Below are 45,184 nucleotides of genomic sequence, written 5' to 3'. Positions count from 1 at the left end.
GGGGCAACTGGTGCGACCGGCTCGACCGGTGCAACGGGAGCCACCGGCTCGACGGGTGCAACTGGTGCAACCGGCTCGACGGGTGCCACTGGAGCCACTGGCTCGACGGGTGCAACAGGCGCAACCGGATCGACGGGCTCGACCGGCGCAACTGGTGCGACCGGCTCGACAGGCGCCACGGGAGCCACCGGCTCGACGGGGGCAACTGGAGCGACCGGCTTGACAGGTGCGACGGGAGCCACCGGCTCGACCGGTGCAACTGGTGCAACCGGCTCGACGGGTGCCACGGGAGCCACCGGCTCGACCGGCTCGACCGGCGCAACCGGAGCGACCGGCTCGACGGGTGCAACAGGATCGACCGGGGCAACCGGACGAACGGGAGCCACCGGCGCAACCGGACGAACGGGAGCCACCGGCGCAACTGGCCCGAGGGGACCGACCGGACCAACAGGTCCGCGAGGCAAAACCGGCGCAACGGGTCGTACCGGAGCCACGGGCGCTACAGGCTCGACCGGAGCCACTGGGGCAACCGGCGCGACGGGAGCGAGTGGGGCAACCGGCGATCCTGGCGCTACTGGGGCCACCGGGGCTACGGGCTCGACGGGTGCAGGCGGAGCCACGGGTGCGACAGGCTCGGCAGGCTCGACCGGGGCGACCGGCTCGACCGGTCCACGTGGTCCGAAGGGTCCGACTGGTCCGAGAGGCCACAGGGGTCATACCGGCCCAACGGGTCCGACGGGCACTGCCGGAGCGACGGGAGCAACCGGTGCGACTGGCGCACGAGGCGCTACCAGTTCGACCGGAGCTACCGGTGCGACGGGAGCTGGAACGACGGGCTCGACAGGCTCGGCGGGCCCAACAGGAACGTCTGGTCATCATGACGATCAGACGTCGCTGACCACGACGATCAATCCCGATACGACCGTTGGAACGTTGAGTCCGGTGCTGCTAAAGTTGGAGGCTGCAGTCGCGGACCTGGCGCTGGCAATGGCGGGAGGGTCAATGAATGGCCAGCAGTTGCAGGCCGATCTCACGACGATCAAGAGCTTGGCGCAGATGCTGTTGTCCCGCATGGGCAACACCGATGGCGGCTCAGCTTTCGATCAGAACAGTCCAGGTGGTGCCGGAACGATTGGTCAATTCGATCAATCAAATCGGCCAAACCTCAACTTGCCGAAGAACGACCATTAAGGTCGGCGGCTAAAGAAACGACTGACAACGAAGCCAGGGATCGCGCATCCCTGGCTTCTTGTTCGACCAGGCCGAGAGTAGCCGATGGCTGGCACTGCCCTGATCGACCGCCGACGCTTCCTCGTTCTCGCGAGCAGCGCGGCCGTTGTCGCCATGGAAGGCAGCAGGAGGGCTCTCGGACGCGAGATCGCTCCGACTGAAGGCCTGCTGAGTGGTCCGATCGAATTATCGGGCGATTGGCATGCGGCGCCGACCGATGCCGTGATGCGCGTGCTCAACCGCATCCGGGAGGTCGATCTATCAGGATTGCGATTGCTGTCGGATCGGCAACCCAAGAAGATCCGTATCGAAAATCGCGACGAAGTCACGCCGGCGATCTGGTTGCACAGCGACCAACCTGACATGGCGTCGATCGTCGTGAACGTCGGGTATGCGGATTGGTGCAGGCTCGCCTATCAATTCGGTCATGAGCTCGGGCACGTGTTGTGCAACAGCTGGCAGTTCTCCGCGAAACCCCAGCCTCCGACACAATGGCTCGAGGAGGTGCTGGTGGAGACATTTTCGGTTCGCGGTCTGCGGCTGCTAACCGGCAGTTGGGAGCGATCGCCGCCATTTGCGGGAGACGCAGGATTTGCCCGCGCCATTCGTCAATATGGCTCAGCGCTGCTGGACAAGTTCAAAGCTGACGATCTTTCACCGGCCGAGTGGTTCCGCACAAATCGAACGAAGCTGGAAGCCAGATCAGGAAAGGAAGTTCCGTGGGGCCCCGCCGTGGTCGGCGTCCTTCATATCTACGAGGACGTCAAGGTGGGCAAACCGGCCTGCCTCGATGATCTGGGAGCCTTGAACCGCTGGCCGGAACGGACATCCGTTCCGATCGAGCGCTATCTCGACTTATGGACAGAAAGCTGTGTTGCGATTGGTTCCACCGGCGAATTGCCATCCCGGCTAAGGCAATTGTTCGCGATCGGGTGAAACGTGGGTGAAAACGGGGTCCCAAGCGCATCAACCAATGGCGGGGATTTCGGTATTACGGCCCATCGAATTCGTCTAGATTGCCGGGATACAGCGAAGAAAATTCATTCTGTTGTCGATTTTGGAGGGTGACCGTGGACCCGCATAGGGGCGCCTTTGGGGAGCCAGGGCCAGGCAAGTATGTCCGCTTGCTGCAGAACGCCATTGACGATCTGTCGGCGAGCGACGAGGCGTCGCGCAACGCGCTTTACAGCCGGGCACGCGCCCTTTTGGAGAGCCGGCTAGCCGCCCGAATCGATCTGTCGCAAGCCCAAGTCGACAATGAGAAAAGTGATTTCGATGAGGCGGTGTGGCGCGTGGAAGGGCAGGCCCGCCCTGGCGTAACGGCACCGGCGCGAACACAGTCGTTCAATATACGCGGCGATCTGAACGTCATCCCCGTGCAGCACGACGACAGGCCGCAGGTTGTGGTGTCACCGGATATTGCTACTGCACGTCCGAAGGGCCGTCCACACGTTACCCAAAAGCCGAGAGCATCGCGACGTGCCTCATGGAAAGCGACGAAAGCGCAATTCGCAACGCGATGGTCCGATCACCTGCATTCATTCATGGATTCTCTCCGTGGACGAAGCGAGTTATTGATCGACCTCGGCGTCCGCGCACGCCTCTCCGCGCAACGGTTTTGCGCGAATCTCGCCGCAAAGGTCAAGGTAGAGGCTCGGTCAAAGCCGCGGGCCGTCTCATCCGAGCCGAAATCAATCGGAGTTGGTCCGCAACAAGTGCCTTCGATCAATCGCCTGGAAGCGCAACGCAGTCCGCAATACCAGGCGCGATTGCAAGCGGTTGTCCAGGTCGCGCGTCATCATGGCGTCGAGCTCGACGTCGCAGAATTGAGAACTGGTGAATCCGAAATCTATCCATCGGCTGCAGCGCTCTCGGCCTGGGCGCAGAATGCCGGCCTATGGTCTCGCGCGGTACGAACCAGCTGGCGCCAATTGCTCGGGATGAGCGAAGCCGGGCCCGTCATCTTGTTGTTTGCCGACGGTAGCGCTGCGCTCATGGTTGGTGCGAACGCCGATCAGAATATCGTCATGCTCAGGGATCCCGGCGCTGCTGCGGACGGGGCCGTTCCCGTCGACGAGTTGCGCCTTTCGCAGGTGTGGAACGGCGAAGCCATCCTGGTGCGCGCGAGCCGAAGCCGCGTAGCAGCCGACGCGCCGTTTGACCTGCGCTGGCTTTTCGATCTCGTTCTGCATGAACGGCGCTTGTTGCGGGACATCGGTATTGCTTCGCTCACCATCAGCTTCCTGACCATCTTCCCACCGCTTCTGGTGATGACGATGGTCAACAAGGTCCTGCAATTCCACAGTACGTCCACCTTGGTCATGCTCGCCGCCGTCATGACGGTCGTGATCGTCTATGAGGCCCTTTTGGGACATGCGCGACGTCATATCATCGCGGTGGTCGGCGCCCGGCTTGATGCAAAACTCAATCTGCACGTCTTCAACCGGCTGCTTCGCCTGCCGCTCGATTACTTCGAGCGACATCCTGCGGGTGAAACGATGTACCGTATCGCGCAGGTCTATCGTGTTCGCGAATTTCTGACCGGCCGCCTTCTGACGACGTTTCTCGACCTGATGACGCTTTGCGTGCTGCTCCCGTTCCTGTTCTATCTCAGCCCGATCCTGGCTAGCATTGTGCTCGGCTGCGCCGGCGCAATCTTGTTGATCATCATCGCATTCCTGAAGCCGATGCGCGAGATGTACGGACGGGTCGCTACCGCCGAGACCTGGAAGTCGGCGACGCTCGGCGAGACGATCGTGGGCATCAAGACGGTCAAGGCTTTGGCTCTCGAGCCACAACGTCGCGCTCTTTGGGATGAGCGGATTGCAGAGGCCGGCAAATGGCGGCTGGAATTCGGCCGTCTGTCCAACTGGCCGCAGACTTTGGTTACGCCGATCGAGCGCTTCATGGTGCTCGGCACGACCATGCTCGGTGCGTATCTGGCGATGAACGACTCGTCAGGCTACATGGTGGGCGGATTATTCGCGTTCCTGATGCTGAGTGCGCGGGTTGCCCAGCCACTCGTTGGGCTGGCGCGGTTGATCGAGGACTATGAGGAGGTTGGGGCGGCGATCGGAGAGGCAAGTTCCGTACTTAATCGGCCGGCCGAGAGCAGCGCGCGAGCGGCGGGCCTCAGACCGAAGTTCGCAGGCGAAATAGCCTTCCAGGACGTCAGCTTCACTTACCTCAACACGACTATCCCGGCGCTCGACAGGATCAGCTTCTCGGTTCCGGCCGGATCGACGCTGGGCATCGTGGGTCGCAGCGGATCGGGCAAGTCGACGGTTACGCGCCTACTGCAGGGAATCAATCGTGACTATAAGGGATTCGTGAAGATCGATGGCGCAGACCTACGCGATGTTGATCTGCGTCACCTTCGGCAAAGCCTCGGTGTCGTCTTGCAGGAGAACTTCCTGTTTCGTGGCTCCATCAGAGATAACATTATCGCCGGTCGACCGGGCTTGACGTTATCGGATGCTGTCTATGCTGCAAGGCTCGCCGGCGCTGAGGAATTCATCGAGCGGATGCCCAATGGCTTTGAGACCTACATAGAGGAAGGATCTCCGAACCTGTCTGGCGGACAACGACAGCGGTTGGCGATCGCACGAGCGCTCATCACCGATCCCCGCATCCTGGTATTGGACGAAGCGACCAGTGCCCTCGATCCCGAAAGCGAAGCTGTCGTGACGGCCAACCTCGAGCGCATTGCGAGCGGACGGACGATGATCATCGTTTCACACCGGCTGTCGTCATTGGTTGGCTGCGATCAGATTCTGGTCCTGGATCAGGGTAAGATCGTCGATTGCGGCGCACACAATGTTTTGGTCGAGCGTTGCGCCATCTATCGACAGCTTTGGAACCAGCAAAACCGCCATAGCGAGCCGGCGCGCCAGTCCGTTACGCCGAAGCTGGTCTCGGGCGGAGCGAACGAACCATGAGCGAAGTCCAAGCCAATTTGCTGCCGCTACCGACCAGGGCGAAGAGGAACGATCCGACGCTGCCGGTGATCCTTGAGTTTCAGCAACCGTCGACGGCGATCATCAATGCTCCCGTACCGCGCTCCGCACGTGGCACGATTTGGATCGTCTCCAGCATGGTCGCTGCTATGGTCCTTGTTGCGGGGGTATTGCCCGTCGATCAGGTCATCACTGCGCGCGGTCTGGTGGTCTCGCAATCTTCCACCATCCTCGTTCAACCGCTGGAAACGGCGATCGTCCGTTCGATCGACGTAAGCGAGGGCCAGCATGTCCGGGCGGGCGATGTGCTGGCGCGCCTCGATCCGACCTTCGCCGAAGCAGATCGAGTGGCCCTCGAGGGGCAACTGAACAGCCTTGAGCCCGAACTCGCGCGTCTGCGTGCCGAGGCGGATGGCCAACCGTTCACCTACTCCGGCGATGATCCGAATTGGGCCCTGCAGGCTTCGATTTTCAGTCACCGAAAAGCGCAATTCGATTCCAAGATCGAAAACTACGAGCACCGGCTGCAGGAACTGAACTCCGTGATAGCGAGATCGGAATCCGATGCTGTGGGCTATCGCGAGCGCCTCGGTGTGGCTCAGAGCATCGAGGATATGCGTAAGCAGCTGGAGGCGACCCAAACCGGAAGTCGGCTGAACTCGCTGATCGCCAAGGATACACGCGTTGAAATGCAGCGGTCGCTTTCCAACGCGGTCGCTACCGGGGAGGGGGCGAAGCGCGATCAATCGGCCCTTGCTTCGGACCGTGACGCCTACGTCCGCGGCTGGAAGGCGGAAGCTTCGCAGAAGTTGCAGGAGATTAGTGTCAAGGCAGCCGACACGCGGGAGTTGCTGACCAAAGCTAACCTGCGACGCAAATTGGTCGAGATCCGCGCCGGGCTTGATGCGATCGTGCAATCCGTTGCAAAGGTTTCGGTGGGTTCCGTCATGCAGTCGGGGCAGCAATTCATTACGCTCGTGCCTGCGGACGCGCCACTTGAGGTCGAGGCCAACATTGCGGGCAAAGATAACGGCTTCGTGCATGTCAAGGATCCCGTGTCCGTCAAGTTCGACACGTTTCCATTTTCCCAGTACGGGATGGCGGAGGGAGCCGTACGAATCGTGAGTCCGGATAGCTTCAATGCCCAGGTTGAGGCGCGCAATCCCACCAGTGCCATTCCGACGACGAACCTGGAACCATTTTACCGCACTCGGATCAGTATTGATCGCGTGGCCCTGCATGGCGTGCCGGCCGGTTTCCAACTCACGCCAGGCATGCCCGTAACCGCCGATATTAAGGTTGGTCAGCGGACCGTGCTAACATACATGCTCGGCCTGATGCTTCCGGTGACGCAGGAAGCGTTGCGCGAGCCGTGAGCGATTTGGCTCTGCAGTGCTGACGAATGGAGCCTTCGGGAAATGCTCTTTGATCGCTTGATCGGAAAGGCGTCCCCCGAGGCGGGGCTGCGCCGAGCGATCGCTCTAATTGAGAAAGAGCGGTTTGCTGAAGCGTTGCCGCATCTGGCCCGAATGGCCGAAGCCGGCAGCGCGGAAGCCGCCTATCATATTGGAAGGCTTTATCTTCAAGGCGCCGGCGTACCGTACAGTCGGACAGAGGGAGCGCGCTGGTTGGAACGGTCGGCCTTGAACGGCAACGTCGAGGCGCAGTCTTTGCTGGCTTCGCTCTTGCTCCAGGGGCTCGGTTCGCAAGCGCGAGAGGACCGCGGCGACGGCGCAGCGCGACTATTTTCGCAGGACAGCACGTCAAAGCCAGATTTCGACGCCGCCCTGAGATGGGCTCGCATGGCGGCTGACGCCGGATCTCCCGACGGGCAGGCTCTGCTCGCTTACATTTTGACCTATGGTCCGCCACCGCTCAGAGACCAGATACAGGCGAGGGAATGGTATAGCCGCTCCGCCTCCGCAGGCTGCGCCCAAGGACAGTTGGGATATGCGCTGTCGCTCGCCGGCGACCCGAACCGGGCCTCTCACACGGACCAGATCGTCGAAAACATGCAAGCAGCGGCGGCTGCTGAAATTCCTACGGCCGTGTTCATGCTGGGTGTGCTCACCGAAGGAGGGATCAGCGGCATACACGATCCCACTGCAACCGCTGAACTTTACCGTAAAGCTGCCGAGCTGGGACACCGCGGTGCGCAGATTAAATGGGGAACGATGCTGATTGAAGGTACCGTTGTTGCCAAGGATTTGGTGTTGGGCGAGACGTGGCTTCGTCGTGCTGCCTTGGCAGGTGACGCTCGTGCTGCGGAACTGGTCGGCAACCTATATGCCAAGGGCGGAGCATTGCCGCCGAATTATGTGGAAGCGGCAAACTGGTATCGTCGTGCGGCGGAGGGTGGCAACGCGGCGGCCGCTCGGTCGTTGAGTTCGTTTTACATGACCGGAGCCGGAGTACCCCAGGACAACCATGAAGCGGCCCGCTGGTTGCGCATCGCCGCCGAGGCCGGAAATTTGGATGCTCAGGTCGACGTCGGAAATGACCTGCTGGGACGAGCGGTCAGAGGAGAGGAATGTCCGCCGGTCGCGGATTGGTTCATGCAGACAGCGCAACGCGGCAATCTCGTCGCCGCGTTCAATCTCGGCGTTTGTCTTCTCCAGGGCATAGGGGTCGAGCGCAACGAACAGCAGGCAGCAGTCTGGTTGCGGCGTGCGGCCGAAGGGGTTCCGGAGGCGCAGTTCATGATCGGTCGTCTTGTCGCCGATGGCCGAGGTGTGCCGGCCGACCCGAAGGCAGCACGAGGCTGGTTCGCGCGGGCGGCGGAGGGAGGCATCACCGATGCTCAGGTTGCTCTGGCTGAGATGCTCGTGAACGGTCGAGGGGGTCCACAGGATGCTCCTGCCGCGCTCAAACTATGCGAACAGGCCGCAGCGAATGGCCACGCTGGAGCAATGTTTGCACTAGGGGCTATGTATAGCGGCGGTCATGCCATTCCCGTGGATCGAAGCAAAGCCGAGCGTTGGTTTCGCGCGGCCGCGGAGCGCGGTCACGGTCAAGCTCAACTCATGCTCGGGCGCTATTTGCGTAGCGGTGCGGCTGGCCACAGTGATCCCAAGCAGGCGAGTTACTGGTTCGAAATGGCCGCCGCCCAAGGCATTGTCGATGCAGATGCAGAGCTTGCCGAATTGACAAGAGCCGTATCAGGATGATGTCGCCGGACCGGCCATGGAGGCGATCCAACGCCCGCTCAGGCTCCGCTGGTATGCGTGCATCGGTTGTTGGGCGTCATCGCGCTCACCCGTAATAATACCTCGCCATCTCAACGCCCACAAAAATGAGCAGCCACAGGCCGACTGCAATGAAGCAGACCGCCAAACCGCAGCCGTATCTGGAGGAACGATCGTCATCGCTCATAGGTCAGTTCGCCGGTACGTCGAGAACGCCGATCGCGCGCTTCACTTTGGCCGGCAAGGCGGCGAACGTGTGCTCGCCGGTGAACGCGATATGCTTGCGCTCGTCGGCCTGACCGTTTCATGCGCGCTTGATCCGCGCTGTCATTGCTGAGGCATCATGGTCACACGGTTTATTCGGAAGCAGAAGCGCGGTAGCGGCGATCGCACCCCGCGAACAACAACGCCGCCAAGCTTAAAATGCTCGCTGGCGGCGTTGGTCTAGCCCCGGGAAGGATGTGCAAAGTCCCGACATGAGGGAAGTCAGCACAAAGCGTGCCAAGGTTCATCTCGCAAACGGGCTACCACACAAGGGTTATGTAGTGTCGCCAGATCCGAACAGATCCGTCTCGGTTTCCCACGGGTCATAAACTTCAGCATCTCGATCGCGAAACGCTCTACGGACAAGCGCCGCTCGATGAGTGAGTTCCGACTTCGCTAAGTTTGTTGCGAAGTACCCTCGGTGATGCTCGATGTCTGCTTGCGTACGCGCGACATCGCAATCTTTCGTTCTCGAGGCCAGTCGTGTTGCGATCGCCCGTCACCCGCAAGCGGCGGCATCGCGCGCAAGGCGTGCGTTCTTGAGCGACACGTCCTTGAAGGAACCCAAGCCGTGCCAGCGCTCCTTTCCGTCCTTCCAATCATGATCGGACGAACTCTTCGCCGCGGGTCCGTTGACTATCAGATAAGGCCCACCGCCGTCGCCATACTTGCCCCGCTTCGTTTCGCGCTCGACATCGAGTGGCTTGAGCTTTCCAGCCATATGTTCCTCCGATGAAAGCCATCCTCCGAACCCACGGTCCCAAGCCACGGTTTTCGCTTCGATTGTGAGGAACGACAGCGAACTGGGAATACAGCCAGCTGACGAAAACGCTGATTTTGTTGGGGATTCCGAACAGCGGTGAACAACAGAGAACAGTGTACTGGCGGAAGGGGTGGGATTCGAACCCACGGTACCCTTGCGGGCACGCCGGTTTTCAAGACCGGTGCCTTAAACCACTCGGCCACCCTTCCAAACCAACAATTTCAAGTGCTTAGCGGCGGACTCGAAGAGAACGAACCGCGAAATGGGCACCCGATTGGCAGCTCACGCGCCAGCGCCGCATTGATCGCCGCCGCCTTGCCGTCGCCGTTCCTAAACAAGTGGGCGTAGACGCGCAAGGTGATGTCCGGCCTCGCGCGCCCAAGGCGCCCTGAGAGAGTGACGATATCCACGCCGGCATCGATCAGCCGGGACGCAAGGGCGTGCCGGAGATTGTGGAACCCCGAGTTGGGCTGGAGGTCGCTCCAGGCCATTGCTGTGGCGCTTCTTGATAGGCGCGCGTGTCCACTGCGAACTGGCGGGCGGGTTCGGGCTGGATCGCGATCGGCATTCGCGTGAAGGGCATGACCTGAGCTTAGGTGCAACAACGCCGCCAGGCTTAAAACGCTCGCTGGCGGCGTTGATCCTAGCCCCGGGAAGGATGTGCAAAATCCCGACATGTGAGGGGTCAGCACAAAGCGCACCAAGGTTCATCTCGCAAAGGGGGTACTACCGAAGGGGTATGTAGTGTCGCCTTATGCGAACAGATCCGTCTTGGGTGATGTTTCCCGACGGTTCATAAACTTCAGCATCTCGATTGCGAAACGCTCTTCGGATAAGCGCCGCTCGATGAAGTGAGTCTCGACTTCGCTAAGTCTGGTGCGAAGCAACCCTCGGTAATGCTCGATGTTTTGCTCGTGCACGCGCAACTTCGCAATCTTTCGTTCTTCCATTTACGCCCCCTGTGTCTCGGAGGCGCTTTCGCGCCGGTTACCGTCGTCACTCTAGTTGCAAGAATCGACGCCACGATGACTGTCAGTTCGCGACGACCGTCAAATTCGGAGTATGTGTACATCGGGGATTTCTCGCGAAACTGCGATGCCGCCGACGGTGGCTTGGGTCCGGCATCGCAGGCCCGCGACCAAATTGATTTGCAGCAGCGCCTTCTTTTGAACGACGCCGCCAACTGAGGTGGCTTTCACCCGGGCAGTATTTTTCCCAGTATCGGCTCCTCCCAGAAGCGCTCTATTCCTCAGCTACGATACGGATGCAGGTGAGGAAATATGTCCTTTGACCCAATGGCCGCAGCGATTGATTGGCTGAACGCCTATCGCGCGCGCGACCTTAACGCGATTGTACAGATGCACGCAGACTCTGCTGTCGTGGATTGTCGATGCTGCGTTAGGGAAACCGTCGCCAGCAAAGCGCGATTGATGGCCTTCTGGAAAGAGCGTTTGGAGGACTGCGTTCCGTCCGAGATTAGCGATCTAAAGCCGGTCTTGAATGGGACATCGATATCCTTCGTTACACCGCGTGGTGCAACGACTGCGATTATGGAATTCGATGCAGACGGCAAGATTGCTTACATGGAACGGGGCGCTCTAGGTGCGCCACAGGGAGATCGCCGGTCGATTTGACGACAAGCCGCTGCGAGGAGTTGTTACCTGCAAGTCATACGGAATGGATTTCTATCGCTTCTGGCCCTGGGCACGTTGACTGGTCAATCAGCGCGAAAGCGGAAGGCGTCGTAGGCGTGGGCACCCAGGATCACGGCGCTTAGGCACAGCAATACGACGATAGCGGCTTCCATCATGACGCTTGCCCCCGATCAATTCGCGAAGGTGTGGTATAGGTCCATTGTTTCAGGCCGGTTTCGTGCGTCCCTCGAAAATGGCCTTCCACCGGTCTTTCGTGTGGAAAATGCGGATCGCCGACCGGCTTGCTGATTTGCTAACGGTCGCTTGGCCTGACGAAGAATAGATATCGTTTTTCGGCGAGTAGAGGCCGCCACCGACGCACACGGGCCGGATATCCTTGCGGCCTGCTTTGCTATCGACCTACGCTGGCCACCATTAGATCAAGGGAGATTTGTCTAGTGGCGACAGGTACTGTGAAGTGGTTCAACTCGACGAAGGGCTATGGTTTCATTCAGCCGGACGGCGGCGGCAAAGACGTCTTCGTGCACATCTCAGCGGTCTCGAAAGCGGGACTGAGCAGCCTCGATGAGGGGGCGAAGGTAAGCTACGAAGTCCAGGAAAATCGCGGCAAAACATCCGCTGAAAATTTAAGGGTGGGTTGACGCCCCGGGAACAAGTGGAAGTGTCGGGAGTAGTCCTCTGCTCCCGTCGTCTCAGTTGCCCAACCCCGACTGCGGGAGATTGAATGCGGCCTCGACGCTCCCTGCGTCGAGGTCGTTTTTATTGGAGTGGCGTTAGAGGTGGGCGACGACAAACGCTGCGCTCGCGCGCATGCTTCGGCCACGGGCGGAGTTGATTCGGCCATGATGCTGGAAGCCGTCGTGCTGCTGATGGGATTGGGCGCTTGCGCCTTGCTGCTCATCGCCTTCTGGGGGCTTACGTTGCGGTAGTAGCGCGAAGCAGGCAGCCCCTCGGATGCGCCCTGTGGGGTACCCCGTGAAACCTCGGCAAGCCCGCTCCGACGTCGAGTACAATTCGGGCTGCCGCGGATGTACCGGCGCTCTGCTGAATCGAGGCGGCCTACTTACTGGCGCCCGCGCCCCAGGCAGACGGAATGACGGCCTCAGCAATCCCCAAGCTGAGGCCGTTTTTCGTTACGGCACGCGAACTTGGCGAGAACACAGGAGCGAAGTGGGCCGGTTGTTTGGTCCACCAGCAGCAATCGGCCGCGGGTCATCGTCGCAGGCACGCACCAAGGTTGACCGCGACCACCGCCGTTGGCCATCATGGTGTCCATGAAGCGCGTCCTGTTCCTTTGCACCGGCAACTACTACCGCAGTCGATACGCAGAGGAGCTGTTCAATCATCTCGCCCGCCGCGAAAACCTGCCGTGGCGCGCCTCATCGAGAGGCGCCGCCGAACGGGGCTCGCCCGACAATGTCGGAGCCATGTCGGTGTTCGCTGATGACCGGCTTCGCGCCAACGGCATCGTTCCGGAGGGCGCAGCGCGCTATCCGCAGCCATGTTCATTGGCCGATTTCGACGGCGTGGACCTGGTGATTGCGCTCAAGGAGGCCGAGCATCGTCCGCTCATCGAGCGGCGGTTCCCCGACGTCGCCGACAACGTGACTTACTGGCATGTGCACGATATCGACGTTGCCCAGCCTGCGGTTGCGCTGCCGATGATCGACGATCTCGTCCGCGCGCTGGTTTCATCGCTCAGGTAGTCGGTTCGCGCTTCCGAAAGATCGCCAGCGCATATTCTGCCGGGCGTGCGAGCCTGCCGCTGATGCGTTCGATGTCGTCCACGGCCACGATCTCGAGGCGACCTTCAGTGACCTTCAACCGGTCGATCGGCACCTCGCGCGCGAGGAACACCTGGCCGCGAAGGGTGCCGCCTGGCGTCGAATGATACGGCCCCAAATAACGACCGATCCGCCCAAAACGCGCGGGCGGCAGATAGTAGCCAATCTCCTCGTGGATTTCGCGCACCACGCATTCCAGGAAGGTCTCGCTGCCCTCCCGCCGCCCGCCGAACAGGCTGATCTTGCCCGGATCGGAAACGTGGGGAAGGTCGTCGCGCAGCTGCATCAGCAACCGGCCATCAGTGCTGACGAGCAGCGCAGACGTTCCTTCTCGTAACCCGCCGGTCATTCGCGAATCCTCTCGCTGGAAAGGTGGAGGGGTGCGTCAGGACTGGGGCTGGGAGAAGGCGGCGGATCTGCCGTGCAGATCATATCAGCCGAGCGCTTGCCTGGTTGGCATCGCCAGCTATTGAAGGCTGACGCGGAAGTTCGGCCGGCGAGGGAAATGAGGTGAGGGTGGCCGACGCCTGTCGCATGGGCGCAGATATAGCGCGCAGGGTATCACGGGTTCAGCCGAAGGCAAATGCCAGCAGGCTCGAGCACAGCAGCACGAGGCTTGCTGCGGTCAGGGTCAGAAATCCGTCGGAGACCAAATCGTGACCACGCATGATACACCTGCTTTCTACCGATGCTCATCCGAATTGATTAAAGCTTTCCGAACTTCTCTCCTGGAAAGAGGTGACGCGTCTTTCCGCCTTCAACGGACTGTCAGGCCCGGTACCGATAGCCTTCCACGGCGTGCGCCAAGAAGATCGCCGCACTCACCAGGCCCATCACCGCTGTAACCGTCTCGATCATCGCAAACTTCCTTTGCGCCCCACGCGGGAGAGAAAACGATTGCAGCCTTGCACAGTCAAAAAGATTCAATTGTTGGAATTGAAGATGCCCCCCGACTGATGATTTGCTGCAACAGTGTGTCTGATCGCGGGACAGGCGCGGGCATTTTGCGCGCACGGAGGTCCGTAGAAGGACGGAGGAGGCGCAACAGACCATTCACCAAGACGCCACCGCCTCATGGCTCTCCCCATTTCCGCCGTGTTCCGGTTGCGATATCTTCACCATCTGCTGCGGAGGTGGGCCGCACAGTGACAGAATCGATCCCGACGCCTCGAAGTAGGCGCGGGTCCTGCAGAATGGTACTTGGGGCAGATGGGGATTAGACGGCCAGATTCGATGATCCGGACGGCGCGCGGCGCCGTTGCGGTGGCCTCGTGCCTCGTCCTCGCCAATTGCGCCTCCTCGAACCAGCTCACCAGCCGGATCGATCCCAAGTACGGTGTATCCTCGAGCCCGCGGGTCGTGGCGCTCGGTGACCCCGTGCCGAAGGGCGGCGGCACCTACCGCATCGGCAAGCCCTATGTCGTCGCCGGCCGCACCTATGTGCCGGAGGAGAACGAGAACTATCGCGCCGAGGGCATGGCGTCCTGGTATGGCGATGATTTCCACGGCCGCCTGACCGCCAATGGCGAGGTGTTCGACATGGGCTCGCTTACGGCCGCCCATCCGACCCTGCCGATGCCGAGCTACGCGCGCGTCACCAATCTGAGCAACGGCAAATCGCTCGTTGTTCGCGTCAACGACCGCGGCCCGTACCACGGCAACCGCCTCATAGACGTCTCGAACAAAGCCGCCGAACTGCTTGATTTCAAAGGCAATGGCGTCGCGCGTGTCCGCGTCGAATACGTCGGGCGGGCGCCGCTCGAAGGCTCCGACGACCGCCAGCTGATGGCAACCCTGCGCACCGGAACACCGGCGCCGTCGCCGTCGATGGTCCGGGTCGCCTCCGCGCGGCCGTTCGTGCCTGAAATGTCGTCCTCGTCGGGCCGGGTCCGCGGCGACGTTCCGCTGCCGGAGGGGCGGCCCTACAGCCTTGGCAACACCCAGGCCGACTATGCCTCGGCCAACGCCACCTCGGAAATGTCGGCCTCGAGCCGATCGCACCGCCGCGTGCCGAACAATCCGCGCGAAGTCTCCTACGAGGGTGACGCCCACTATGCCGCGGCCCCGAGCCCGGCGGCGGCCACCTACGTGCCGATCGACGCGCGTGGACCCGCCGAAGTCCTGAGCGGGCGCGGGCTCTACTGAGCCAAGCGGCTTACTGAACCAAGCCGTTGCGAATCAAGCTTTTGGCCTGATCATTTCAGAAATGCGATCAGCGCGGCGTTGACCTCGGCGGGGCGCTCCTGCTGGATCCAGTGGCCGGCGCCCTCGATGATCAGCTTTTGCCGCAGGTTCGGCAGCACGCGTTCCATGTCCGCGACCCGCTTGGCACCGATCAGCCCGGTAATCACCGAATCGTTCGAGCCGGCGATGAACAGCGACGGCTGATGGATCTGCGCGTCCTGCCAGGGCGCGGTCAGCTCCCAGTTGCGGTCGAGATTGCGGTACCAATTCAGACCGCCGCGGAAGCCGGACTGCCGGTAGCCTTCGGCGAATTCGGCGATATCAGCCTCGGTCAGCCAGGCCAGCAGCGGCATTCCAGCCGGGAGCTTGCCGAGGAAGCCCTTGGCTTCGTCGACGAACATCGAGCTCGGATCGGAGACGCCGCGCCCGAGCACCAGCCGCATGGTGTGGGCGACGTCGCGTTCGAACTCAGCCTCTGCCACGCCGGGCGGCTGGAAATACTGCCAGTAGAAATTGGTGATACCGCTCTCGCGCAGGGTTTCCAACGGACGGCCGCGGCCACGGAACGGCGGCGGCACACTGAGGCCCGCGACCTTGGTGAAGATGTCAGGGCGGAACAGCGCCGCGTGCCAGGCAACCGGCGCGCCCCAATCGTGACCGACGACCATCGCCTTCTGCTCGCCGAGCGCGGCGACCAGCGCGACCATGTCGCCGACGGTATCGAAGATCGTGTAGGCGCCGACGTCGGCTGGCGCAGTGGTCCGGCCGAAGCCGCGCATGTCGGGGGCGACGACCCGGAAGCCTGCCGCGGCGAGCGCTGCGATCTGGTGCCGCCACGAGTAGGACAGCTCCGGCCAGCCATGGCAGAGCACAACCAGTGGGCCTTGCCCGGCCTCACGCACGAACATGTCGATGCCGTTGGCGGAGATGGTGCGGGAGGATGACATTCGCGTTTCCGCCTTGTTTGCCGGTTCTGCTGTCGTTAGCTGGTTCCAAGGATACGGGCGTTCAGCGCAGCCGGCAATCCAGCCGGCCGTGCACAAGCGGCGAAACCTCAGTTGTTTGCGATACTTCCAGCTGTTAGAACGCAGTCTTTCAGGACATCGCCGATGGCAGCCCATACCGCAATTCCCCGCACGTTGTTCGCTCGCGCCGGGCGTGGATGGCGTGCCGTGATCGCGGCCGCGGTCGTGCTGGCGATCGGCTGCGGCGGAATGGTCTATGCCGCCAACAACAGCGTCCAGGGCGCCAAGAAGGAAGAGGGCGGGTTCGACGGCGATGCGCCGACCGCGATCCTGGTCGAGGCCTCTTCGGGCAGCGTGCTGTTCGAGAAGAACGCCGACGAGCTGCGCGCGCCCTCCAGCATGATGAAGCTGATGACGGCCGAGGTGGTGTTCGACGCCATCAAGAAGGGCGATATCAAGCTGACCGACGAATACCGGGTCAGCGAGAACGCCTGGCGGCGGGGCGGGGCGCCGTCCGGGACCTCCACGATGTTCGCGGCGATCAACAGCAAGGTCTCGGTCGACGACCTCCTGCACGGCGCGATCATCCCGAGCGGCAACGACGCCTGCATCGCGCTGGCCGAAGGCATCGCCGGCAACGAGCATACCTTTGCGACCGACTTCATGACCAAGCGCGCCCGCGAGCTCGGCATGACCAAGTCGACCTTCGGCAATTCCAACGGGCTGCCCGACCCGACCAACAAGATGACGGTACGGGAACTCGCGGTGCTGGCGCGCCACATCATCCTGACCTACCCGGAGCGCTACAAGCTGTTCGGCGAGAAGGAATTCACCTGGAACAAGATCCGCCAGCAGAACCGCAATCCGCTGCTGAACGCTCTGCCCGGCGCCGACGGGTTGAAGACCGGCTACACCAAGGAAGGCGGCTACGGCATGGTCGGCTCGGCCGTGCAGAACGACACGCGGCTAATCGTCGTGGTCAACGGCCTCGAAGATTCCGAAGACCGCGCCACCGAAGCCAAGAAGATGCTGGAGTGGGGGTTCCGCAGCTTCGAGACCCGGGTCCTGATCGCGGCCAACCAGCCGGTCGGCTACGCCCGGGTGTTCGGTGGCGAGAGCCGCTCGGTGAAGCTGGTCAGCCCCGATCCGATCAAGGTCATGGTGTCCAAGAACGGCAATGACAAGCTGCTCGCGCGCGTCATCTATAGCGGCCCGGTCAAGGCGCCGGTCACCGCCGGCCAGCAGATCGGCGTCGTCCGGGTTTGGCGCGGCGGCAATGTCGCGATGGAAACTCCGGTGTTCGCCGCCGATGCCGTCGGTACGGGATCGACGATGCGCCGCGCGCTCGACGGCGCCCAGGAGCTTGTGATCGGAATGTTCCGCGCTGGGGTCGAGAAGCTCTGACATGGCGGAAGCAGCAGTCCAACGGCCGAGCTTGCGCGGTCGCTTCATCACCTTTGAGGGCGGCGAGGGATCGGGGAAATCGACCCAGATCCGCAAGCTCGCCGAACGGCTCGATGTCGCCAAGCTGCGCGCGATCGTGACCCGCGAGCCTGGCGGCTCGCCCGGGGCCGAGATCATCCGTCACCTGGTGCTGTCGGGGATGGGCAAGCTGCTCGGGCCGGAAGCTGAGACGCTGCTGTTTGCCGCCGCGCGTGACGACCATGTCCGCACCGTGATCCTGCCGGCGCTCAACCAGGGCATCTGGGTACTGTGCGATCGCTTCTTCGATTCCACGCGCGCCTATCAGGGCCAGCTCGGGCAGGTGTCGCCCGGTCTCGTCAACGCCATGCAGCGCGTCACCATCGGCGATCTCAAGCCCGACCTGACCTTCATCCTCGATGTGCCGGTCGAGGTCGGACTGCAGCGCGCCGCCCTGCGCCGCGGCAATGCCACGGCGGATCGCTTCGAAGCCGAGGGCATCAAGTTCCATCAGGATTTACGCGATGCCTACCGCAAGATCGCGGCTGACGATCCACAACGCTGCGTGCTGATCGACGCGACGGCCGATCCGGACACGGTCGCGGCGCGAATCTGGGCCGCGCTGCGCGAGCATCTGCGCGCAACGCTCACGGCAGACAGTCCCGCATGAGCGCACGCAAGGTCGAACAGGAGAGCCCCGCTCGCCACCCGCGCGAAACCCCCGATCTGTTCGGGCATCGCGAGGCGGAGACTGCCTTGCTCGATGCCTATCGCAGCGGACGAATTCCGCATGCCTGGCTGATCGGCGGCGCGCAGGGCATCGGCAAGGCGACACTGGCCTATCGCATGGCGCGGTTCGTGCTGGCGTTCCGCAATCCGAAGTCGTCCCAGGTGCAGGCGGCGCCGACGCTGCGGGTCGATCCGTCCGATCCGGTGGCGCGCCAGATCACGGCGGGCGCCCATGGCGGGCTGCTGGTGCTGGAGCGCGGTCTCAACGACCGCGGCGTGATGCGCACCGTGATCACGGTCGACGAGACCCGCGAGACGATCTCGTTCTTCGGCTCGACCGCAGCCGTCGACGGCTGGCGCGTCTGCATCGTCGACACCGTCGATGAGCTCAACCCCAATGCTGCGAATGCGCTGCTGAAGATCCTCGAGGAGCCGCCGCAGCAGTCGCTGTTCCTGCTGGTCAGCCACGCACCGTCACGGGTGCTGCCCACCATCTTGTCCCGCTGCCGCAAATTGCTGCTGCGGCCGCTGGAGACGGGCGATGTTCTGCGCGCGGCCACGGCCGCAACCGACATTGCGGCCGACGATCCTGCGCTGGCGGAAGCCGCGGCAGCATCTGAGGGCAGCGTCGGGCGGGCGCTATCACTGCTCGGCGGCGACGCGCTCAAGCTGCAGCAGCGCACGGCCGCGCTGCTGGCAACGCTTCCGAGCGTCGATCCGCGCGAGCTGCACGCACTGGGCGATGCGCTCGGCACCAGCGACCGCGTCGCGCTTGCCGCTTTCATTGACGGCATCGATCGCTGGATGAGCGAGCGCATGCGCACCGGCGACGCCAATGCCAATCTGCCGCGCCTTGCACGGCTTGCGGAGGTATGGGAAAAGATCGTCCGCGCCGCGCGCGATACCGAAGCCTACAATCTGGAGCGCAAGCCGCTGGTTTTCTCGGTGTTTTCGATGCTCGCGGACGCGACCCGATAGACGCCAAGTCTGAAAACAATCTGTCTGAATGCGCTCTCGTCCGAAAACACACTCGTCCGAAGACACATCCGTCTGACAACACTCCCGACAATCTCGTTTCGATCTGCAAAGGATTCCGTGGTGGCGACCGCTAAGAAGAAATCGTCGAAAAAGGCCAAGAAGACGAAGAAGGCATCGCCCGCTCGCGCGACCAGGAAGGCCACGGCGAAGTCACGCGCTGCCAAGACCAAGAAGGGTGGGCGCGTCACCAAGAAGACGAAGAAGGCGACCAAAGCCAAGACGGGCGCCAAGGGCGCGAAGAAATCTGCGGCGAAGAAGGTCGCCAAAAAGGCCGTCAAGAAGGCGGCCAAGAAGGTTGCCACGAAGCCCACCAAGGCTCCGCCGAAGAAGGCAGCCGCGGCGGCCGTCGCTCCGGCCGCAAGGAAGCCCGCTGCGCCGAAGCCTCCTGCTGCCGAGAAGGCTCCGAAGGCGGCAGTTATCCGCGCGCCCAAGCAACAGAAACCCGCGGCGAGGGCTGCTGCGCCCGCGTCCGTCCCGGCACCCGCCGCGGACCGCGGCAACGTCTACTACATCACCACCGCGATCGCTTATCCGAACGGCCAGCCGCACATCGGCCACGCCTATGAGGCGATCGCGACCGACGCATTGGCGCGCTTCCAGCGGCTCGACGCGAAGGACGTGTTCTTCCTGACCGGCACCGACGAGCACGGACAGAAGATGATCCAGACCGCGGCCGGCGAGGGGATGACGCCGTACGATCTCGCCACCCGCAACGCCGCGCGCTTCAAGGAGATGGACGAGCGGCTCAACGTCTCGTTCGACCGCTTCATCCGCACCTCGGAGCCTGCGCACCACAAGTCGGTGCAGGAAATCTGGCGCCGCATGCAGGACAATGGCGACATCTATATCGACGCCTACGCCGGCTGGTATTCGGTGCGCGACGAGGCCTATTACGCCGAGGACGAGACTACCGTCGGCGAGGACAATGTCCGCCGCGGCCCGCAGGGCACGCCGGTCGAATGGGTCGAGGAGAAGAGCTACTTCTTCAAGCTCTCGGCCTACCAGGACAAGCTCTTGCATCTCTACGAGAGCCAGCCCGATTTCATCGGCCCGGATTCGCGCCGCAACGAGGTGATGAGCTTCGTGCGGGGCGGGCTGAAGGACCTCTCGATCTCGCGCACTACCTTCGACTGGGGCGTCAAGGTCCCCAACGATCCCGAGCACGTGATGTATGTCTGGGTCGACGCACTGACCAACTACATCACCGGCGTCGGCTATCCCGACGAGAACGACAAGAATTGGCGCTACTGGCCGGCCGACGTGCACATCATCGGCAAGGACATCATCCGCTTCCACGCGGTGTACTGGCCGGCCTTCCTGATGTCGGCCGGCATCCCGTTGCAGAGACGCGTCTACGCGCACGGCTTCCTGTTCAACAGGGGCGAGAAGATGTCGAAGTCGGTCGGCAACGTGGTCGATCCCTTCAATCTGGCGAACCAGTACGGCGTCGACCAGGTGCGTTACTTCTTCCTGCGTGAGGTGCCGTTCGGCCAGGACGGCAATTACAACCACGAGGCCATCGTCGCGCGCATCAATGCCGACCTCGCCAATGATTTCGGCAATCTCGCCCAGCGATCGCTGTCGATGATCGCCAAGCAACTCGGCGGCGTGCTGCCGGAGCCCGGCGAGTTCAGCGAGAACGACAAGGCGATCCTGGCGCAGGCCGACGCCATGCTGGAGACGTCGCGGACCGCGATGGCGACGCAGCAGATCCATCAATGGCTCAACACCGTCTGGGCCGTGGTCGCCGAAGCCAACCGTTACTTTGCCGGCGAGGCGCCATGGGCCTTGGCGAAGACCGATCCGGCACGCCAGAAGACGGTGCTGTATGTCACCGCCGAAGTCGTGCGTCAGATCGCGATCATGGCGCAGGCGGTGATGCCGGAATCCTGCCGCAAGATGCTCGATAGCCTCGGCATATCAGCGGATGCGCGTAGCTTCGCTGATGTCGCCGAGCGGATCAAGCCGGGCACGGTTCTGCCGGCGCCTGTCGGCGTATTCCCACGCTACGTTGAACCGAAGACCGAGTGAGCGGTTCGAAAGTCATGCTGGTCGACAGTCACTGCCATCTCGATTTCCCTGACTTCGCCGACGATCTCGACGGGATCGTCGGGCGCGCCCAAGCGGCCGGTATCGGCCGCATCGTCACGATCTCGACCCGGGTCAAGCGGCTCGGCGGTTTGCTCGCGATCACGGAGCGCTTTCCGGACGTCTACTGCTCGGTCGGCACCCATCCGCATCATGCCGACGAAGAGGACGGCATCCCTGCGAGCGAACTGATCGAGCTCGCCAAGCACCCGAAAGTCGTGGCGCTCGGCGAGGCGGGGCTCGACTATTTCTATGAGCATGGCTCGCGCGAAGCCCAGGAGCGCGGCTTTCGCGCGCATATCGCCGCGGCCCGCGCAACCGGCCTGCCGCTCGTCATCCACACCAGGGAGGCCGACGAGGATTGCGGCCGCATCCTGGAGGACGAAATCGCGAAGGGGCCGTTCAAGGCCGTGCTGCATTGCTACACCGGCGGCCGCGAGCTCGCGATGAAGGCCATCGCGCTCGGGCTGTCGATCTCTTTCACGGGCATCCTGACCTTCAAGAAGTCCGAGGCCCTGCGCGCACTGGCTGCCGAGCTGCCGGCCGATCGCATCATGGTCGAGACCGACGCGCCGTATCTTGCGCCCGGAAAATTCCGCGGCAAGCGCAACGAGCCGTCCTACGTTGTCGAGGTCGCCAAGGTGCTCGCCGAAACGCGCGGCGTCTCGCTGGAGGAGATCTCGCGGCAGACCACTGAAAACTTCTTCCGGCTGTTCTCCAAGGTGCCGGCGCCGAAGGTTGCTGCATGACGCTGACGCTGACCATTCTGGGCTGCGGCTCATCCGCCGGCGTGCCGCGTCCGGCGCTCGGCTGGGGCGCCTGCGATCCCAACAATCCCAAAAACCGCCGCCGCCGCTGCTCGATCATGGCCGAGCGCACGATGGAGCACGGCACCACGCGGGTCGTGATCGATACCTCGCCCGACCTGCGCGAGCAGCTGATCGACGGCAATGTCGAGCACATCGATGCGGTGTTCCTGACCCATGAGCATGCCGACCAGACCCACGGCATCGACGATTTGCGCTCGGTGGTGCTGCACCAGCGCCGCCGCATCCCGGTCTACTTCAACCAGTCGACCGCCAAGGACATCATGGCGCGGTTCTCCTATTGCTTCATCTCACCGGAAGGCAGCGACTATCCGCCGATCCTGACCCGGCATTCGATCGAGGCCGGCGAGAGCCACACGGTGCAGGGGAAGGGCGGTCCGCTGAAGCTCGAGGCCTTCCTGGTGAAGCATGGCCAAATTCCCGCGCTCGGCTACCGCATTGGAGATGCCGCCTACACGCCCGATCTGCACGACATTCCCGAAGAGAGCTGGCCGACGCTTGAAGGTCTCGATCTCTGGATCGTCGACGGCCTGCGCTATGCACCGCATCCGAGCCATTTCAGCGTTGCCGACGCGCTGTCGTGGATCGAGCGCTTCAAGCCGAAGCGCGCGGTCATCACCAACATGCATTCCGACCTCGACTATGAGGTGCTGCGGCAGAGCCTGCCGGCCGGCGTGATCCCGGCCTATGACGGCATGCGCCTGACGCTCGATCGGGCAGGCTGAAGCAACCGGTCGCGTCGCGCGGCAATAAATCCGACCGGTCACACCCGGCGGACGGCATTTGAGCTTGCACTCTGCCTGAGCTTGCCCTCTGCTGAAGGTCGCGAATAATCCGTTTTTGAGGGAACTGTATGCTCATCGATCCCACTGCGCGGATTGAGGATGGGGCGGTGATCGGCGCCGGCACGTCGATTGGTCCTTATTGCGTTATTGGTTCCCGTGTCGTTATCGGCGCAAACTGCAAGCTGATCGCCCACGTACACATGACCGCGGAGACCACGATCGGTGGCGGCTGCACGATCTATCCGTTCGTCTCGCTCGGCACGCCTCCGCAAGCCCTGAGCTATCGCGGCGAACTGACCAAGCTTCAGATCGGCCAGGATTGTACGATCCGCGAGCACGTCACCATGAATGCCGGAACCGTCGCGGGTGGCGGTGTTACCCGCGTCGGCGATCGCGGCTATTTCATGAATTGCAGCCATGTCGGTCATGACTGCGTCATAGGGAACGACGTCATCTTCGCCACATCCGCGACGCTGGGCGGCCATTGCGAAATCGGCAATTTTGTCTTTATGGGAGGCCTCTCATCCGCCCATCAATTCGTTCGAATTGGGGCGCAGGCGATGATCGGGGCTACGAGTTGCGTACGTGGCGATGTCATCCCGTTTGGCCTTGCAAGCGGCCAGTACGCGGGTCTCGCCGGGCTCAACCTGGTTGGCATGCGACGCCGCGAATTTACCCGCGAACGCCTCGCGGTGATCCGGGCGTTCTATCAGAAACTATTTCGCGGCCCCGGTGTGTTTGCCGCGCGTCTGCACGAAGTAAGGCAATTGGCCGACGCGGATCCCGCGATTGCAGAAATCCTGGCCTTCATCGACGCGGTGAGGCATCGCTCGCTGTGTCTACCGGCGAACGACGATCATGTGATTGCCTCACCCCAAAACCGTTTCGCTGAACCGAACCGATAGCGCCGCCGAAATTTCTGGATCTTTCGGCCGATGTCTTCGGGAACGTGCGGGCTCCGTCACCCGCGCGCCTTCCCTCTGTTCGACAGCGGCGCAGGGGACTTCCCCCATTCGGATCGGGTTTTCCCGCGACCACCGCCATGAACCCGCCGCTCGGCAGGCGGCGGTTGCATACGATCGCCAACGGTCCTGTCTTGACCTTTCACGCAAAGGGCATATCGTTATGATCATAACGATAACGATAGACCGGGAGGAGCAGATGACGGAAGCCGTGGCAACGCGCGATTACACCGATCGCACGCGATATGACGCGCTGATGGACGTCGTGAAGAACCGCCTGACGACCCGGGCGTTCGATTCCGGCTACGTGATGCCGCCGGAGCATTACGACATGATCCTGGAGACCGCGCGGCACGCGCCGTCGGGCGCCAATGCACAACCCTGGCACTTCATTTCCGTCACCGATCAGGACCTCAAGAACAAGATCACGGAGTATTTCCGCGAGGAGCAGGTCGCCCGCGCCCGGCTCAAGATGAAGTTTCCAACGCCCGACTATCGCGGCCTCGCGTCGGCCCCCGGTTTCATCGTCGTCGCCAGCGACTTCCGCTGGGTCAAGGCGTTTCCCGTGCTCAACGACGGCTCCGAGCTCGACAAGATGTACAAGGAGAATGCCGAGCGCATCCTGCTGCAGAGCGTGGCGGCGGCGACGATGTCGGCGCATCTCGCAGCGGCAGCGCTCGGCTATAACGTCTGGTGGGTGACCGCGATCGGGCAGGAGAAGGCGCAGCAGGCGATGAAGCCGCTGCTCGGCATCCCCGATGAATTGTCCGTGCTCGACATCATGTGCTTCGGTCCGCCGGCCAAGCCGCCGTACAAGCGCTGGAAGAAGAGCCTGGCTGATATCAGCAACTGGAACAGGTTCGATGATCAGCACTTCATGACCGAAGCCCAGATCGACGAATGGGTTTCGACCACGCGCCACAAGGTGATGTACCGCGATGCCGAGAACGTCGACTAAAGCGGACGCGCCGGTCAGACGCGTTGCGTCGGGCTACCGGCTGGAGGACCAGGCCGGCTTCCTGCTGCGCCGGGCCTATCAGCGCGCCTCGTCCAATCTGGTCGACCGGATCGGGTCCTACGATCTGACGGCCCCGCAATATGCGACCTTGGCCCGGCTCTATGAGCGCGGGGCGCTGTCGCAGAACCTGCTTGGGCGGTTGGTTGCGATGGAGCCGGCCAATATCCGTGACGTCGTGCTGCGGCTGAAGAAGCGGCGGCTGGTCGCGACCCGGCGCGATGCGACCGACAAGCGGCTGATCCTGATCGATCTGACCACGGCCGGCGTGGCGCTTGTCGAGCAGCTGATCCCGATCGAGATCGAATGCACCGCGACGACGCTGGCGCCGCTCAAGGCCGACGAGAGGCGACTGCTGTACGGGCTGCTCGGCCGCCTTGCAGAGGGCTGAGCGCCAACGCTCAGGCCGAGATTGCCTTGGCCGATCCGACCTGGTTGCGCAGCAGGAATTTCTGGATCTTGCCCGTGGATGTCTTCGGGATCACGCCGAACACCACAGACTTCGGCGTCTTGAACCCCGGCATGTGCTCGCGGCAATAGGCGATGATCTCGGCCTCGGTCGCCTTGGCGCCGTCCTTCAGCTCGAGGAAGGCGCAGGGCACTTCGCCCCATTTCGGGTCGGGCTTGGCGACCACAGCGGCAAACAGCACAGCCGGGTGCTTGTAGAGGATATCCTCGACCTCGACCGAGGAGACGTTCTCGCCACCGGAGATGATGATGTCCTTGGAGCGGTCCTTGATGATGACGTAGCCGTGCTCGTCGAGCACACCGAGATCGCCGGTATGAAACCAGCCGCCGGCAAAGGCTTCCTGCGTCGCCTTCTCGTTCTTCAGGTAGCCCTTCATCACGATGTTGCCGCGGAACATGACCTCGCCGATGGTCTCGCCGTCGCGCGGCACCTCGCGCATGGTCTCGGGATCGAGCACGGTGACGTCTTCCTGCAGCGGGTAGGCCACGCCCTGACGCCGCTTCAGCTGCGCACGCGCATCGGCGGACAGTTCGTCCCAACCCGGCTGCTCGGCGCAGACCGAGGCGGGGCCGTAGACTTCGGTCAGCCCGTAAACATGGGTCAGCTTGATGCCGATCCGCTCGGCGCCCTCGAGCACGGCAACCGGCGGCGCCGCGCCGGCGATCAGGCCGACGACGGACTTCGCCTTGCCGCCCTTCGGCGCGTCGGGCGCATTGATCAGCGTGTTGTAGACGATCGGCGCACCGCACATGTGGGTGACGCCGTGCTGCGGGATCAATTCGAAGATCTTGGCGGGGTCGACCTTGCGCAGGCAGACATTGACGCCGGCGGTCGCCGCGATGGTCCAGGGGAAGCACCAGCCGTTGCAGTGAAACATCGGCAGCGTCCAGAGATAGACCGGATGCTGGCCGAGATTGCCGGCGAGGATGTTGCTGACAGCGTTCAGATAGGCGCCGCGGTGATGGGTCACGACGCCCTTCGGATTGCCTGTTGTGCCCGACGTATAGCTCAGCGCGATCGCATCCCATTCGTCGGCCGGCGGCCGCTCGGCGAATGCAGGGTCGCCTGACGCGACAGCCGCCTCATACTCGATTTCGCCGATCCGCTTGCCGCCACTGAAGGCGGCATCATCGACGTCGATCACGAACGGCTTCGGGCCCTTCATCAGGGTCAGGGCTTCCGCGATCACGCCGGAGAATTCGGGGTCGACGAGGATGATCTTCGCGCCGCCATGATCGAGCTGGAACGCAATCGATTCCGCATCGAGGCGGATGTTGAGCGCGTTCAGCACCGCGCCGGTCATCGGCACCGCGAAATGCAGCTCGTTCATCGCCGGGATGTTCGGCAGCATCGCCGCGACCGTATCGCCGTGGCCGATGCCGCGGCCGGCCAGATAGGACGCAACGCGCTTGCAGCGCTCGTAGGTCTCTTTCCAGGTGAAGCTGCGGCCCTCATAGACCGCGCTGATGTGGTCGGGATAGACCGCGGCCGAGCGCGCCAGGAAGCTCAGCGGCGTCAGCGGCACGTAGTTGGCGGGCGTCTTGTCGAGCCCGATCGAGTACTGGTTTTGAGCTGCACTCATGGCTCTATCCCATCCGCAAGCTGCCTTAAAGGAAACCGATCGATATCCAGGGGAAGATGGCGACAATGATCAGGCCGATCAACAGCGCCAGCATGTAACCCCAGATCGGCCGGATACCCTCGGCCGGATCGACGCGCCCGATGGCGCAGGCGGCATAATAGCCGACGCCGAACGGCGGCGCGAACAATCCGATGCCCATCGCCAGGATGATGATCATGGCGTAGTGCACCTCGTGGACGCCGACCTGGCGCGCGATCGGAAACAGCAGCGGCCCGAACAGCACGATGGCCGGAATGCCCTCGAGCACGCTGCCCAGGATCACGAAGGCCAGGATCGAGACCGCGATGAAGGTCGCCGAACCGCCGGGCAGCCCGGCCATCGACGCCGCCAGCGCGCGCGAGAAGCCGGATTGGGTCAGGCCCCAGGCCATGCCGGTCGCGGTGCCGATGATGAAGAGGATCGCGCCCGACAGGCACGCCGTGTCGATCAGCATCGGCACCAGCCGCCGCCAGTTGAACTTGCGGTAGATCAACAGGCCGATGACGAAGGCGTAGACGATGCCGATGGTCGAGACCTCGGTGGCCGTGGCGATGCCTTCGACCACGGCGTAGCGGATCACGAAGGGCAGGGCCAATGCGGGCAGGGCGAACACCAGCGCCTTGCCGATCTCGCCGCCGGTGGCGCGCTGGACGTGGCTCAAGTCTTCGCCGCGGTAGCGCCACCACACCAGCCCCGACAGCGTGATTGCCAGCACGACGCCCGGCAACAGGCCGCCGGTGAACAGCGCCGAGATCGAGACGCCGGTGACCGAGCCGATCGTGATCAGCACCAGGCTCGGCGGAATGGTTTCGGTCTGCGCGCCGGTGGCGGCGAGCAGGGCGACCAGATCGCCCGGCTTGGCGCCGCGCTCCTTCATTTCCGGGAACAGCACGGGCGCGACGGCCGCCATGTCGGCGGCCTTCGATCCCGAGATGCCGGAGACCAGGTACATGGCACCGACCAGCACGTAATGCAGGCCGCCGCGGACATGCCCGAGCAGGCTCGCCAGGAACGCCACCATCGCGCGCGCCATGCCGGTCATCTCGATCAGCAGGCCGAGGAAGACGAACAGCGGCACCGACAGCAGAATGAGATGGCTCATGCCCTCGTCCATCCGGCCGACCAGCACCATCAGCGGCGTCCGCGTGGTCAGCGCCAGATAGCCGAAGATCGCCATGCCGAAGGCAAAGCCGATCGGCACGCCGGCGAACACGCAGAAGCCGACCACGCCGACGAAGAAGATGATCAGGTTGAGGTTGCCGAGCGGCCGCAGCATCGGCTGCGCCAGCCAGAACACGCCGATCAGCGCGACGACCGTCAGCGCCGCCAGCAGGAAGGTCTTGAAATTGCCGACCCGCGCCAGCCGCAGCAGTGCGAACAGCGCCATCAGGCAGATACCGACCGGCAGCGCCGCCGCGCGCCAGGTGTTGGATATCTGCAGCGCCGGCGTCGTGATGAAGCTCTCCTCGTAGGCGTATTCATAGGCCGGCCGTACGATCAGGATCAGGAACGCCAGCGCGGCGCAGGTCGCGACCACGTCGAGATAGGCCCACAGCCTCGGCCCGGCGCTTGCGACCAATGCCGTCATCCGCATGTGCTCGCCGCGGCGGAACGCCACCGCGGACCCAAGCATCGCAAGCCACAGGAACAGGATCGACGCCAGCTCGTCGGACCAGATCAGCGGCGCATGCAGCACGTAACGCGACACCACGCCGGCGAACAGGATCACGACCTCGGCGACGACAAGGATCGCCGCCGGGATTTCGACCAGCCATCCGAGCGCCGCCTCGATGGAACCGAGAACAGAGCGGCGGCGAGGGGGCTGTGACGCCGCCTCGCCGGCCACGGCCGGCGTCATCTCGACATGAGCCATGGCAATCCTCCTGGCACGCCTCCCGCTGGATCGATCAGGACAGTTTGCCGACGGACTTCTCGAGCAGATCCCAGGCCTTCTCGCCGTACTTGCCCTTCCACTCGGCGTAGAAGCCGGCGGCGCGCAGCTTGTCGCGGAACGGCCCGACCTCGGGCTGGTTGAACACGAGACCCTTGCCGGTAAGCTCCTGCTTCACGGTGGCGTTGAGCTTCTCGGTGTCCTCGCGCTCCTTGACGGCCGCCGCGTTGACGTTCTTGGCGACGATGGTCTTGATGTCGTCCGGCAGCGCCGCCCAGGCCCGGCGGTTCATCAGGAACCAGAAGCCGTCCCACATGTGGTTGGTCATCGAGCAGTATTTCTGCACCTCGTACAGCTTGGCGGCCGAGATCAGCGCCAGCGGGTTCTCCTGGCCTTCGACGATCTTGGTCTGCAGCGCCGAATAGACCTCGCTGAAATTGATCGAGGCGGGCGATGCATCGAACGCCTTGAACATCGAGGTCCACAGCGGCGACACCGGCACGCGGATCTTGAAGCCCTTGAGATCGTCGGGACCGTTGATCGGCTTGGTCGACGACGTGGTCTGGCGGAAGCCGTTGTCCCAGATCTTGTCCATGACCTCGAGGCCGGCCTTGTTGATCTCGCCGCGCACATAGGCGCCGAGCTCGCCATCCATGGCCTTCCAGACCGTGGGATAGTCCGGGAATGCGAAGCCGATGCCGTTGATCGAGGCTGCCGGCACCAGGGTCGCCAGGATCAGGCCGGACAGCGTGAAGAACTCGACGCCGCCGGAGCGCACCTGGCTCAGCATGTCCGTGTCGGAACCGAGCTGGCTGTTCGGGAACACCTGCAGATCAAACCGGCCGTTGGTCTCGGTCTTGATCGCCGCCGCCATCTCCCGGGCGCGCGCCACGAACGGATGCGACTCCGGCAGGTTGTTGGCGAACTTGTACGAGAACTCGGCCGACTGGGCGCGCGCGACATACGGCGCGCCAATTCCGCCCAGGACGGCGGAAGCGGCGGAAACCTTCAGCAGCGTGCGTCGTGAAAAGCTCATTGGGTTTGCTCCCTCGAGAGGCTTGTTGTTGTTCTGAGATGCCATCCTATACGGACCTGATGCCGTGGGGTCACCAGCGATCTCTGCACAGCTGGCGCTTATTGCAGCGTCCGTACGCCGCGGCAATATCGGCTTTCTGACGAGATGCGTGGGCGTGGATCGCTGTGCTGCCTGGACCAGCAGAACCAATGACCGGGACGAGCCCGGACAGGCGCCAAGCTGCGGTCCGGTGCGAAGATTTCCCACTAAATATCTGATCTAATTGTAGATATAAATATTCCATAATATACCTTATGCGAATTACGGATATGGAAGCCGATCCGGTTTGGCGACCCAGCCGTGGCTCCCCCTATACGGTTCGCATTTCATCCGTCGCGCTCGGGCGCAGCCATCATCGGCTCTGCGATCTCTAAGGTCGCTCCCAGTATGTCCTGCTGACCATCCGCGACGCGCCGGTGTCGGTCATGGCCGCAGGTGAAGACGCTGCCGAAGATGGCGAAGGCGGCGCAATCGAAAGACCTGCGGAAGGCTTTCGCCAAGCATCTGCGCGAACAGCCGGATCGCGCTGGCCGGATACGCGCGCGCCTTCGATCCGGAAAGCGCGTCAGGTTTTCTTGTCCGCATCGTGCGTGATTGCGTTGCCCTGCGACGGCCGCCTGCTCCGATGCGAGCGCATCCTCGGCCTGCCGTTGCCTAGGCCGGCAGCACGATCACTTTCGTTTTGAGCGGCGTTCGCGAATAGAGGTCGATCATGTCCTGACTGAGGAGGCCGGTGCAGCCGCTCGTAATGCCGTTCCCGATCGTTTCGGGGTCACTGGTGCTATAGATCGTGTAAAGCGTGTACGCCCCGTTTTGATAGAGGTAGAGCACGCGGGCACCGAGTGGATTATCGAGACCTCCCGGCATGCCGCGAGCATATTTGCCCGCCTCCGGCTGGCGCGCGATCATCTCCTTGGGTGGCGTCCAGGTAGGCCATTCGGCTTTGCGCCCGACATAAGCCTCCCCACTCCACCGGAATCCATCGCGGCCGACATTGGCGCCATAGCGCGTCGCGTTGCCCTCACCTTCGATGCGGTAAACATAGTACTTGCTGGGATCGATGATGATCGTACCGGGCGCCTCGTCGCTGTCGTAGCGCACTGTCTTGCGAAAATATTGCGGTTTGACCTTGCTAACATCGACCCCTGGGATCGGGAATTTCTCGTCGGGCACGGGCCCGTAGACTTTCTCAGCCTCGGCCAGGCTCATGTAGTCCGAGGCACAACCGGCCAGGCCCAGTGCGGCAAGACCGGCAGCGGAGCCGAACAGAAACGCCCGGCGGTTGAGACGCGGCGAACGAGGCCCAGACAGATCGCCCTTGCCTATCGCGTCGGCAATTCCACGGTCCATGATCATGATTTCGGGTTTTCCGAGCGTTTCCAGAAGGCGCGACAATCCTATGTCGGGGAACCACCCCGTTACGACACTCCTATGGAGGATTTCGCGCTTTTTTGTGAAGGGAAACTTTCAAGAAAAAGCTAAGGAATTCCGTTCTGTGTGTCGGTCTTGTGCGGGGATTCCCCCCCCCCGAAGGCTTTGCCTGATAGTCTGCCCCCGACTCCACGACAACAGTTCGAGACTTGGAGACCAATGGTTCGACGTACCGGCAGCGCCGATCTTCCGCTCCATGGTGGACGCGTGCCGCCGTGGCTGGCGGAGCGCATGGCGACGCTGGGTGCGATCATCACGCAGGCCGTGGTCCATCATTACGGCCGCGACGCGTTCCTGCAGCGGCTCTCGCATCCGTTCTGGTTCCAGTCGTTCGGTGCCGTCATGGGCATGGACTGGCATTCGTCGGGTATCACCACGAGCGTCATCGGCGCGCTCAAGCGCGGGCTGGCGCCGCGGCAGGACGAGCTCGGCATCTACGTCTGCGGTGGTCGCGGCAAGCATTCGCGGCGCACGCCGGACGAATTGTCGGCGCTGGGCGACCGGACCGGCGTTGACGGCGTCGCCCTCACCCGCGCCAGCCGTCTGGTCGCCAAGGTCGACAGTGCCGCGGTCCAGGACGGTTTCGAGCTCTACCTGCATGGCTTCTTCGTCACCGCGGAAGGCAAATGGACCGTGGTCCAGCAAGGCATGAACGATCACAAGCGACAGGCGCGACGCTACCACTGGCATTCCGAGGGGCTGCGCAGCTTCGTCGACGAGCCGCACAGCGCGATCGATGGTCCAGCGCAGGGCGAGATCGTCAATCTCACCGATCACCGCGCCGACGCCTCGCGCCAGGCCCAGCTCGATCTGCTCGCCGCGCTCGGTCCTGACGGCATCGCGCATGAATATGCCGAACTGACCGAGCAGGTGGAGGCGCAGGGCGATCTGTTGCACCTGATCATGCCCGCGCATCACGACGTGCGGTCGAGCGATGTCTTCATCCGCCGCCTGCATGGCACCCTCGCCGCCGCCGCGGAGCGCGGGCCGCTGGATTTCCCCGAACTGCTGCTGACGCCCGGCGTCGGTGCCCGCACCGTGGAGTCGCTCGCCATGGTCGCCGAGGTCGTCCACGGGACGCCGTATCGCTTCCGCGATCCGGCGCGTTTCTCGCTCGCGCATGGCGGCAAGGACCGTCATCCGTTTCCGGTGCCGATCAAGGTCTATGACGAGACCATCGGCGTGCTGAAATCGGCGGTACGGCAGGCCAAGCTCGGCCGCGACGAGGAGTTGCAGGCGCTGAAGCGGCTGGATGACCAGGCCCGCAGGCTGGAGCTGACCGCAACCGGCCCGTCCTTCGATGCCTTCGTCGCCAACGAGCGCGCGCGTTCGCCGGCCCTTGACGGCCGCTCGGCGTTCGGTTGGGAGGCCGACCTCGCCGCAAGCGACCGCATCACCAAAGCTTAGGCGGAGCCGTCAGCGTCCCCTGAAGCGCGGCTTGCGCCGCCCGAGGAAAGCCGCGACGCCCTCCTTGTGATCCTCGGTCAGGCTCGCCAGCGCGAACTGGTCGAGATCCATGTGGCTGGCGAGATCGTCGAGCGCATGCGCCAGGCGGTTGACCGTCAGCTTGGTCATCGCCACCGAAATCGGCGGCTGGGCGGCGACCTTGGCCGCGAGCGCCATCGCAGCATCATACGATTTGCCCGGATCAGTCACCTGCTCCACCAAGCCCCATTCGTAGGCCTCCTCGGCGGAGATCCGGTCGTCGGCCAGGATCACGGCCTGCTTGGTGCGCGCCGGCCCCATCAGATGCAGCATGCGCGGCACGCTCTGCCAGCTCATGTTCATGCCGAGCGCAATCTCCGGCACGCGAAGATGCGCATCGCGCGCCATGACCCGGAAATCCAGCGCGACCGCGAGCGCCACGCCGCCGCCGACGCAAAAGCCCTCGATCGCGCCGATCGTGACCTGCTCCATCTCCTGCCAGGCGCGCGTCAGCCGCGGCCCGAGCTTCAGGTGACGGCGCAGCGTGCCCATATCCATCGTCTTGCGCGAGCGCCCTTCGGCATCCTTGAGGTCGAAGCCGGCGCTGAACGATTTAGCGCCGCCGGTCAGCACCACCACCGAGGTTTCGCCATCGTCCTCGAAACTGCGCGCCGCATCGGTCAATTGCCGCAGCGCCTCCGGCGACAGCGCGTTGATACCGTCGCCGCGGTCGAACCGCACCACGGCGATACGGCCCTCTGGTCCGAGGCCCTTCTCGATCGTCACATCGTCAACCACGCATACCTCCCAGCTCGCATTGTTGTGTACTGCTTGCCTCGACATAGCACGGCGATTTCGCCTATTCTGTAGGCATGAGCGAACATGATCATCACCACCACGATCACGACCATTCCGAACTGTCGGAGACCGAGCTGCGCGTCCGCGCGCTGGAATCGATCCTGACCGAAAAGGGCTATGTCGAGGCTGCCGCGCTCGACGCCATCGTGCAGGCCTATGAGACGAAGATCGGCCCGCATAACGGCGCCAAGGTCGTGGCCAAGGCCTGGACCGATCCCGCCTTCAAGAAGGCGCTGCTCGAGGACGCCAGCAAGGCGGTCGGCACCCTCGGTCATGTCAGCCGGGTGGGCGACCACCTGGTCGCGATCGAGAACACGCCTGGCCGTCACAACATGGTCGTCTGCACTTTGTGCTCCTGTTACCCTTGGGAAATGCTGGGGCTGCCGCCGGTCTGGTACAAGGCCTCGCCGTACCGCTCGCGCGCGGTCAAGGATCCGCGCGGCGTGCTCGCCGATTTCGGCGTCAGCCTGCCGAAGGAGACGGAAATCCGGGTCTGGGACTCGACGGCCGAAACACGCTTCCTGGTGCTGCCGATGCGGCCCGCGGGCACTGAGGGCTGGAGCGAGGAACAGCTCGCCGACCTCGTGACGCGCGATTCCATGATTGGCACCGGCTTCCCGAAAACGCCGGGAGCACCGTCGTGAACGGCGTCCACGACATGGGCGGCATGGACGGGTTCGGCAAGGTCGAGCCCGAACCGAACGAGCCGATGTTCCATCAGGAATGGGAATCGCGGGTGCTCGCCATGGTCCGCGCGATGGGCGCCGCCGGCGCCTTCAACATCGACGCGTCGCGCTTCTATCGCGAGACCCTGCCCCCGCAGGTCTATCTGTCGAGCTCCTACTACAGGAAATGGCTGCTCGGGCTGGAAGCCCTGCTGCTCGACAAGGGCTATATCTCTAACGACGACGTCGCCGCCGGACATTCCGTCGCGCCGGCGAAATCGCTCAAGCACGGCAAGTTCTCGATGGCCGATGTCGAGCGCATCATGGTGCGCGGCAAGTTCGGCCGCGCGGCGCCGGGGCTGGCAAAATTTAAGGCCGGCGATCGGGTACGGGCGAAGAACATCCATCCCGCCACGCATACGCGGCTGCCGCGCTACGTGCGCGGTCATGTCGGCGTGGTCGAGCGCGATCACGGCTGTCACGTGTTTCCCGATACGGTCGCCAACGATGCCGGCGAGCATCCGCAATGGCTGTACACCGTCGTGTTCGATGGACGCGAATTGTGGGGACCGGACTCCGATCCGACCATCAAGGTCTCGATCGACGCGTTCGAGCCGTATCTGGAGGCGGTCTGATGGATACCGGCGCCGCCGCGCGCGCGACCAGCGCCGTGTCCAGCATTCCCCGCGATCAGGACGGCCCGGTGTTCCGCGCGCCGTGGGAGGCGCAGGCCTTCGCCATGGCGTTGACGCTGCATGACCGCGGCGTGTTCACCTGGCCCGAATGGGCCGCCGCCCTCGCCGATCAAATCAAGCGCGCGCTGGCGGCCGGCGATCCCGACACCGGCGAGACCTACTACCAGCATTGGCTGGCGACGCTCGAACACCTCGTGGCCGCCAAGGGCGTCACGACACCGGAGACCCTGCACCGCTACCGCGACGCCTGGGACCACGCCGCCGACCGTACCCCGCACGGCCAGCCGATCGTGCTGACGGCTAAGGATTTTGGGTAGAGGCACGCACTTCACATCGACGCTCGCTCAACAGCTTGTTCGGTGTCATCACCCGCGAAAGCGGGTGATCCAGTATTCCAGAGACGCCAGTGTTTGAGCGGAGAAGCCGCGGCGTACTGGATCGCCCGGTCAAGCCGGGCGATGACAGTGTGGGCGCCTCACACACCGTCGTCTTGGCGAGCCGCGCCTTACACGATTTCGGAATAATAGAAGGCTACCGCTGAGTTGCCCGACGTGTCAAGTTGCCGTGTCGAACGCCGGCAGCCGCCGACTCCTTTGCATGGGGTTGTTTTCGATATTTTGGCAGTCCACCCCTGCGGACGGCTATGCGCCCGCCGTTACGGGCCGCCCTGCGCGACATACTCTCGCCAGCCCTTGGCCCGCAGGCTGCAGGCCGGGCATTCGCCGCAGCCATAGCCCCAATCGTGCCGCGCGCCGCGTTCGCCGAGATAGCAGGTGTGCGAGTGCTCGCGGATCAGATCGACCAGCCCTGCCCCGCCGAGCTCGTGCGCAAGCCGCCAGGTCGCCGCCTTGTCGAGCCACATCAGCGGCGTGTGCAGCTCGAAGTCCCTCGCCATGCCGAGGCTGAGCGCGGACTGCAGCGCCTTGATGGTCTCGTCGCGGCAATCCGGATAGCCGGAATAGTCGGTCTCGCACATGCCGCCGATGATGTGGCGGATGCCGCGCCGATAGGCCAGTGCGCCCGCGAAGGTGAGGAACACAAGGTTGCGGCCGGGCACGAAGGTGTTCGGCAACCCGTCAGCGCCCATTTCGATCGCGACGTCGCGGGTCAGCGCGGTGTCTGATATCTCCGACAGCGTCGGGATCGCCAGTGTGTGGCTGTCACCGAGCCTTGCAGCCCAGTCCGGCCGGATTTGCTTGATCCCGGCAAGCAGGCGGTCGCGGCAATCGAGCTCGATCGCGTGACGCTGGCCGTAGGTGAAGCCGATCATCTCGACGCGCGCGAAGCGGTCCAACGCCCAGGCAAGGCAGGTGGTGGAATCCTGGCCGCCGGAAAACAGCACCAACGCGGTGTCGGAATTGTTGTGATCGGTCATAAGTGGCGATTTAGCACCTGACGGCGCCGCGGCCAATCCGTGGACAGCGCCGCGTTTCCGGCGTGTTTTGCTGGGATCGACGGGGCCGATTTGGCATAACGGCTATACCTCTCATACAGCGGTGCCCGATGACCCCTTCCCGCGACATTTCCCGCCTGATCGAGATCATGGCCGCGCTGCGTACGCCGGTGACCGGCTGCCCATGGGATCTCATCCAGAATTTTGAGACCATCGCGCCCTACACGATCGAGGAGGCCTATGAGGTCGCGGACGCGATCACGCGCGGCGATCTCGACGATCTACGCGAGGAGCTCGGCGACCTCCTGCTCCAGGTGGTCTATCACGCAAGGATGGCCGAAGAGCAGAACGCCTTTGCGTTCGGAGACGTGGTCGAGGCGATCACGAGGAAGATGATCCGCCGTCATCCGCATGTCTTTGCCGACAAGGACGGCAATATCCAGCCCGCCGGCGTCAAGAGCGCCTGGGAGCGCATCAAGGCCGAGGAGAAGGCCGAGCGCGCGGCTCGGCGGCCGCCGGAAGAGACCGCGCACACATCCCTGCTGGCCAGCGTGAAGGCCGGCCTCCCTGCCCTGACGCGGGCGATGGAGCTGCAGCGCAAGGCGTCTACCGTCGGCTTCGACTGGAACGACCCGCGCGCCGTACTCGCCAAGATCCGCGAGGAGGCCGACGAGATCGAGGCGGCGCTCGACCGCAACGACAAGGCCGAGATCGCCGAGGAAACGGGCGACCTGATGTTCGCGCTGGTCAACCTCGCCCGCCACGTCGACGCCGATCCGGAAACCGCGCTGCGCGCAACCAACGCCAAGTTCGAGCGGCGGTTTGCCTATATCGAGCAGGCGCTGGCCGCGCAGGGCCGCTCGCTCGACGGCGCGACGCTGGAAGAGATGGACGCGCTGTGGAACGAAGCGAAGAGCGCCGTCGTCCCGGCGAAGGCCGGGACCCATACCGCGTGATCTAACGGTTCATCGAGACTGCCAATCCCACGCAAACGCGGAACTGCGACTGCGCTCAACAACGAGCTTCGGTGGTGATGGGTCCCGGCCTTCGCCGGGACGACAGTGAGTTTGTGGATGTGGCGCAGCGACCGCCGGCGGGCACAGCCGGCGAGCGCTCACGCTGACCATGGACTGAAGATTCCGATCCGCTGTCCGGTGAAGCTGCCGACCCAGATCTGCTCGCCGACCTCCATCGCTCCCGTCGCGCCGCCAAAGCCCTTGGCCACCGCGCCGGCCTCGTCCACCGCGATCAGAGATTCGATCGCGAGGCTGACCGGATCGAGCCGGACGACCTTGAACGCCAGCGGGCAGCGATCGCCGCGCGCTTCGCAGCCGAATAGAACCTCCGGCCGCGTGGATTGTCCCGCGAGCAGCAGCCGCCCGTCCGCAGTCCAGCGCAAATTGTCAGGCAGAAAATCCGTCTCGACGCTTGCGACCGCTCGGCCATCGCGGTCGAGCCGCCAGACGCGACGCGCGGCCCATTCGCAGGCGATGACGACACCATCGCGCGACACGGCGATGCCGTTGGCGCCGGACATCGCCTGATCGCCGAACCGGCTCCAGCCATTCGCCGGCGACCAGCGCCACACCTGCCCGGTCGGCTCGCCGCGCGCAAACCGCGACACGAACTCGCCGTCGGTCGGATCGAACATGCTGGTCATGACGAAGCCGCCATCAGGCAGATGCGCCACCGCGTTCGCCGACGTCCGCGGCGGCTGCACCAGGCGCTCGCCCGCTGCAACGAAAGGCCCCTCCTCGCCGAGCTCGAGCACCAGGCGGTCGATCGCTTCGCCGCCACCATGATCGACCACCAGCAGCTCGAACGTCTCATCGGCGAGACGCCGCGCCGCGATTCCGTGCGGGTCGAAGATCTGAGGTCCGAGCCGCGCCTGCTGCGCGGCAGGTGCCCAACGCAGCTCCGTCGCGTGTGACGGCCGCGCCGTATCGACCTTGAACAGGCCGCCGCCATGGTCCGCAGATCGCATGCAGCTGACGATGACCCAGGACGTTCCCGGGAGTTCGACCAGGTCTTCCGGATGCCATACGCCGTCGACAAACCCGCTCAATTGGTAGCTTGCATGATCCGTGTGGATGTCTTGTGCCATCGTTCGCGCCTCGGTGAGTTCAACTGAACCGAGGATAGAAAGTCGGCGGCCGCCGATCATCGGGCGGAAACTCGCGACATCGGCGACCGGAATTCGCTAATCTGCCACCATGGAAGACCCGCCGTCACTCGTCACCTTCGTCACCGTCGCCGAAACGCTGAGCTTTGCAGCTGCCGCGAGAAAGCTCGGCCTGTCGCCATCAGCGACCGGAAAGGCGATCGCCACACTGGAGGCCCAACTCGGCGTGCGCCTGTTCACGCGAACGACGCGGCGCGTCAGCCTGACGCCCGAAGGCGAATTGCTGCTCGGCCGCGCACGACGGCTGCAGGACGATTGGCGCGAGACGACGGAGCTGCTGTCGGCATCGGCGGGCGAACCGCAAGGCCTGCTGCGCATCAGCCTGCCTGCCGCGGGCTATCGCTTCCTCGCGCCGCATCTGGCGGCCTTCGCGCAAGCGCATCCGAAGATCCGGCTCGATCTGGATTTCGACGACCGCATCAGGGATCTGGCGACGGAGGGTTTTGATCTTGCGATCCGCAGCGGCGTCCTGCCTGATTCCGGCCTGATGTCGCGCAGGCTCCCGCCGTTCCGGCTCTCGGTCTACGCCGCGCCGTCTTATCTCGCCGAATGCGGCGAACCGGCCGATCAGGCGGCGCTGTCGGCGCATCGCCTGATCCGCTTCCGCCATCCCGACACCGACGTGCTGCAGGCGTGGCAGCTGGCCAGCGGCGCACAGGCCGCGATCGAGGAAGCAACGCCTCACGTGATCTGCTCGAACATCGAGGCGGTCCGTGCGGCAGCGGTTGCAGGCCTGGGACTCGCCTGGGCGCCCGATTTCCTGATGCGCGACGCGGTCGAAGCCGGTCAGTTGCAGATCGTGCTGCCGCAGGAGACGATCGAAGCCGCGTTCTGGCTGCTGTGGCCTTCAGGCAGGTACGGTTCGACGCGGCTGCGCGCGTTCATCGATTTTGCCGCGAGCCGGCTATTTGCCACCTGACACGGCCTACAGCAGCGTGCCGTGCAGGATGACCGCCGCTACTCCGAAATAGATCACGAGGCCGGTGACGTCGACCAGCGTCGCGACGAACGGCGCGGACGCGCTCGCCGGATCGAAGCCGATGCGCTTGAGGATGAACGGCAGCATCGATCCCGCCAGCGAGCCAAAGGTGACGATGCCGACCAGCGCGGCGCCGACGGTGATCGCCACCAGCATCCAATGCGGACCGTAGTCGAACAGGCCAAGCGTCTGCCAGAGCGTGATCCTGATAATGCCGATCACGCCGAGGATGGAGCCGAGCACGATACCGGTCGGCAGCTCGCGCAGGGCGACGCGCCACCAGTCGCGCAGCCGCACCTCGTGCAGCGCCAGCGAGCGGATCAGGAGCGAGGTCGCCTGCGAGCCAGAATTGCCGCCGGAACTCATGATCAACGGGATGAACAGCGTCAGGACGATCGCCTTCTCGAGTTCGCTCTGGTACGACTGCATCGCAGTCGCAGTCAGCATTTCCGAAAGGAACAGCGCGCACAGCCAGCCGCCGCGCTTCTTGATCATTTCGAGGAAGCCGATCCGCAGATAAGGTTCGTCGATCGCTTCCATGCCGCCGAACTTCTGGGCGTCCTCGGTCGATTCCTCGACGATGGCGTCGATGACGTCGTCGACCGTGACGATGCCGAGAATATGGCCGGGGCCGTCGACCACGGCGACCGCGAGCAGGTCGTAGCGCGAGATCAGCCGCGCCGCCTCCATGCGGTCAGCCTCAGGCGCGATCATCAGCGGCTTCCGCGCCGGTGCCGCGGTGAGCACATTGGCATGCGGATCGGCCGAGATCAGGCGGCGCAGCGGTACGGCCTGGATCAGGGTCTTCTTGACCGGGTCGGTCACGAAGATCGAGTAGACGGTCTCGCGGGTGCGCTCGACCATCCGGATGTGATGCAGGACCTCGGCGATGGTCCAGTTCGAGGGCACGCTGACGAATTCGGTCGTCATGATGCTGCCGGCACTGCGCTCGGGATAGGCCAGCAGCCCGGAGATGACGTTGCGGGTATCCGGATTGAGGCCGTTCAGCAGCGTGGTGCGCAGCGGCTCGACCAGTTCCTTGAATATGTCGGCGGCGCGGTCGTCGGAGACGCCTGACAGCAGCGACACCGCGGTGTCCTTGGGCAGTTCGGCCAGGATCTCGCAAGTGTTGTCGAGCCCGGGCAGGTCGAGCACCTCGATCGCCTTCTCCGCCGGCAGCGATTGCAGCAGCTTCGCCGCATCCGCCGGCTCCCGGGCATTGAGGGCATCGACGATCTCGGGCGCCCGCACATGGGCAAGATCCCCGTTCTGGCCGGCGAGCGTGTCGTGGGTGATGGTGTCGCTGGTGTCCTGCATCGATCGGCCTCGGCTTTGCGTCCAGCAGCGCAATGAACCAAGGCGGCGCAGATTTCAAACAGAAAGTGCGGCGGCACGTCGCAGGCGCGGTCGAGTGAGGCCGCGTCACGGCGTCGTCACATTTCGGGAAATTGCGAGGTGCCGTGCCGGAAGGCCGCTCAGGCCCGGCTGAACAGTTTCGCTGCGTCTTCCACTGCCTGGCGCGCGGCGGCGAGATCCGGCGTCTCGTTGTCGTCGTTGAAGCCGAAATAGTCGCTTTCGCCGAGCGGCTGGACGACGATGCCGTCGCGTCGGCCGAGGACGCTGAGGTTACGGTAGAAGACGCCGTAATTGACATCCGGCTGCGGAATGAGCCAGGCGATCTGGCCGCGCACCGGAACGATGCTCTCGTCCCGAAACAACGCACGGGCGCCGTAGCCGGTGCAGTTGACAATGACGGTCTCACGGATCTTCGAAAGGTCGGACGGCGTGTGCAGCTCGATCGGCACGAGCAGCCCCCCGGCGCGCTGAAACTCCGCCTCGAGTTGACGGTAGAGATCCGTGACGTTGTAGGTGAGCGAGGCGCTCTTCCAGGCGTATGGCGCGGGAAACGGATTTGATCCGGCGGCCAGCAAGTCCCATCGCGGCGTCAGCGACCTGATCTGGCCGCGCAATTCGAGGAATTTCTTCTGGCCGTCGCCCGCGGCATGCTGGCGTCGGTGCGGACGGCCGTCGGCGTCGGGCGCGTCGTCGGAGAGCAAATAGCGATCCGTCCATTCGATCGGATTGCCGGCAAGCCCGAGATAGCTTTGATGGGTGGCAAAGGTCGTGCGCGCCATCCGCTCCCAGCGGTCGGCAAAGTCCGGCGTGACGTCTGCTTCCATCGCGATCCGCGAATCCGGCGACCAGTCCCCGGTCGCACGCGCCGAGCGCACCTGCGGGAAGCGCTCCTTGGCGTAGATCGTGACAGTCGCGCCCATCCGCTGGGCGGTGATCGCCGTCGTCAGACCGATCGCGCCGGCGCCGAGGACGGCGACGTTGCGCGCGCTCAACTGCAAAGCGAGCGGCACGGCCTCCTGCGCGGCGCCCCAGGACAGCGACCAGCCGCTGCCGCCGTGTCCGTAATTGTGGACGACATATTTGCTGTCGATCCATTCCGCCTCGATGCGCGGACCGGCAGCGCGGAACGGACGGAGGCATACGGTGACACGAAACATGCGATCCGGACGCGCAAGGACCGGCCGGAGCGCGGGGGCATCGACGAAAGCAGCGTTGTCGGCGGCTCCACGCGTTGAAATGCCCGCGACCGCGGCGCTCGCCAGGCCGCCGCCGAGAAATGCTCGACGATTGAACATCGATCCCACTTCGATCCCCCTTGCCGCCACGGATGTCCGGGACGTTACGTCCCGTGCGGAAGAGCATCGAATCGTGACATGACGATGTCGCGCTTGGTCTCGTCGACCCGCACCGTCATGTCGAAGCGCTCGCCATTGAGCTCCTTGTTCAGGACCTCGGCATTGCGATGCAGCCAGCTGATGCCGGCGCCGTCGGAGGCATCGATCGAAAGATTGAGCGTGATGCGCTTGGCCGCGAGTCGATCCTCGATCGCGGCCAGAAGCTCCTCGATCCCCTCGCCTGTGACGGCCGAGACCAGGAAGCACGGCCGCTCCGGCGGCCGGCGCGCGGCGATGTTGCGCAGATTGTCCCGTTCCTCCGGATCGAACCGATCGATCTTGTTCCAAACCTCGATGATGCGCTGGCCGCCGTCGGCGTCGGGATCGATGCCGAGCTGGTGCAGCACCGCCTCGACGTCGCGCTCCTGCGCCTCCGCATCCTCGTGGGAGATGTCGCGGACGTGCAGGATGATGTCGGCCTCCAGCACCTCCTCCAGCGTGGCGCGGAACGCGGCCACGAGCTGGGTCGGCAGATTGGAGATGAAGCCGACCGTATCCGACAGCATCGCCTTGCCGCCATGCGGCAGGTTGAGCGCGCGCAAGGTCGGGTCGAGCGTCGCAAACAGCATGTCGGCGGCCTGCACGTCGGCGCGCGTCAGGCGATTGAACAGGGTCGATTTGCCGGCATTGGTGTAGCCGACCAGCGCGACGACGCGGTACGGCACGCGCTGGCGTCCGGCGCGATGCAGCCGCCGTGTCGCCTGTACCTTCTTCAGCTCGTTCTCAAGCCGCGTGATGCGGTCGCCAATCAGGCGGCGGTCAGCCTCGATCTGGGTTTCACCGGGGCCGCCCATGAAGCCGAAGCCGCCGCGCTGCCGCTCGAGATGGGTCCACGACCGCACCAGGCGGCTGCGCTGGTAGTTGAGATGGGCGAGCTCGACCTGCAACGCGCCTTCCTTGGTCTTGGCGCGGCGGCCGAAGATTTCCAGGATCAGGCCGGTGCGGTCGAGCACCTTGGTGCTCCAGGCCTTCTCGAGATTGCGCTGCTGGATCGGCGACAGTGCGCAATCCATCACCACGAGCTCGACCTTGTCGCCGGCGACGAGGCCGTTGATCTCCTCGACCTTGCCCTTGCCGAGATAGGTCGCGGGCCGGATCTGGCTGATCGGCGCTACGACGGATTCCACCACGGTGAGGTCGATCGCGCCGGCGAGGCCGGCGGCTTCCTCGATTCGCGCTTCGTAGTCGCGGACAGAGGAATCCGTTTGCGCATCGCCGTCGCCACGACGCATGCGCAGATAGGGGCCGATGACGATCACCCGCCCGGTGCTCAAGTCCCCCGCCGACCCGGGCCTAGACTTGGTCCGGTCGGCGCCCCCTTCAGGATTGAAGGGTTCCAATCAGTTCACTCTCAAGCCGGTGCGTCCTCACCACCTTCGAACAGCTGAATCGGAGCGCCGGGCATGATGGTCGAGATCGCGTGCTTGTAGACAAGCTGCGAGTGACCGTCGCGCCGCAGCAGCAAGCAGAAATTGTCGAACCATGTGACAATGCCCTGCAGCTTTACCCCGTTGACCAGAAATATCGTCAGTGGCGTTTTTGTTTTACGAACGTGATTAAGGAAGGTGTCTTGTAGATTTTGTGCGCGGTCTGCCGCCATTGTTTTTGTCCCGCAAGCTTGTGCTTCTTTTTTATTGAACCGGTTGCGGCTCTCTGACGGAGCCTCCTCCGGCTGCCCGCCTGCCCTGAGATCCCCCTCTGGCAGGCGTAGCGGTAGGATTAGAGGCCACGCGCGGTTTTTAGGCAAGCCGGTTCGCGCAGCAGTCGGTAGGAACACGGTGGCAATTCTAAGAAAGCGCAGGGAAAGAGACAAATATTCTCGCAGGGAGTGGATAAATCCCCCGGTTGTACCGGCCCCGCCCTCGCCTCGCTCACCGGCCCGTCCGGACCCGAGCCTGGCTCTGCCTCCCCGGCGGGTGACCGCCGAGGCTTCGCGCCAGGCTACCGGCGAGTGCCGGCTCAGGCGTATCGGGTCAGGCGTTTCGGGGTCAGCCGACCCCGAGCGCCTTCAGCTTGCGATGCAGCGCCGAGCGTTCCATGCCGACGAACTCCGCGGTGCGCGAGATGTTGCCGGAGAAGCGGCTGATCTGGGCGATCAGATAATCGCGCTCGAACACTTCGCGCGCCTCGCGCAGCGGCAGGCCCATGATGTGCTCGCCATTGTTGGAGGTCGGCATCGCCGGCACCATCGAGCCGACGTCCTGCGGCAGCATATCGGCAGTGATGATCGCCTCCGGACCGCCGCCGGCCAGGATCATCACGCGCTCGACATTGTTGCGGAGCTGGCGGACGTTGCCCGGCCAGACATGCGACTGCAGCACGGCCATCGCGTCCTGTCCGATCTGCCGCTTCGGCAGGCCGGTGGCCGCCGATATCTGGTCCATGAAATAGTCGATCAGCTCGGGGATGTCCTCGCGGCGCTCCGACAGCGGCGGCACTCGGATCGGCACTACCGAGAGCCGATGATAGAGATCCTCGCGGAAGCGGCCCGCCGCGATCTCCTCCTCGAGGTTGCGCGCGGTCGAGGAGATGATGCGGACGTCGACATGGACCTTGCCGGTGCCACCCTGGCGCTGGAAGGTCTGATCGACCAGCACGCGCAGAATCTTGTTCTGGGTCTCGCGCGGCATATCCGCGATCTCGTCGATGAACAGCGTGCCGCCATGCGCCTCCTCGAGCGCGCCGGCCTTGCGCTGCTGCTCGCCGTTCGATCCCTCGATGCCGAACAGCTCGATCTCCATGCGTTCCGGCGTGATCGCGGCCGCATTGATCACCACGAACGGCCCCTCGGCGCGCCCTGACGCATGGTGCAGCATGCGCGCGGCAAGTTCCTTGCCGGCGCCGGAAGGACCGACGATCAGGATGCGGCTGTTGGCTTTGGCGGCGCGGTCGATGGTC

General features: G+C 63.9%; 46 protein-coding genes and 1 tRNA gene (1 of these 47 cut by a window edge). 28 read left to right on the top strand and 19 right to left on the bottom strand.

What is annotated here, in order from left to right; translation table 11 throughout:
• From BraRD5C2_RS39795 to BraRD5C2_RS02090, 7 genes are all read left to right on the top strand, one after another.
• Window positions 1-881: hypothetical protein (locus tag BraRD5C2_RS39795; protein ID WP_249788320.1), on the top strand; the 881-nt coding region annotated here is incomplete at its 5' end.
• A gap of 121 nt (window positions 882-1,002) precedes the next feature.
• Window positions 1,003-1,191, top strand: a complete 189-nt coding sequence (locus BraRD5C2_RS02115; RefSeq protein WP_223966502.1) for a hypothetical protein — start codon at window positions 1,003-1,005, stop codon at window positions 1,189-1,191.
• Between the two features lie 84 nt (window positions 1,192-1,275).
• Window positions 1,276-2,166, top strand: coding sequence for a hypothetical protein (locus tag BraRD5C2_RS02110; RefSeq protein WP_223966499.1), 891 nt, complete (start codon window positions 1,276-1,278; stop codon window positions 2,164-2,166).
• A gap of 188 nt (window positions 2,167-2,354) precedes the next feature.
• On the top strand, window positions 2,355-5,168 hold the full coding sequence (locus tag BraRD5C2_RS02105; protein WP_223966497.1) for a peptidase domain-containing ABC transporter: 2,814 nt from the start codon (window positions 2,355-2,357) through the stop codon (window positions 5,166-5,168).
• Window positions 5,165-6,562, top strand: coding sequence for an HlyD family type I secretion periplasmic adaptor subunit (locus tag BraRD5C2_RS02100; protein ID WP_223966495.1), 1,398 nt, complete (start codon window positions 5,165-5,167; stop codon window positions 6,560-6,562). Before BraRD5C2_RS02105 ends, BraRD5C2_RS02100 begins: the two co-directional genes overlap by 4 nt.
• Window positions 6,563-6,604: 42 nt before the next feature.
• Complete coding sequence (locus tag BraRD5C2_RS02095; RefSeq protein WP_223966494.1) at window positions 6,605-8,353, top strand: tetratricopeptide repeat protein; 1,749 nt, start codon at window positions 6,605-6,607, stop codon at window positions 8,351-8,353.
• 149 nt (window positions 8,354-8,502) lie between these two features.
• Window positions 8,503-8,670 carry a hypothetical protein gene (locus BraRD5C2_RS02090; RefSeq protein WP_223966492.1) on the top strand — a complete coding sequence of 56 codons (168 nt, stop codon included), beginning with the start codon at window positions 8,503-8,505 and terminating at the stop codon, window positions 8,668-8,670.
• Between the two features lie 464 nt (window positions 8,671-9,134).
• Here BraRD5C2_RS02090 and BraRD5C2_RS02085 read toward each other — a convergent pair whose 3' ends face one another.
• From BraRD5C2_RS02085 to BraRD5C2_RS02070, 4 genes are all read right to left on the bottom strand, one after another.
• Window positions 9,135-9,356, bottom strand: coding sequence for an Arm DNA-binding domain-containing protein (locus BraRD5C2_RS02085; RefSeq protein ID WP_223966490.1), 222 nt, complete (start codon window positions 9,354-9,356; stop codon window positions 9,135-9,137).
• 161 nt (window positions 9,357-9,517) lie between these two features.
• Window positions 9,518-9,607: transfer RNA gene (locus BraRD5C2_RS02080), tRNA-Ser, on the bottom strand.
• Window positions 9,608-9,619: 12 nt separating this feature from the next.
• Window positions 9,620-9,889 carry a tyrosine-type recombinase/integrase gene (locus BraRD5C2_RS02075; protein ID WP_223966489.1) on the bottom strand — a complete coding sequence of 90 codons (270 nt, stop codon included), beginning with the start codon at window positions 9,887-9,889 and terminating at the stop codon, window positions 9,620-9,622.
• Window positions 9,890-10,150: 261 nt separating this feature from the next.
• Entirely contained in the window at window positions 10,151-10,348 is a 198-nt protein-coding gene (locus tag BraRD5C2_RS02070) for a hypothetical protein (RefSeq protein WP_223966488.1), read from the bottom strand.
• 330 nt (window positions 10,349-10,678) lie between these two features.
• Here BraRD5C2_RS02070 and BraRD5C2_RS02065 point away from each other — a divergent pair, with 330 nt between their 5' ends.
• The 4 genes from BraRD5C2_RS02065 (at window position 10,679) to BraRD5C2_RS02050 (ending at window position 12,759) form a co-directional block, all read left to right on the top strand.
• Entirely contained in the window at window positions 10,679-11,032 is a 354-nt protein-coding gene (locus BraRD5C2_RS02065) for a nuclear transport factor 2 family protein (protein ID WP_223966487.1), read from the top strand.
• A gap of 458 nt (window positions 11,033-11,490) precedes the next feature.
• A complete protein-coding gene (locus BraRD5C2_RS02060; protein ID WP_223966486.1) occupies window positions 11,491-11,694 on the top strand; it encodes a cold-shock protein in 204 nt (67 codons plus the stop codon).
• Between the two features lie 138 nt (window positions 11,695-11,832).
• Window positions 11,833-11,982, top strand: a complete 150-nt coding sequence (locus tag BraRD5C2_RS02055) for a hypothetical protein (RefSeq protein WP_223966485.1) — start codon at window positions 11,833-11,835, stop codon at window positions 11,980-11,982.
• 336 nt (window positions 11,983-12,318) lie between these two features.
• Window positions 12,319-12,759, top strand: coding sequence for an arsenate-mycothiol transferase ArsC (locus tag BraRD5C2_RS02050; RefSeq protein ID WP_223966484.1), 441 nt, complete (start codon window positions 12,319-12,321; stop codon window positions 12,757-12,759).
• On the opposite strand, the gene BraRD5C2_RS02045 is transcribed toward BraRD5C2_RS02050, so the two are convergent.
• On the bottom strand, window positions 12,752-13,186 hold the full coding sequence (locus tag BraRD5C2_RS02045) for an NUDIX domain-containing protein (RefSeq protein WP_223966483.1): 435 nt from the start codon (window positions 13,184-13,186) through the stop codon (window positions 12,752-12,754). The two genes, BraRD5C2_RS02050 and BraRD5C2_RS02045, sit on opposite strands and share 8 nt — an antisense overlap.
• Before the next feature lie 860 nt (window positions 13,187-14,046).
• Here BraRD5C2_RS02045 and BraRD5C2_RS02040 point away from each other — a divergent pair.
• Window positions 14,047-14,982 (top strand): septal ring lytic transglycosylase RlpA family protein, encoded by a 936-nt coding sequence (locus tag BraRD5C2_RS02040; protein WP_374707944.1) that lies wholly within the window; start codon window positions 14,047-14,049, stop codon window positions 14,980-14,982.
• A gap of 50 nt (window positions 14,983-15,032) precedes the next feature.
• Here BraRD5C2_RS02040 and BraRD5C2_RS02035 read toward each other — a convergent pair whose 3' ends face one another.
• Window positions 15,033-15,968: an alpha/beta fold hydrolase gene (locus tag BraRD5C2_RS02035; RefSeq protein WP_223966480.1), complete on the bottom strand. Its 936-nt coding sequence runs from the start codon at window positions 15,966-15,968 to the stop codon at window positions 15,033-15,035.
• A gap of 162 nt (window positions 15,969-16,130) precedes the next feature.
• On the opposite strand from BraRD5C2_RS02035, the gene BraRD5C2_RS02030 reads away from it, so the two are divergent.
• From BraRD5C2_RS02030 to BraRD5C2_RS01990, 9 genes are all read left to right on the top strand, one after another.
• Complete coding sequence (locus tag BraRD5C2_RS02030) at window positions 16,131-17,390, top strand: D-alanyl-D-alanine carboxypeptidase family protein (RefSeq protein ID WP_223966479.1); 1,260 nt, start codon at window positions 16,131-16,133, stop codon at window positions 17,388-17,390.
• Between the two features lies 1 nt (window position 17,391).
• A complete protein-coding gene (tmk, locus tag BraRD5C2_RS02025; protein WP_207839864.1) occupies window positions 17,392-18,078 on the top strand; it encodes a dTMP kinase in 687 nt (228 codons plus the stop codon).
• Window positions 18,075-19,115 (top strand): DNA polymerase III subunit delta', encoded by a 1,041-nt coding sequence (locus BraRD5C2_RS02020; protein ID WP_223966478.1) that lies wholly within the window; start codon window positions 18,075-18,077, stop codon window positions 19,113-19,115. Before tmk ends, BraRD5C2_RS02020 begins: the two co-directional genes overlap by 4 nt.
• Before the next feature lie 120 nt (window positions 19,116-19,235).
• Complete coding sequence (metG, locus tag BraRD5C2_RS02015) at window positions 19,236-21,206, top strand: methionine--tRNA ligase (RefSeq protein WP_223966477.1); 1,971 nt, start codon at window positions 19,236-19,238, stop codon at window positions 21,204-21,206.
• Between the two features lie 14 nt (window positions 21,207-21,220).
• The gene (locus tag BraRD5C2_RS02010; protein WP_223966513.1) at window positions 21,221-22,012 is read left to right on the top strand and encodes a TatD family hydrolase; all 792 of its coding nucleotides are present in this window, start codon (window positions 21,221-21,223) and stop codon (window positions 22,010-22,012) included.
• Entirely contained in the window at window positions 22,009-22,815 is an 807-nt protein-coding gene (locus BraRD5C2_RS02005; RefSeq protein ID WP_223966476.1) for an MBL fold metallo-hydrolase, read from the top strand. The genes BraRD5C2_RS02010 and BraRD5C2_RS02005 overlap by 4 nt, the downstream gene beginning before the upstream one ends.
• Before the next feature lie 128 nt (window positions 22,816-22,943).
• On the top strand, window positions 22,944-23,780 hold the full coding sequence (gene lpxA, locus BraRD5C2_RS02000) for an acyl-ACP--UDP-N-acetylglucosamine O-acyltransferase (RefSeq protein WP_223966475.1): 837 nt from the start codon (window positions 22,944-22,946) through the stop codon (window positions 23,778-23,780).
• A 256-nt stretch (window positions 23,781-24,036) separates the two neighbouring features.
• The gene (locus BraRD5C2_RS01995; protein ID WP_223966474.1) at window positions 24,037-24,795 is read left to right on the top strand and encodes a nitroreductase family protein; all 759 of its coding nucleotides are present in this window, start codon (window positions 24,037-24,039) and stop codon (window positions 24,793-24,795) included.
• A complete protein-coding gene (locus BraRD5C2_RS01990; RefSeq protein ID WP_223966473.1) occupies window positions 24,776-25,243 on the top strand; it encodes a MarR family winged helix-turn-helix transcriptional regulator in 468 nt (155 codons plus the stop codon). Before BraRD5C2_RS01995 ends, BraRD5C2_RS01990 begins: the two co-directional genes overlap by 20 nt.
• 10 nt (window positions 25,244-25,253) lie before the next feature.
• Here BraRD5C2_RS01990 and BraRD5C2_RS01985 read toward each other — a convergent pair whose 3' ends face one another.
• The 4 genes from BraRD5C2_RS01985 to BraRD5C2_RS01970 form a co-directional block, all read right to left on the bottom strand.
• Window positions 25,254-26,903 (bottom strand): acyl-CoA synthetase, encoded by a 1,650-nt coding sequence (locus BraRD5C2_RS01985; protein ID WP_223966472.1) that lies wholly within the window; start codon window positions 26,901-26,903, stop codon window positions 25,254-25,256.
• 25 nt (window positions 26,904-26,928) lie between these two features.
• Complete coding sequence (locus tag BraRD5C2_RS01980) at window positions 26,929-28,815, bottom strand: TRAP transporter large permease (RefSeq protein ID WP_223966471.1); 1,887 nt, start codon at window positions 28,813-28,815, stop codon at window positions 26,929-26,931.
• 34 nt (window positions 28,816-28,849) lie between these two features.
• On the bottom strand, window positions 28,850-29,869 hold the full coding sequence (locus tag BraRD5C2_RS01975; RefSeq protein WP_176531343.1) for a TRAP transporter substrate-binding protein: 1,020 nt from the start codon (window positions 29,867-29,869) through the stop codon (window positions 28,850-28,852).
• Between the two features lie 365 nt (window positions 29,870-30,234).
• Entirely contained in the window at window positions 30,235-30,408 is a 174-nt protein-coding gene (locus BraRD5C2_RS01970; protein ID WP_223966514.1) for a hypothetical protein, read from the bottom strand.
• On the opposite strand from BraRD5C2_RS01970, the gene BraRD5C2_RS01965 reads away from it, so the two are divergent.
• Window positions 30,362-30,502 (top strand): hypothetical protein, encoded by a 141-nt coding sequence (locus BraRD5C2_RS01965; protein WP_249788321.1) that lies wholly within the window; start codon window positions 30,362-30,364, stop codon window positions 30,500-30,502. The genes BraRD5C2_RS01970 and BraRD5C2_RS01965 overlap by 47 nt on opposite strands.
• Window positions 30,503-30,562: 60 nt before the next feature.
• Here BraRD5C2_RS01965 and BraRD5C2_RS01960 read toward each other — a convergent pair whose 3' ends face one another.
• Window positions 30,563-31,264 (bottom strand): L,D-transpeptidase, encoded by a 702-nt coding sequence (locus BraRD5C2_RS01960; protein WP_223966511.1) that lies wholly within the window; start codon window positions 31,262-31,264, stop codon window positions 30,563-30,565.
• Between the two features lie 234 nt (window positions 31,265-31,498).
• On the opposite strand from BraRD5C2_RS01960, the gene BraRD5C2_RS01955 reads away from it, so the two are divergent.
• A complete protein-coding gene (locus BraRD5C2_RS01955) occupies window positions 31,499-32,746 on the top strand; it encodes a DUF763 domain-containing protein (RefSeq protein ID WP_223966469.1) in 1,248 nt (415 codons plus the stop codon).
• 9 nt (window positions 32,747-32,755) lie between these two features.
• Here the strand turns inward: BraRD5C2_RS01955 and BraRD5C2_RS01950 are convergent, their stop codons facing one another.
• The gene (locus BraRD5C2_RS01950) at window positions 32,756-33,562 is read right to left on the bottom strand and encodes an enoyl-CoA hydratase/isomerase family protein (RefSeq protein ID WP_223966467.1); all 807 of its coding nucleotides are present in this window, start codon (window positions 33,560-33,562) and stop codon (window positions 32,756-32,758) included.
• A 74-nt stretch (window positions 33,563-33,636) separates the two neighbouring features.
• Here BraRD5C2_RS01950 and nthA point away from each other — a divergent pair, with 74 nt between their 5' ends.
• The 3 genes from nthA to BraRD5C2_RS01935 are packed head-to-tail and all read left to right on the top strand — an operon-like array spanning window position 33,637 to window position 35,299.
• Complete coding sequence (gene nthA, locus BraRD5C2_RS01945) at window positions 33,637-34,266, top strand: nitrile hydratase subunit alpha (RefSeq protein ID WP_223966465.1); 630 nt, start codon at window positions 33,637-33,639, stop codon at window positions 34,264-34,266.
• Entirely contained in the window at window positions 34,263-34,922 is a 660-nt protein-coding gene (gene nthB / locus BraRD5C2_RS01940; RefSeq protein WP_223966463.1) for a nitrile hydratase subunit beta, read from the top strand. The genes nthA and nthB overlap by 4 nt, the downstream gene beginning before the upstream one ends.
• Window positions 34,922-35,299 carry a nitrile hydratase accessory protein gene (locus BraRD5C2_RS01935; RefSeq protein WP_223966461.1) on the top strand — a complete coding sequence of 126 codons (378 nt, stop codon included), beginning with the start codon at window positions 34,922-34,924 and terminating at the stop codon, window positions 35,297-35,299. Before nthB ends, BraRD5C2_RS01935 begins: the two co-directional genes overlap by 1 nt.
• Window positions 35,300-35,637: 338 nt before the next feature.
• Here the strand turns inward: BraRD5C2_RS01935 and queC are convergent, their stop codons facing one another.
• The gene (gene queC / locus BraRD5C2_RS01930) at window positions 35,638-36,357 is read right to left on the bottom strand and encodes a 7-cyano-7-deazaguanine synthase QueC (protein ID WP_223966459.1); all 720 of its coding nucleotides are present in this window, start codon (window positions 36,355-36,357) and stop codon (window positions 35,638-35,640) included.
• Window positions 36,358-36,485: 128 nt separating this feature from the next.
• Here queC and mazG point away from each other — a divergent pair, with 128 nt between their 5' ends.
• Window positions 36,486-37,331, top strand: coding sequence for a nucleoside triphosphate pyrophosphohydrolase (mazG, locus tag BraRD5C2_RS01925; RefSeq protein WP_223966457.1), 846 nt, complete (start codon window positions 36,486-36,488; stop codon window positions 37,329-37,331).
• 158 nt (window positions 37,332-37,489) lie between these two features.
• On the opposite strand, the gene BraRD5C2_RS01920 is transcribed toward mazG, so the two are convergent.
• Window positions 37,490-38,479 carry an SMP-30/gluconolactonase/LRE family protein gene (locus BraRD5C2_RS01920; protein WP_223966455.1) on the bottom strand — a complete coding sequence of 330 codons (990 nt, stop codon included), beginning with the start codon at window positions 38,477-38,479 and terminating at the stop codon, window positions 37,490-37,492.
• 109 nt (window positions 38,480-38,588) lie between these two features.
• Here BraRD5C2_RS01920 and BraRD5C2_RS01915 point away from each other — a divergent pair, with 109 nt between their 5' ends.
• The gene (locus tag BraRD5C2_RS01915; RefSeq protein WP_223966454.1) at window positions 38,589-39,476 is read left to right on the top strand and encodes a LysR family transcriptional regulator; all 888 of its coding nucleotides are present in this window, start codon (window positions 38,589-38,591) and stop codon (window positions 39,474-39,476) included.
• A gap of 6 nt (window positions 39,477-39,482) precedes the next feature.
• On the opposite strand, the gene mgtE is transcribed toward BraRD5C2_RS01915, so the two are convergent.
• The 5 genes from mgtE to ntrX form a co-directional block, all read right to left on the bottom strand.
• The gene (gene mgtE / locus BraRD5C2_RS01910) at window positions 39,483-40,853 is read right to left on the bottom strand and encodes a magnesium transporter (RefSeq protein ID WP_223966453.1); all 1,371 of its coding nucleotides are present in this window, start codon (window positions 40,851-40,853) and stop codon (window positions 39,483-39,485) included.
• A gap of 158 nt (window positions 40,854-41,011) precedes the next feature.
• On the bottom strand, window positions 41,012-42,187 hold the full coding sequence (locus tag BraRD5C2_RS01905) for an FAD-dependent oxidoreductase (RefSeq protein ID WP_223966452.1): 1,176 nt from the start codon (window positions 42,185-42,187) through the stop codon (window positions 41,012-41,014).
• Window positions 42,188-42,231: 44 nt separating this feature from the next.
• Window positions 42,232-43,626, bottom strand: a complete 1,395-nt coding sequence (gene hflX, locus BraRD5C2_RS01900; RefSeq protein WP_223966451.1) for a GTPase HflX — start codon at window positions 43,624-43,626, stop codon at window positions 42,232-42,234.
• Window positions 43,627-43,637: 11 nt separating this feature from the next.
• Entirely contained in the window at window positions 43,638-43,886 is a 249-nt protein-coding gene (gene hfq, locus BraRD5C2_RS01895) for an RNA chaperone Hfq (RefSeq protein ID WP_006020546.1), read from the bottom strand.
• A 388-nt stretch (window positions 43,887-44,274) separates the two neighbouring features.
• On the bottom strand, window positions 44,275-45,184 hold the 3' portion of the coding sequence (gene ntrX / locus BraRD5C2_RS01890) for a nitrogen assimilation response regulator NtrX (RefSeq protein WP_223966450.1). 461 nt of this gene lie beyond the right edge of the window; 910 of the gene's 1,371 nt are visible here — the last part of the coding sequence; the start codon falls outside the window, past its right edge; the stop codon is at window positions 44,275-44,277.

Origin of the sequence: Bradyrhizobium sp. RD5-C2 (genome assembly GCF_019972155.1) — a bacterium.
Taxonomy (GTDB): Bacteria; Pseudomonadota; Alphaproteobacteria; order Rhizobiales; family Xanthobacteraceae; genus Bradyrhizobium.
The sequence above is the reverse complement of the archived record's forward strand: the minus strand, read 5'-3'. Positions and strand labels throughout refer to the sequence as shown.

Excerpts from the sequence above, each read along its gene's own strand:
- BraRD5C2_RS01995 (WP_223966474.1), top strand. The coding sequence starts at position 24,037 with ATGACGGAAGCCGTGGCAACGCGCGATTACACCGATCGCACGCGATAT.
- BraRD5C2_RS02040 (WP_374707944.1), top strand. The coding sequence starts at position 14,047 with ATGGGGATTAGACGGCCAGATTCGATGATCCGGACGGCGCGCGGCGCC.
- queC (WP_223966459.1), bottom strand. The coding sequence starts at position 36,357 with ATGACCGATCACAACAATTCCGACACCGCGTTGGTGCTGTTTTCCGGC.
- BraRD5C2_RS01965 (WP_249788321.1), top strand. The coding sequence starts at position 30,362 with ATGGCGAAGGCGGCGCAATCGAAAGACCTGCGGAAGGCTTTCGCCAAG.
- BraRD5C2_RS02050 (WP_223966484.1), top strand. The coding sequence starts at position 12,319 with ATGGTGTCCATGAAGCGCGTCCTGTTCCTTTGCACCGGCAACTACTAC.
- BraRD5C2_RS02075 (WP_223966489.1), bottom strand. The coding sequence starts at position 9,889 with ATGGCCTGGAGCGACCTCCAGCCCAACTCGGGGTTCCACAATCTCCGG.
- BraRD5C2_RS02115 (WP_223966502.1), top strand. The coding sequence starts at position 1,003 with ATGAATGGCCAGCAGTTGCAGGCCGATCTCACGACGATCAAGAGCTTG.
- mgtE (WP_223966453.1), bottom strand. The coding sequence starts at position 40,853 with ATGCAGGACACCAGCGACACCATCACCCACGACACGCTCGCCGGCCAG.
- BraRD5C2_RS02045 (WP_223966483.1), bottom strand. The coding sequence starts at position 13,186 with ATGACCGGCGGGTTACGAGAAGGAACGTCTGCGCTGCTCGTCAGCACT.
- BraRD5C2_RS02035 (WP_223966480.1), bottom strand. The coding sequence starts at position 15,968 with ATGTCATCCTCCCGCACCATCTCCGCCAACGGCATCGACATGTTCGTG.
- BraRD5C2_RS01905 (WP_223966452.1), bottom strand. The coding sequence starts at position 42,187 with ATGTTCAATCGTCGAGCATTTCTCGGCGGCGGCCTGGCGAGCGCCGCG.
- BraRD5C2_RS02030 (WP_223966479.1), top strand. The coding sequence starts at position 16,131 with ATGGCAGCCCATACCGCAATTCCCCGCACGTTGTTCGCTCGCGCCGGG.
- BraRD5C2_RS01990 (WP_223966473.1), top strand. The coding sequence starts at position 24,776 with ATGCCGAGAACGTCGACTAAAGCGGACGCGCCGGTCAGACGCGTTGCG.
- BraRD5C2_RS01975 (WP_176531343.1), bottom strand. The coding sequence starts at position 29,869 with ATGAGCTTTTCACGACGCACGCTGCTGAAGGTTTCCGCCGCTTCCGCC.
- BraRD5C2_RS02110 (WP_223966499.1), top strand. The coding sequence starts at position 1,276 with ATGGCTGGCACTGCCCTGATCGACCGCCGACGCTTCCTCGTTCTCGCG.
- lpxA (WP_223966475.1), top strand. The coding sequence starts at position 22,944 with ATGCTCATCGATCCCACTGCGCGGATTGAGGATGGGGCGGTGATCGGC.
- BraRD5C2_RS01915 (WP_223966454.1), top strand. The coding sequence starts at position 38,589 with ATGGAAGACCCGCCGTCACTCGTCACCTTCGTCACCGTCGCCGAAACG.
- BraRD5C2_RS02020 (WP_223966478.1), top strand. The coding sequence starts at position 18,075 with ATGAGCGCACGCAAGGTCGAACAGGAGAGCCCCGCTCGCCACCCGCGC.
- BraRD5C2_RS01955 (WP_223966469.1), top strand. The coding sequence starts at position 31,499 with ATGGTTCGACGTACCGGCAGCGCCGATCTTCCGCTCCATGGTGGACGC.
- BraRD5C2_RS01960 (WP_223966511.1), bottom strand. The coding sequence starts at position 31,264 with ATGATCATGGACCGTGGAATTGCCGACGCGATAGGCAAGGGCGATCTG.
- BraRD5C2_RS01935 (WP_223966461.1), top strand. The coding sequence starts at position 34,922 with ATGGATACCGGCGCCGCCGCGCGCGCGACCAGCGCCGTGTCCAGCATT.
- BraRD5C2_RS02100 (WP_223966495.1), top strand. The coding sequence starts at position 5,165 with ATGAGCGAAGTCCAAGCCAATTTGCTGCCGCTACCGACCAGGGCGAAG.
- nthA (WP_223966465.1), top strand. The coding sequence starts at position 33,637 with ATGAGCGAACATGATCATCACCACCACGATCACGACCATTCCGAACTG.
- BraRD5C2_RS01920 (WP_223966455.1), bottom strand. The coding sequence starts at position 38,479 with ATGGCACAAGACATCCACACGGATCATGCAAGCTACCAATTGAGCGGG.
- BraRD5C2_RS02090 (WP_223966492.1), top strand. The coding sequence starts at position 8,503 with ATGAAGCAGACCGCCAAACCGCAGCCGTATCTGGAGGAACGATCGTCA.
- BraRD5C2_RS02005 (WP_223966476.1), top strand. The coding sequence starts at position 22,009 with ATGACGCTGACGCTGACCATTCTGGGCTGCGGCTCATCCGCCGGCGTG.
- BraRD5C2_RS02085 (WP_223966490.1), bottom strand. The coding sequence starts at position 9,356 with ATGGCTGGAAAGCTCAAGCCACTCGATGTCGAGCGCGAAACGAAGCGG.
- BraRD5C2_RS01985 (WP_223966472.1), bottom strand. The coding sequence starts at position 26,903 with ATGAGTGCAGCTCAAAACCAGTACTCGATCGGGCTCGACAAGACGCCC.
- BraRD5C2_RS02065 (WP_223966487.1), top strand. The coding sequence starts at position 10,679 with ATGTCCTTTGACCCAATGGCCGCAGCGATTGATTGGCTGAACGCCTAT.
- BraRD5C2_RS02070 (WP_223966488.1), bottom strand. The coding sequence starts at position 10,348 with ATGGAAGAACGAAAGATTGCGAAGTTGCGCGTGCACGAGCAAAACATC.
- hfq (WP_006020546.1), bottom strand. The coding sequence starts at position 43,886 with ATGGCGGCAGACCGCGCACAAAATCTACAAGACACCTTCCTTAATCAC.
- BraRD5C2_RS01980 (WP_223966471.1), bottom strand. The coding sequence starts at position 28,815 with ATGGCTCATGTCGAGATGACGCCGGCCGTGGCCGGCGAGGCGGCGTCA.
- mazG (WP_223966457.1), top strand. The coding sequence starts at position 36,486 with ATGACCCCTTCCCGCGACATTTCCCGCCTGATCGAGATCATGGCCGCG.
- tmk (WP_207839864.1), top strand. The coding sequence starts at position 17,392 with ATGGCGGAAGCAGCAGTCCAACGGCCGAGCTTGCGCGGTCGCTTCATC.
- BraRD5C2_RS02095 (WP_223966494.1), top strand. The coding sequence starts at position 6,605 with ATGCTCTTTGATCGCTTGATCGGAAAGGCGTCCCCCGAGGCGGGGCTG.
- BraRD5C2_RS02010 (WP_223966513.1), top strand. The coding sequence starts at position 21,221 with ATGCTGGTCGACAGTCACTGCCATCTCGATTTCCCTGACTTCGCCGAC.